Origin of the sequence: Enterobacter sp. Ap-1006, from assembly GCF_011752835.1 — a bacterium.
Classification (GTDB): domain Bacteria; phylum Pseudomonadota; class Gammaproteobacteria; order Enterobacterales; family Enterobacteriaceae; genus Cedecea.
In genome coordinates this window covers 1-56369 of record NZ_VWWU01000002.1, presented here as the reverse complement: position 1 = coordinate 56369, position 56369 = coordinate 1, and the positions used below count along the sequence as shown (strand labels likewise).

At 55.6% G+C, this 56369-nt stretch carries 53 protein-coding genes and 1 pseudogene (1 of these 54 running past the window's edge); 32 read left to right on the top strand and 22 right to left on the bottom strand.

The window, feature by feature from the left end; genetic code table 11:
- Nucleotides 1–192: the end of a Re/Si-specific NAD(P)(+) transhydrogenase subunit beta gene (gene pntB / locus F3J28_RS07600; RefSeq protein ID WP_166874650.1), read on the top strand. Its footprint begins 1197 nt before the window's first position; only the last 192 of its 1389 coding nucleotides appear in the window; the start codon falls outside the window, past its left edge; its stop codon occupies nucleotides 190–192.
- A gap of 3 nt (nucleotides 193–195) precedes the next feature.
- Here the strand turns inward: pntB and F3J28_RS07595 are convergent, their stop codons facing one another.
- On the bottom strand, nucleotides 196–1119 hold the full coding sequence (locus F3J28_RS07595; RefSeq protein ID WP_166874647.1) for a DMT family transporter: 924 nt from the start codon (nucleotides 1117–1119) through the stop codon (nucleotides 196–198).
- A gap of 221 nt (nucleotides 1120–1340) precedes the next feature.
- Here F3J28_RS07595 and F3J28_RS07590 point away from each other — a divergent pair, with 221 nt between their 5' ends.
- Nucleotides 1341–2255: a LysR family transcriptional regulator gene (locus tag F3J28_RS07590; protein ID WP_166874644.1), complete on the top strand. Its 915-nt coding sequence runs from the start codon at nucleotides 1341–1343 to the stop codon at nucleotides 2253–2255.
- Nucleotides 2256–2313: 58 nt separating this feature from the next.
- On the opposite strand, the gene uspE is transcribed toward F3J28_RS07590, so the two are convergent.
- The 4 genes from uspE to F3J28_RS07570 all read right to left on the bottom strand — a co-directional run bounded on the left by uspE (nucleotide 2314) and on the right by F3J28_RS07570 (nucleotide 5130).
- Nucleotides 2314–3264, bottom strand: a complete 951-nt coding sequence (uspE, locus tag F3J28_RS07585) for a universal stress protein UspE (protein ID WP_166874643.1) — start codon at nucleotides 3262–3264, stop codon at nucleotides 2314–2316.
- 133 nt (nucleotides 3265–3397) lie between these two features.
- Nucleotides 3398–4150 carry a fumarate/nitrate reduction transcriptional regulator Fnr gene (gene fnr / locus F3J28_RS07580; protein ID WP_008456375.1) on the bottom strand — a complete coding sequence of 251 codons (753 nt, stop codon included), beginning with the start codon at nucleotides 4148–4150 and terminating at the stop codon, nucleotides 3398–3400.
- Nucleotides 4151–4342: 192 nt separating this feature from the next.
- Nucleotides 4343–4858: a methylated-DNA--[protein]-cysteine S-methyltransferase gene (ogt, locus tag F3J28_RS07575; RefSeq protein WP_166874640.1), complete on the bottom strand. Its 516-nt coding sequence runs from the start codon at nucleotides 4856–4858 to the stop codon at nucleotides 4343–4345.
- Between the two features lie 113 nt (nucleotides 4859–4971).
- Nucleotides 4972–5130 (bottom strand): hypothetical protein, encoded by a 159-nt coding sequence (locus F3J28_RS07570; protein WP_166874637.1) that lies wholly within the window; start codon nucleotides 5128–5130, stop codon nucleotides 4972–4974.
- A 166-nt stretch (nucleotides 5131–5296) separates the two neighbouring features.
- Here F3J28_RS07570 and smrA point away from each other — a divergent pair, with 166 nt between their 5' ends.
- Nucleotides 5297–5860 (top strand): DNA endonuclease SmrA, encoded by a 564-nt coding sequence (gene smrA / locus F3J28_RS07565; protein WP_166874634.1) that lies wholly within the window; start codon nucleotides 5297–5299, stop codon nucleotides 5858–5860.
- Nucleotides 5861–5884: 24 nt separating this feature from the next.
- Here the strand turns inward: smrA and F3J28_RS07560 are convergent, their stop codons facing one another.
- Nucleotides 5885–6808 (bottom strand): LysR substrate-binding domain-containing protein, encoded by a 924-nt coding sequence (locus F3J28_RS07560; RefSeq protein WP_039302512.1) that lies wholly within the window; start codon nucleotides 6806–6808, stop codon nucleotides 5885–5887.
- Between the two features lie 378 nt (nucleotides 6809–7186).
- On the opposite strand from F3J28_RS07560, the gene hglS reads away from it, so the two are divergent.
- A complete protein-coding gene (gene hglS / locus F3J28_RS07555; protein ID WP_008456371.1) occupies nucleotides 7187–8530 on the top strand; it encodes a 2-oxoadipate dioxygenase/decarboxylase HglS in 1344 nt (447 codons plus the stop codon).
- Between the two features lie 41 nt (nucleotides 8531–8571).
- Entirely contained in the window at nucleotides 8572–10074 is a 1503-nt protein-coding gene (locus F3J28_RS07550; protein ID WP_166874631.1) for a carboxylesterase/lipase family protein, read from the top strand.
- Here the strand turns inward: F3J28_RS07550 and F3J28_RS07545 are convergent.
- Nucleotides 10061–10915: a LysR family transcriptional regulator gene (locus F3J28_RS07545; RefSeq protein WP_166874628.1), complete on the bottom strand. Its 855-nt coding sequence runs from the start codon at nucleotides 10913–10915 to the stop codon at nucleotides 10061–10063. The two genes, F3J28_RS07550 and F3J28_RS07545, sit on opposite strands and share 14 nt — an antisense overlap.
- Nucleotides 10916–11033: 118 nt before the next feature.
- On the opposite strand from F3J28_RS07545, the gene F3J28_RS07540 reads away from it, so the two are divergent.
- The 4 genes from F3J28_RS07540 (at nucleotide 11034) to rimL (ending at nucleotide 15649) form a co-directional block, all read left to right on the top strand.
- Nucleotides 11034–12203 carry a pyridoxal phosphate-dependent aminotransferase gene (locus tag F3J28_RS07540; RefSeq protein WP_166874625.1) on the top strand — a complete coding sequence of 390 codons (1170 nt, stop codon included), beginning with the start codon at nucleotides 11034–11036 and terminating at the stop codon, nucleotides 12201–12203.
- A 12-nt stretch (nucleotides 12204–12215) separates the two neighbouring features.
- Nucleotides 12216–12992: a transporter substrate-binding domain-containing protein gene (locus F3J28_RS07535; protein ID WP_085541781.1), complete on the top strand. Its 777-nt coding sequence runs from the start codon at nucleotides 12216–12218 to the stop codon at nucleotides 12990–12992.
- 252 nt (nucleotides 12993–13244) lie between these two features.
- Nucleotides 13245–14900, top strand: a complete 1656-nt coding sequence (locus F3J28_RS07530; RefSeq protein ID WP_166874622.1) for a glucan biosynthesis protein D — start codon at nucleotides 13245–13247, stop codon at nucleotides 14898–14900.
- Between the two features lie 194 nt (nucleotides 14901–15094).
- Nucleotides 15095–15649 carry a 50S ribosomal protein L7/L12-serine acetyltransferase gene (rimL, locus tag F3J28_RS07525; protein WP_166874619.1) on the top strand — a complete coding sequence of 185 codons (555 nt, stop codon included), beginning with the start codon at nucleotides 15095–15097 and terminating at the stop codon, nucleotides 15647–15649.
- Here the strand turns inward: rimL and ydcK are convergent.
- Nucleotides 15646–16572 (bottom strand): YdcK family protein, encoded by a 927-nt coding sequence (ydcK, locus tag F3J28_RS07520; protein ID WP_166874615.1) that lies wholly within the window; start codon nucleotides 16570–16572, stop codon nucleotides 15646–15648. The genes rimL and ydcK overlap by 4 nt on opposite strands.
- Before the next feature lie 113 nt (nucleotides 16573–16685).
- Here ydcK and tehA point away from each other — a divergent pair, with 113 nt between their 5' ends.
- Entirely contained in the window at nucleotides 16686–17678 is a 993-nt protein-coding gene (gene tehA, locus F3J28_RS07515; protein ID WP_166874612.1) for a dicarboxylate transporter/tellurite-resistance protein TehA, read from the top strand.
- Nucleotides 17675–18268 carry a tellurite resistance methyltransferase TehB gene (gene tehB, locus F3J28_RS07510; RefSeq protein WP_166874609.1) on the top strand — a complete coding sequence of 198 codons (594 nt, stop codon included), beginning with the start codon at nucleotides 17675–17677 and terminating at the stop codon, nucleotides 18266–18268. Before tehA ends, tehB begins: the two co-directional genes overlap by 4 nt.
- A 235-nt stretch (nucleotides 18269–18503) precedes the next feature.
- On the opposite strand, the gene pepT is transcribed toward tehB, so the two are convergent.
- Nucleotides 18504–19733 (bottom strand): peptidase T, encoded by a 1230-nt coding sequence (gene pepT, locus F3J28_RS07505; protein WP_166874606.1) that lies wholly within the window; start codon nucleotides 19731–19733, stop codon nucleotides 18504–18506.
- A 119-nt stretch (nucleotides 19734–19852) separates the two neighbouring features.
- On the opposite strand from pepT, the gene F3J28_RS07500 reads away from it, so the two are divergent.
- Complete coding sequence (locus tag F3J28_RS07500) at nucleotides 19853–21448, top strand: ABC transporter substrate-binding protein (protein WP_166874603.1); 1596 nt, start codon at nucleotides 19853–19855, stop codon at nucleotides 21446–21448.
- Nucleotides 21449–22012: 564 nt separating this feature from the next.
- On the opposite strand, the gene celB is transcribed toward F3J28_RS07500, so the two are convergent.
- From celB to F3J28_RS07485, 3 genes are all read right to left on the bottom strand, one after another.
- Nucleotides 22013–23380, bottom strand: coding sequence for a PTS cellobiose transporter subunit IIC (gene celB / locus F3J28_RS07495; RefSeq protein WP_166874600.1), 1368 nt, complete (start codon nucleotides 23378–23380; stop codon nucleotides 22013–22015).
- Nucleotides 23381–23471: 91 nt separating this feature from the next.
- Nucleotides 23472–24773 carry a 6-phospho-beta-glucosidase gene (locus F3J28_RS07490; RefSeq protein WP_008460738.1) on the bottom strand — a complete coding sequence of 434 codons (1302 nt, stop codon included), beginning with the start codon at nucleotides 24771–24773 and terminating at the stop codon, nucleotides 23472–23474.
- Between the two features lie 16 nt (nucleotides 24774–24789).
- The gene (locus tag F3J28_RS07485) at nucleotides 24790–25095 is read right to left on the bottom strand and encodes a PTS sugar transporter subunit IIB (protein ID WP_008460736.1); all 306 of its coding nucleotides are present in this window, start codon (nucleotides 25093–25095) and stop codon (nucleotides 24790–24792) included.
- A 249-nt stretch (nucleotides 25096–25344) separates the two neighbouring features.
- Between F3J28_RS07485 and F3J28_RS07480 the strand changes: the two genes are divergently transcribed.
- Both F3J28_RS07480 and F3J28_RS07475 read left to right on the top strand, forming a co-directional pair.
- Nucleotides 25345–26460, top strand: coding sequence for a MurR/RpiR family transcriptional regulator (locus tag F3J28_RS07480; protein WP_166874597.1), 1116 nt, complete (start codon nucleotides 25345–25347; stop codon nucleotides 26458–26460).
- A gap of 88 nt (nucleotides 26461–26548) precedes the next feature.
- Nucleotides 26549–27217, top strand: coding sequence for a DUF3313 domain-containing protein (locus F3J28_RS07475; RefSeq protein ID WP_166874594.1), 669 nt, complete (start codon nucleotides 26549–26551; stop codon nucleotides 27215–27217).
- 48 nt (nucleotides 27218–27265) lie between these two features.
- Here F3J28_RS07475 and F3J28_RS07470 read toward each other — a convergent pair whose 3' ends face one another.
- The gene (locus F3J28_RS07470) at nucleotides 27266–28165 is read right to left on the bottom strand and encodes a DMT family transporter (RefSeq protein WP_166874591.1); all 900 of its coding nucleotides are present in this window, start codon (nucleotides 28163–28165) and stop codon (nucleotides 27266–27268) included.
- Nucleotides 28166–28337: 172 nt separating this feature from the next.
- On the opposite strand from F3J28_RS07470, the gene F3J28_RS07465 reads away from it, so the two are divergent.
- Nucleotides 28338–29210, top strand: coding sequence for a helix-turn-helix domain-containing protein (locus F3J28_RS07465; RefSeq protein WP_166874588.1), 873 nt, complete (start codon nucleotides 28338–28340; stop codon nucleotides 29208–29210).
- Here F3J28_RS07465 and F3J28_RS07460 read toward each other — a convergent pair.
- Entirely contained in the window at nucleotides 29190–30356 is a 1167-nt protein-coding gene (locus F3J28_RS07460; RefSeq protein ID WP_166874585.1) for a benzoate/H(+) symporter BenE family transporter, read from the bottom strand. The genes F3J28_RS07465 and F3J28_RS07460 overlap by 21 nt on opposite strands.
- A gap of 94 nt (nucleotides 30357–30450) precedes the next feature.
- Here F3J28_RS07460 and F3J28_RS07455 point away from each other — a divergent pair, with 94 nt between their 5' ends.
- From F3J28_RS07455 to F3J28_RS07405, 11 genes are all read left to right on the top strand, one after another.
- Nucleotides 30451–30990 carry a helix-turn-helix domain-containing protein gene (locus tag F3J28_RS07455; protein ID WP_166874582.1) on the top strand — a complete coding sequence of 180 codons (540 nt, stop codon included), beginning with the start codon at nucleotides 30451–30453 and terminating at the stop codon, nucleotides 30988–30990.
- A 71-nt stretch (nucleotides 30991–31061) separates the two neighbouring features.
- Nucleotides 31062–33026 (top strand): peptidase U32 family protein, encoded by a 1965-nt coding sequence (locus tag F3J28_RS07450; RefSeq protein WP_008460727.1) that lies wholly within the window; start codon nucleotides 31062–31064, stop codon nucleotides 33024–33026.
- Between the two features lie 368 nt (nucleotides 33027–33394).
- Complete coding sequence (arnB, locus tag F3J28_RS07445; RefSeq protein WP_008460726.1) at nucleotides 33395–34534, top strand: UDP-4-amino-4-deoxy-L-arabinose aminotransferase; 1140 nt, start codon at nucleotides 33395–33397, stop codon at nucleotides 34532–34534.
- Nucleotide 34535: 1 nt separating this feature from the next.
- The gene (gene arnC, locus F3J28_RS07440) at nucleotides 34536–35516 is read left to right on the top strand and encodes an undecaprenyl-phosphate 4-deoxy-4-formamido-L-arabinose transferase (protein ID WP_008460725.1); all 981 of its coding nucleotides are present in this window, start codon (nucleotides 34536–34538) and stop codon (nucleotides 35514–35516) included.
- On the top strand, nucleotides 35516–37498 hold the full coding sequence (gene arnA / locus F3J28_RS07435; protein ID WP_008460722.1) for a bifunctional UDP-4-amino-4-deoxy-L-arabinose formyltransferase/UDP-glucuronic acid oxidase ArnA: 1983 nt from the start codon (nucleotides 35516–35518) through the stop codon (nucleotides 37496–37498). Before arnC ends, arnA begins: the two co-directional genes overlap by 1 nt.
- Entirely contained in the window at nucleotides 37495–38391 is an 897-nt protein-coding gene (arnD, locus tag F3J28_RS07430) for a 4-deoxy-4-formamido-L-arabinose-phosphoundecaprenol deformylase (protein ID WP_166874579.1), read from the top strand. The genes arnA and arnD overlap by 4 nt, the downstream gene beginning before the upstream one ends.
- Nucleotides 38392–38395: 4 nt before the next feature.
- Nucleotides 38396–40057, top strand: coding sequence for a lipid IV(A) 4-amino-4-deoxy-L-arabinosyltransferase (gene arnT / locus F3J28_RS07425; RefSeq protein WP_166874575.1), 1662 nt, complete (start codon nucleotides 38396–38398; stop codon nucleotides 40055–40057).
- Nucleotides 40054–40377 (top strand): 4-amino-4-deoxy-L-arabinose-phosphoundecaprenol flippase subunit ArnE, encoded by a 324-nt coding sequence (gene arnE / locus F3J28_RS07420; RefSeq protein WP_166874572.1) that lies wholly within the window; start codon nucleotides 40054–40056, stop codon nucleotides 40375–40377. The genes arnT and arnE overlap by 4 nt, the downstream gene beginning before the upstream one ends.
- The gene (gene arnF / locus F3J28_RS07415; protein ID WP_205247141.1) at nucleotides 40377–40772 is read left to right on the top strand and encodes a 4-amino-4-deoxy-L-arabinose-phosphoundecaprenol flippase subunit ArnF; all 396 of its coding nucleotides are present in this window, start codon (nucleotides 40377–40379) and stop codon (nucleotides 40770–40772) included. Before arnE ends, arnF begins: the two co-directional genes overlap by 1 nt.
- Nucleotides 40773–40827: 55 nt before the next feature.
- Complete coding sequence (locus F3J28_RS07410) at nucleotides 40828–41415, top strand: flavin reductase family protein (protein WP_166874570.1); 588 nt, start codon at nucleotides 40828–40830, stop codon at nucleotides 41413–41415.
- The gene (locus tag F3J28_RS07405; RefSeq protein WP_008460710.1) at nucleotides 41412–41654 is read left to right on the top strand and encodes a DUF2164 domain-containing protein; all 243 of its coding nucleotides are present in this window, start codon (nucleotides 41412–41414) and stop codon (nucleotides 41652–41654) included. The genes F3J28_RS07410 and F3J28_RS07405 overlap by 4 nt, the downstream gene beginning before the upstream one ends.
- A 28-nt stretch (nucleotides 41655–41682) precedes the next feature.
- On the opposite strand, the gene F3J28_RS07400 is transcribed toward F3J28_RS07405, so the two are convergent.
- The gene (locus F3J28_RS07400) at nucleotides 41683–42222 is read right to left on the bottom strand and encodes a shikimate kinase (RefSeq protein ID WP_166874567.1); all 540 of its coding nucleotides are present in this window, start codon (nucleotides 42220–42222) and stop codon (nucleotides 41683–41685) included.
- A gap of 10 nt (nucleotides 42223–42232) precedes the next feature.
- A complete protein-coding gene (locus tag F3J28_RS07395; protein ID WP_166874564.1) occupies nucleotides 42233–43153 on the bottom strand; it encodes a LysR family transcriptional regulator in 921 nt (306 codons plus the stop codon).
- A gap of 148 nt (nucleotides 43154–43301) precedes the next feature.
- On the opposite strand from F3J28_RS07395, the gene F3J28_RS07390 reads away from it, so the two are divergent.
- From F3J28_RS07390 to F3J28_RS07380, 3 genes are read left to right on the top strand one after another with little or no spacing between them, the layout of a single operon-like run.
- Nucleotides 43302–44837: an MFS transporter gene (locus F3J28_RS07390; protein WP_205247140.1), complete on the top strand. Its 1536-nt coding sequence runs from the start codon at nucleotides 43302–43304 to the stop codon at nucleotides 44835–44837.
- A 33-nt stretch (nucleotides 44838–44870) separates the two neighbouring features.
- On the top strand, nucleotides 44871–45986 hold the full coding sequence (locus F3J28_RS07385) for an alkene reductase (RefSeq protein ID WP_166874561.1): 1116 nt from the start codon (nucleotides 44871–44873) through the stop codon (nucleotides 45984–45986).
- A 17-nt stretch (nucleotides 45987–46003) separates the two neighbouring features.
- Complete coding sequence (locus tag F3J28_RS07380) at nucleotides 46004–46432, top strand: hypothetical protein (RefSeq protein WP_166874558.1); 429 nt, start codon at nucleotides 46004–46006, stop codon at nucleotides 46430–46432.
- 31 nt (nucleotides 46433–46463) lie between these two features.
- On the opposite strand, the gene F3J28_RS07375 is transcribed toward F3J28_RS07380, so the two are convergent.
- The 3 genes from F3J28_RS07375 to F3J28_RS07365 all read right to left on the bottom strand — a co-directional run bounded on the left by F3J28_RS07375 (nucleotide 46464) and on the right by F3J28_RS07365 (nucleotide 49058).
- A complete protein-coding gene (locus tag F3J28_RS07375) occupies nucleotides 46464–47279 on the bottom strand; it encodes a MetQ/NlpA family ABC transporter substrate-binding protein (RefSeq protein ID WP_166874555.1) in 816 nt (271 codons plus the stop codon).
- A 95-nt stretch (nucleotides 47280–47374) separates the two neighbouring features.
- Nucleotides 47375–48043, bottom strand: coding sequence for a methionine ABC transporter permease (locus tag F3J28_RS07370; protein ID WP_039292753.1), 669 nt, complete (start codon nucleotides 48041–48043; stop codon nucleotides 47375–47377).
- Complete coding sequence (locus tag F3J28_RS07365) at nucleotides 48036–49058, bottom strand: methionine ABC transporter ATP-binding protein (RefSeq protein WP_166874553.1); 1023 nt, start codon at nucleotides 49056–49058, stop codon at nucleotides 48036–48038. The genes F3J28_RS07370 and F3J28_RS07365 overlap by 8 nt, the downstream gene beginning before the upstream one ends.
- A gap of 505 nt (nucleotides 49059–49563) precedes the next feature.
- On the opposite strand from F3J28_RS07365, the gene F3J28_RS07360 reads away from it, so the two are divergent.
- Together F3J28_RS07360 and btsR are read left to right on the top strand one after the other, a co-directional pair.
- Nucleotides 49564–51252, top strand: a complete 1689-nt coding sequence (locus F3J28_RS07360; protein ID WP_166874550.1) for a sensor histidine kinase — start codon at nucleotides 49564–49566, stop codon at nucleotides 51250–51252.
- Nucleotides 51246–51965, top strand: coding sequence for a two-component system response regulator BtsR (gene btsR, locus F3J28_RS07355; protein WP_008460700.1), 720 nt, complete (start codon nucleotides 51246–51248; stop codon nucleotides 51963–51965). Before F3J28_RS07360 ends, btsR begins: the two co-directional genes overlap by 7 nt.
- Nucleotides 51966–51975: 10 nt before the next feature.
- On the opposite strand, the gene yjiA is transcribed toward btsR, so the two are convergent.
- From yjiA to F3J28_RS07340, 3 genes are read right to left on the bottom strand one after another with little or no spacing between them, the layout of a single operon-like run.
- Nucleotides 51976–52941 carry a GTPase gene (gene yjiA, locus F3J28_RS07350; RefSeq protein ID WP_166874547.1) on the bottom strand — a complete coding sequence of 322 codons (966 nt, stop codon included), beginning with the start codon at nucleotides 52939–52941 and terminating at the stop codon, nucleotides 51976–51978.
- 13 nt (nucleotides 52942–52954) lie between these two features.
- Nucleotides 52955–53158, bottom strand: coding sequence for a YbdD/YjiX family protein (locus F3J28_RS07345; RefSeq protein ID WP_008460696.1), 204 nt, complete (start codon nucleotides 53156–53158; stop codon nucleotides 52955–52957).
- Between the two features lie 56 nt (nucleotides 53159–53214).
- On the bottom strand, nucleotides 53215–55368 hold the full coding sequence (locus F3J28_RS07340; protein WP_166874544.1) for a carbon starvation CstA family protein: 2154 nt from the start codon (nucleotides 55366–55368) through the stop codon (nucleotides 53215–53217).
- 725 nt (nucleotides 55369–56093) lie between these two features.
- On the opposite strand from F3J28_RS07340, the pseudogene F3J28_RS07335 reads away from it, so the two are divergent.
- Nucleotides 56094–56369, top strand: a pseudogene (locus tag F3J28_RS07335) (hypothetical protein); the annotation flags it as partial.

Sequence of the window (56369 nt, the reverse complement as noted above, 5' to 3'; positions counted from 1 at the left end):
GACGATCCGCACAGCCCAATCGCTGGTATGCCGGTGCTGGAAGTGTGGAAAGCGCAGAACGTGATTGTGTTTAAGCGCTCAATGAATACCGGTTACGCAGGCGTGCAGAACCCGCTGTTCTTTAAAGAGAACACCCAGATGCTGTTTGGTGATGCCAAAGCCAGCGTCGAAGCGATTCTGAAAGCGCTGTAAACGTTAGCCATCTTGTGAATGCCGCCCAAATGGGCGGCTTTTTTTTGCCTGCCCCGAGCAAAGCGCTATCCCGGACGCTATCAACAATGCACTTATCAAATGAAAAGTATGTAGCGGGACATTCAAAAAGAGGATGCTGAACGCGCCGCCGCTAAGTGGGATCAGGTGCGAGTAAATTTCTCCGCGAGTCGCGCCAATCGCTAAAATCCCTTTGTTCCAAAGCAGATAAGCCAGCCATGAAGGGAAGATAACGAGGTAAGCCAATCCGGCTAAAAAACCAGTGTTCAGATACTGGCCTTTAAATGGCTGCGGCTGGGGCATAAACGTAAAAACAAGCAGCGGAATCAGTACCAGCGCACCAATCACGGCGCTGACGACAACAAAGGCATTGCCGCCGATGGTTTTGGGCTTTAGCCGTAAAAATGCACAATACAGCGCCCAGCTTACCGCCGAGCCCATCGTCCAGGCATCCCCCTTGTTCAGATTTTTTAGTGTGTCGATATGCAGCAAATCACCCTGCATCACCAGATAGAGCACCCCTACTGAGCTGAGCAGAACGCCCAAAATGTTACGCCGTGAGATGGTCTCTTTGAACACCAGTTTATTAATGAGTAATACCAGCGCTGGCGTAGTCGAGAGGTAAATGGCAGCGTTGAGCGAGGAGGTGTATTGCAGTCCTATATACAACGTCACCGGGAACAGTACCTGGCCACAAAGCGCCAGAAAAAAAACTGTACCCCTGGCTTTCAACATTTCCGGCCACTGTTTAATCACTTGCTTCCGGTAAAGCGCCATTAACAGCAGCGCGGTCAGCAACCAGCGGGCTTCAGAGAGAACAATCGGATCGGCTTGAGCCACCAGCACATGCCCGACAACATAGTTACCGCCCCAGAACAGGGCTGCGAGGCTGAGTAATAAATACGGCATAGATTAATTTCCATCGTAGGCTATTAGCTGGATGCTAAATATCGTTTTTATCTATAATTTCGATAAAGCATCCGCCGAGCGCGATATATCAAAGTAGATGCAAACGGCTTGATGATTGATTTTACGGACGAATTGCGTTTTCTTGTCGACACAAAAAGGATAAGTGCGAGCGAAATGCAAAGCTAATTCATCTTTTTAATTTCAAGGTATCGTTTTTATCTATGGATTTTACTCTTCGACAACTGAAGTTTTTCATTGCTTTAGCACAGACGAAACAGATTTCCAAAGCGGCGACGCGCTGCCATATTTCGCAGTCCTCAATGACCGTCGCCATGCGCAATCTGGAAGAAGTGCTGAACAGCCAGCTCTTTCTGCGTCACGCTAAGGGCGTGCAGCTTACGCCGTCCGGTGAGCGCTTTTTGCTTCATGCGCGCAAAATTATCAGCGACAGTCAGCATGCTATCGAGGATCTGCAGTACCAGCCCGAGCTGGCTGCGGGAGAGATAACGATTGGCATCGCCAGGACGATTTCGGCCTATTTACTGCCGGCAATTATCAGTGAAGTCGAACAGCACTTTCCCCTGATGGTGATCCGTTTTGTTGAAAACGAGCCAGCCAGGCTTATTGAACAACTCCGGCACGGAACGCTGGCGTTTTCCCTGGTGCTTACGTCGAACATTAGCCACGACGCGGGACTTAACGTTGAGACATTTATTCGCTCGCAGCGCCGTCTTTGGGTTGCTCAGGGCCATCCGCTGCTCAGCCAGCCGGGTGTGAAACTGGCCGATATTGCAGGCGCACCGTTTATTATGCTGGATACGGATAAATACCCGGACGTCATTTGCCAGCACTGGCAGGCGAAAGGAGGGCGGCCAAATATCGTTTTTACCACCACGTCCTTTGAAACAGTGCGCAGCCTGGTGGCCAAGGGAAGGGGCGTCACTATTTTATCAGATCTGGTCTATCGGCCCTGGTCTCATGAGGGGTTACGGGTGATGCGAAAAACGATAGAGGATAGTTCAACCTACATGGATGTAGGCGCTGTCACCCTGAAGGAAAACACGCTGGTGGAAAGCGAGAGAATGGTGCTCGATTACCTGCGGGGCCTCATCATTCGCCTCGATGACAATGCCTGAGCCACAAATGAAAACCCCGCTGGTAATCAGCGGGGTTTATGTTTAAGAGGGGGCGACATCAGTCGTCTTCCGGGTCATCCATCTCAACCGGCGTCTGGTAATCGTCCGGTTTTATCACCAATAAATCACAGCGCAAATGGTCGATAACCTGCTCAGCGGTATTCCCCAGAAATGCCGCAGAAAGCCCAGTGCGCCCGACGGTGCCGAGTACCACAATCCCGGCCTGAAGATGTTCGGCCAGATCAGGGATCACCTCTTCCGGCAGGCCTTTCTCGACGTGCGTCATTTTTTCGTCAATGCCGTATTTCTGACGCAGCGCCTTCATGGCCACCAGATGCTGGCCGCGAATGGCGTCGTTATACACGCTCGGGTCAAAATCAGGCAGCTCAATGGCAATATTGATGGGGGTAACCGGATACGCGCCAATCAGGTGAACCTCGGTATGGTTGACATCATCCGCCAGCTTCAGCGTCTCTCTCACCAGTTTTTCATTCAGCGCGTTGTGGTAAAGCTCTTCGCTGGCAAGGTTCACCGCCACCAGCGCCTTACCGCCTTCCGGCCACGGCTGGTCTTTGACCATCCACACCGGGCAGGGGCATTTACGCAGCAAATGCCAGTCGGTTGGAGTGAAAATCACGGCTTCCAGTTTGTCATGCTGGTGCGCCATTTTTAGCAGCAGATCGTGCCCGCCGGCGACCACTTCCTGGATGATGGCTTCGAACGGGCGGTTATGCCACACCACCTTGATATCAATGGGAATACCGGCTTCGATATAGTACTGCGCCTGTTGCTTAATCCAGGCCGTGCGCTGGCTGATAACCCCTTTACGCATTGCGGTGCGTTCATCGGGGGACAGAAGCGTGGTCATTTCGTAGGAAAAATCATAGATGGGCAGGAAGGCTTTGATCCTGCCGCCAATCCGTTGATGCAAATAAACAGCTCGCCGCAGGGCAGGTTGATCGTCCTGGTTAGGATCAATCGCGACTAGCATGTTTTGGTAGTTTGCCATACAGGTCTCCTTACAACTGCTTAACCACAGTCTGTGAAGTAAGATTAACCCATAAGAAAGGAATGAAACAGGTGGAGAGCCCTTGCCGGATCAATAAAAGGGATAAAAGCCGATCCGGCAAAGGGGAGGGTTATCAGGCAACGCTGCGCGACTGGCCCGCGAGGTCGGATAACAGATCGATATTCTCGATAGTGATGTACTTGCCTTTCACCGCCAGCATACCGTTTTTCTGGAAGCGACCCAGCAGGCGGCTGATGGTTTCTACCGTCAGACCCAGATAGTTACCGATATCGCCACGGGTCATGGTCAGGCGAAACTCACGCGGTGAGAAACCGCGCTGCGCAAAGCGGCGAGAAAGATTGTAGATAAACGCCGCCAGACGCTCTTCGGCATTCTTTTTGGACAACAGCAAAATCATGTCCTGATCGCCTTTAATTTCGCCGCTCATCAGGCGCATCATCTGCTGGCGCAGGCTCGGCATTTTACCGGACAAATCGTCGAGCGTTTCAAACGGGATTTCACAAACCATCGAGGTTTCGAGTGCCTGAGCAAAGCTCGGGTGATGACCAGTGCCGATGGCGTCGAAGCCGACCAAGTCGCCCGCGAGGTGGAAACCGGTGATTTGCTCATCGCCTTGCTCGGTAATGGTGTAGCTTTTGATGGTGCCAGAGCGAATAGCGTACAGCGATTTCAGTTCATCACCTGCTTTAAACAGGGTTTGACCCTTTTGAATCGGTTTTTTACGCTCGATGATATTATCAAGCTGATCGAGTTCATGCTCATTAAGCGTGAAGGGGATGCATAATTGACTGATGCTGCAATCCTGGCAATGGATAGCACAACCGCCAGACTGAATTCGTCGAATAATACGCTTTTCAGGGATCATAGATATGCTCGGACCGTAATTGATATTGGTCAATTTTAACATCTTTTTCGCGATCAGGTAAGTCTGGCAGAACGTTATTCGGACAATAATAAAGGGAGAGGGTTAAAAAAGGGTCTTCATCTTGTTGAATTCCCTGAAACATTAAAATGCAGCCACTCTGTTTTGGAATAAATAGCCGCACTTTTGGCACCATTACAGTAATAAATAACCTTCATGGCGCAGCAGCCACTCTTTCCGCGCCACGCCGCCTGCGTACCCGGTCATCGTGCCGTTTCGACCAATGACGCGATGGCACGGCACCACAATGCTCACCGGGTTTGAGCCGTTCGCGGCGCCGACAGCGCGAGCGGCCCCAGCGCGGCCTAGCTGTTCTGCCAGTTCGCCATAATGCATCACTCGCCCACAGGGGATATCGCGCAGAGCCTGCCAAACCTGACGCTGGAAATCCGTGCCAGCCGTCGCCGTGGGCAGAGTATCAATCACCGCCAGATCGCCAGCAAAATAGTCACGCAGCTTGTCGCTAAGGCCCCCTGGGTTACGACTGCTAACGCGTTGAAACCCTTGTTTCCCATAGTGAATATTCAGCAACTGTTCCATGCGGTCGCTGTGTTCTTCCCATTCCACGGCCCGAAGCCTGAATTGTTCGTCGCACAAGATCCACAGTGGCCCAAGCGGGGTGTCAATCTTATCTTCCAGTATTGTCAGCACGGTATTACTCCGTTTTTTGTCAGGCCTGAACGAATGCGCGGCCCATTTTGAGGCTGAAAAGATAACATGCCCCCAACCGGGTCAGCCAGACCTCAAAAGGATTATCACCGCATCTAAATTTCCAGGCGGAGACGGAAAATAATGGCCGGACGTGGAGAAAAAAGTTTGATAACTTCCCTGACTTGTCGCCCGAAATAGTTAGCAACTGACCGTCTGATTGCGGCGGTGATTATTTCCCCGGTGAAGGGAATAATAATTTCTTTTACGGTCATTTGATTTACCTTTCTTTAACGTAAATGCAAACTTTATATTTTCATTTTAAAGATCCGGTGACATAAATAATTTGCCAACTATTCTGGAATATCTCCCACGGCTGTCCCGTTGAGCCTCAGGCAGGGCGAGGTTATAGTAGCGGCAGCTAACTCAGGAGGATTGACCGTGAACCTTGACGACAAATCGCTGTTTCTTGACGCCATGGAGGATGTCAAACCGCTGAAAAACTGTGCGGACAGCCAGTGGATCAAACCTCAGAAAGAGCACATTGGCGTGAAGCCAGATCCCACCCAACTGGACAACTTTCTCACCACCGACTTTTTGGACATCATTCCCCTCGACACGCCGCTGGAGTACAAGCGAGAGGGGCTGCAGAGCGGCGTCCTGGACAAGCTCCGGCTCGGAAAATACGGCCAGCAGGCAAGTCTTAATCTGCTCCGCCAGCCCGTGGAGCGCTGCCGGCAGATGTTGTTTGCCTACATTATGCAGGCTAAGCAGGACGGCCTGCGTAATGTGCTCATCGTGCACGGCAAAGGACGAGAAGATAAATCCCATGCCAACGTGGTGCGTAGCTTCCTTGGGCGCTGGCTGGCCGAGTTTGACGAAGTGCAGGCTTTTTGCGTGGCGATGCCGCACCACGGCGGAAGCGGGGCCTGCTATGTTGCTTTAAAAAAATCAGAGCAGGCCAAACTGGAAACCTGGGAGAAACACGCCAAACGAAGCCGTTGAGCGTCGGGATGGCGGCGAGCTCCCTCAGGACGGCATTGATTTACGAATCGACGACAGCAGAATTTGCGCAGCCGTTGAGAGCTGAGTGTCCACCCGCGTAAGAATCCCGATAGGTTCCCCGACGCCCGGAATCGGGACCGGAAGCGCGGTCAGCGTACCCTGACGCAAATCGTCCTTCACCGCGCCTGAAGGGACAAACCAGACATAGTTGTAGTCTACGGTCAGCTGGCGGGAGAGCGAAGCCGACAGCGTTTCGATGCAGGTTGAAGGCAGCTTGCAGCCCTGTGAAGCGAGCAAAGATTCCGCGTTGTCGCGCGGCACGGTGCCCTGGGGGGAGACCACCGCGGGCCATTCCATCACCCGGCTAAGGGTAATATTTTCATGCAGCAGCGGGTGGTTAGGGCGAACAACCAGCTTGAGAGACTCAAGGAACAGCAGTTCATAGTTCAGGCCCGTCATCAGCTCAGGGTCGGACATGCGCCCAATCCCTAAATCCAGCTCCCCGGACTTCAATCCCGCCAGCAGCATGGTGTTATTCATGGTGCCAACCTGCAGGGTGACGTCGCTCTGCTGCCTATGAAACTCGCCGATCACCGCCGGTAAAATACCCAGCGCAGCGGTAGGCAGCGCGCCAATCCGTATCACATCAGAAGGCCGGTCTTCCCGGCGTACAAACGACTGCCCGGCATGATTCAGGGCATCAAGCACTTTTACCGCATGGGTTAAAAACTGCTCGCCGGTGAGCGTTAGCTGAGCGCCTAACCGCCCGCGTTCGAACAGACGTGTGCCGGTAAGCTGCTCCAGCTCATTGAGGGTTTTGGAGAGCGCCGGCTGGCTCAGGTTTAGAGTTTCAGCCGCGCGACCCAGTGTTCCCTGCTGAGCGACGGCCACGAAAGTATGTAAATGGCGCAAGCGAATGCGCTGACTGAAGAGACCATTTTTTTCCATAAGCAATGTTAAAAACAGTCCGGCTTCGCTGACAAGCCTCGGTGTTGAATTTTGATAACTTCATTGCAAAATATTATTAACATTTTGTTATGGCCAGGCACATAACCACTTTAAATAAGAGAAGATTTTTTCGACAAAAGGGCGCTATTTTGCTGAAAAGTGATGCCGGTCTGCAGATTTTAACGCGGCCTGTTTTAGTTAATTTTTTGTTAATTTATACTCTTTGTGGCAGACATTCTGCATAACGCTGCGTTATGTAATGTGCTGAAAAAATTACTTTTTAGGTGCTGCAAAGCAGATCACAAAATGGAAATTCTTCCTGATAAGTGATCCACCAGGTTCTACGCTTTCAGCACTATCCACTGGAGGCATGACATCATGGCGAACACCCTCACGGCCGATGAGATTCGGGACAAATTTTCGCAAGCTATGTCGGCGATGTACCAGCAAGAAGTTCCGCAGTACGGCACGCTGTTAGAACTGGTGGCGGATGTAAACCTGGCCGTGCTGGAACACGATCCTGAGCTGCACCAGCAGCTCGAAAATGCTGACGAGCTGGCAAGATTAAACGTAGAGCGCCACGGTGCGATTCGCGTAGGTAAGGCCGAAGAGCTGGCGGTGCTGAAGCGAATTTTCGCGGTGATGGGCATGCATCCGGTGGGTTACTACGATCTTTCCCAGGCCGGGGTACCGGTACATTCCACCGCTTTCCGCCCGATTGACGACCAGGCGCTGGCGCGTAATCCCTTCCGCGTGTTTACCTCTTTATTGCGTCTGGAGCTTATCGACAACCCGACGCTAAGGGCTCGCGCTGCCGCAATCCTCGATAAACGCGACATTTTCACTCCCCGCTGCCGCGAAATGCTCGATCTCCACGACAGGCAGGGCGGATTCAGCGAGGCAGAGGCGAACACCTTTGTGGCCGAAGCGCTGGAAACCTTCCGCTGGCATCAGCATGCCACGGTTGACGCCGACACTTACCGCGCCCTGCACGACGAACATCGCCTGATTGCCGATGTGGTTTGCTTCCGTGGCTGCCACATTAACCATCTCACGCCGCGCACGCTGGATATCGACCGCGTTCAGGCGATGATGCCGGAGCGGGGTATCTCGCCCAAAGCCATTATTGAAGGCCCACCTCGCCGTGAGCGCCCCATTTTGCTGCGTCAGACCAGTTTTAAAGCGCTGGAAGAGCCTATTTTGTTTGCCGGTGAGCACCACGGCACCCACACCGCCCGGTTTGGTGAGATTGAGCAGCGCGGCGTGGCGCTGACGCCTAAAGGCCGCGCGCTGTATGATGAATTATTGCTCGAAGCGGGAAACGGCACGGACAACCTAAGTCATCAGCAGCATTTGCAGGAGGTGTTCAGCCGCTTCCCGGACAGCGATGCGCTGCTTCGTCGCCAGGGGCTGGCCTATTTTCGCTACCGCCTGACGCCGGTGGGCGACATGCATCGCCAGTCCATCAAACCAGGCGACGATCCGCAGTTGCTGATTGAGCGCGGCTGGCTCATCGCCCAGCCTATCATCTATGAAGATTTCCTGCCGGTTAGCGCCGCAGGTATCTTCCAGTCAAATTTAGGCAGTGACGGTGGGCAGCGGCAGCACGGGCACTCCAGCCGCAGCGAGTTCGAAATGGCGCTGGGTGCGGCGGTGGCCGATGAATTCAGCCTTTATCAACAGGCGGAGGATCGCAGCAAACGCCGTTGCGGTTTACTGTAAACGCGTTACCCTGCTGGGATGTCAGCTATAAGGAACAGCAGATGGAACACGTTGTTAACGTCGCTCAGGGTCAACTGAGCGGCGTCCTTCAGGGGGATATTGCGGTGTATCGCGGTATTCCTTTTGCCATGCCTCCCACTGAAAACCTGCGCTGGCGAGCGCCTCAGCCGCCAGAAAACTGGCAAGGTATTCGCGTCGCCGATACCTTCGCTCCGGCCTGCTGGCAAAGCCTGGAATACTGCAAAGCCGTCGGCGGCGGCGATCCGGGCCAGTTCTCAGAAGACTGCCTTTACCTCAATATCTGGACTCCCGCCCGGCGAACGGGCAAACCCTTGCCGGTGATGGTCTGGCTGCACGGGGGCGGCTACACCATTGGAGCCGGTTCTTTACCTCCATATGATGGCGCCGCGCTGGCCTCGCGGGGCGTGGTGTTGGTGACGGTGAACTACCGGCTTGGGCATCTGGGCTTTTTTGCTCATCCCGCATTGGATGAAGAAAATCCGGCTGGGCCGATCCACAACTTTGCCTTGCTCGATCAGATTGCCGCGCTGAAGTGGGTGCAGGCCAACATCGCTGCTTTTGGCGGAGACGCCAGCAACGTCACGCTGTTTGGCGAGTCAGCAGGCGCCCGCAGCGTGCTTTCTCTGCTGGCATCGCCTTTAGCCAGCGGCCTGTTCCACAAGGGGATTATACAAAGCGCCTACACGCTGCCGGATGTCGATCGCCGTAAAGCGTTGAAGCGCGGCGTGGCGGTGGCAGAACATTTTGGGCTGAAGAATGCGAACGCTGCAGCTCTGCGTTCCCTTCCCGCCAGTGAATTATGGGCGCTGGAGGCCCCGCTAAACATCGGGCCGACGCCCGTCAGCGGCGATATTGTTTTGCCTGAACCCATGCTGGACACGTTTTTTGCCGCACGACAGCACCGCATGCCGCTGATGGTGGGCAGCAACAGCGATGAGGCGAGCGTGCTGAGCTACTTCGGGATAGATCCCGCAGGGCAGGTTGCGCTTCTGCGCCGGGAAAAGCGTCTCGGTCTGGGGCTTATCAAATTGCTGTATCCCGGCGTTAAGGACGACGCTGAGCTGGGCCGTCAGGTGTGCCGGGACATGGCCTTTACCACGCTGGGGTTTGTGGTGATGCAGGCGCAGCAGCGCGCAGGCCAGCCCTGCTGGCGGTATTATTTTGACTACGTGGCGGAGGCCGAGCGTGAAACCTACGCCAACGGCACCTGGCACGGCAACGAAGTGGCTTATGTCTTTAGCACGCTGCAGCTTTCCCCGCCTGCCAGTGAATACGTGACTGAACGCGACCTGCAGTTTGCCGCTCAGATTGGCGATTATTGGGTCAGCTTCGCCCGCAGCGCCAGGGCGCACAGCAAAGCGTTACCAGGGCCGTTAAGCTGGCCTGCCAGCACCAAAGGGCGGGACCGCACGCTGCGGCTGGGCGTTCATCTGCGGGCGCAGTTTAAGGTCGAAAATCGCTTTATGCGGCTGAGAATGCAGTTATTTAAGCGAGTGATGAAACACCACGTCAGCCTGGACTGAGTAACGCATTGCAAAATGCCTCCAGCCCGGCGGCGCCTTCGCTGCCGGGCTTCACCGCCAGCCTGTAACTGGCCCCGGTTTTTACGCTCCCGGCAAAAGGCCGCACTAACCGCCCGGTACGAAGATCTTCGGCCACCAGCGTTTCGTCTGCGATGGCTATCCCAAATCCCTGAATAGCGGCGCTGATCGCCAGATCCATGGTGTCGAAATGCTGATTTTTCTGCATCGCCAGCCAAGGCGGTGAAGGGTTCTTTCCAAGCCATAATGACCAGTCGGTACGATCGCGAGTCGGGTGCAAAAAGGTCAGCCGCTCCCAGTTGCTCGTCTCCGGCGGAAGCAACGCCTGACTGATAACCGGCGTCAGACTCTCTTCAAACAGCAGCGCGCCGCTTTTGGCCTGCTGACCAAACACAATGGCGGCATCAAACGGCTCGTTTTTGAAATTGACGCCGTGCTCCACGGTCGTGGTTAACGCAACCTCGATCTCCGGCATACGCTGCTCAAGCTGAATCAGCTTCGGCACCAGCCAGCGCATGGCGCAGGTGGGGGCCTTAAGACGAATAATCTCAGGTTTATGGCAGGCCCGGTCGGCCACGTCCAGCAGCGTGTTAAAGGCGTTCTGGAGATCGGGCAGCAGGGCGCTACCCTGGGGCGTGAGGCGTAATCCGCGTGCATGGCGCTCAAAAAGCGCGAACCCCAGCCACTGCTCCAGCGCCGCAATTTTACGGCTGACGGCGCCCTGGGTCAGGCAAAGCTCTTTTGCCGCCCGGGTGAGGTTCAGGTGCCTGGCCGTGACCAGAAAAGCATCGAGAGTATTTAGGGGAAAATTACGCCGGGTCATGATGCTCTCCGCTGAGCTATGCATTTTTTGCATGGCTATTATGACAACAATTCGATTGTCGTGGCAATGGCGGCGATATTGAATAGTTATGCAAATCGCATCACGTTCAGGAGCCGCTATGGCCATACAAACCCCGGTACAACAACGTTCAAAATTGCCGGACGTCGGAACCACGATTTTTACGGTGATCGGCCAGCTTTCCGCGCAGCACAAGGCGATAAATCTTTCTCAGGGGGCACCCAACTTCCCCTGCGATCCGAAACTGATTGCCAGCGTCACCAAAGCCATGCAGGAAGGGCATAACCAGTACGCCCCGATGACCGGTCTGGCGTACCTGAAACAGCTGATTGCCGACAAAGTGGCGAGCCTTTACGGGGCCGTGTATGACCCTGCAGAGGAGGTGCTGGTCACCGCCAGCGCCAGCGAAGGGCTTTATTCTGCGATCGGCGGTCTGGTACATCCCGGCGATGAAGTTATCTACTTTGAGCCTTCTTTCGACAGCTACGCGCCGATTGTCCGCCTGCAGGGTGCCAAACCGGTGGCGCTCAAGCTGAGCCTGCCTGATTTCACCGTTGACTGGGACGAAGTGCGGGCGGCGATTACGCCACGTACGCGGATGATCATCGTGAACACGCCGCATAACCCAAGCGGACAGGTATTTAGCGCCCATGACCTGGAAATGCTGGCGGCGGTAACTCGCGACACCGACATTGTGATCCTGTCCGATGAAGTGTATGAACACATCGTCTTTGACGGCAAAAAGCACCACGGCATGGCGACGCACCCGCAGCTTGCCGAGCGCAGCGTGATTGTGTCGTCATTCGGTAAAACCTTCCACGTCACGGGCTGGCGGGTTGGCTATTGCCTGGCCCCGGCGGCGCTGATGGATGAGATCTGCAAGGTGCATCAGTTCCTGATGTTCTCCGCCGACACGCCGATGCAGTATGCGTTCGCCGACTATATGAGCGATCCGCAAACTTATCTTTCACTGGCGGCGTTTTATCAGCGCAAGCGTGATTTAATGCAGTCTTTGCTGGCCGATTCGCCGTTTGAACTGCTGCCGAGCGGTGGGTCATTCTTCCTGCTGGCCCGCTTCGGGCACTTCAGCGATGAGTCCGACAGCGAGATGGTGAAGCGGTTAATCACCGATTACGGCGTGGCGACCATTCCGCTCTCCGCGTTTTATGCCGACGGTACTGACAATAAAATTATCCGGCTCTCATTTGCCAAAGATGAAGCCACACTTCGGGCGGGCGCTGAAGCGCTGTGCCGGGTTAAGCCACGCTGATAAGAGGTCATGATGAAAAAAGTGTATGCGTTAAGTTTGCTGCTCGGGCTGTGTTCTTCGTTTTCTGCGCTGGCCGCCGGCGAGCTGCGCTATGGCCTCGAAGCGGAGTATCCCCCGTTTGAAAGCCGCAACAGCGCGGGCGAGCTGGAAGGGTTTGACGTCGAGCTGGGGAAAGCCATTTGCCAGGCGGCCAGCCTGAAATGTACCTGGGTAGAAACGTCGTTTGATTCGCTGATCCCAGGGCTGGTGGCGAAGAAGTTTGACGCCATCAACTCGGCAATGAACATCACCGAGCAGCGTCGTAAAAGCATTGACTTTACCCAGCCAATCTACCGTATTCCGTCTCAGCTGGTGGGCAAAGAAGGCAGCGGCCTTGAAGCCACGGCGGAAGGGCTAAAAGGCAAAACCATCGGCGTGCTCCAGGGCTCCATTCAGGAAACCTATGCCAAAGAGCACTGGGAAAAGCAGGGCGTGAACGTTGTGTCTTACAAAGACCAGAACATGGCCTGGGCTGACTTGCTGAACGGCCGTATTGATGCCTCTCTGGTGATGTCCGCGGCGGGTCAGGCGGGCTTTCTCAGCACGCCGCAGGGCAAGGGCTTTGGCTTTATCGGCAAGCCGGTGAGCGACGACACCATCCTCGGTAGCGGAATTGGCTTTGGTCTGCGTAAAGGTGACGCTGTCACGAAAAAAGAGCTGGATGCGGCCATCGATAAGGTGAAAGCCGACGGCACCGTGACTAAGCTCGCGCAGAAGTTCTTCCCCGGCATCGACGTCAGCGTGAAGTAACGTTGACCAGGGCTCGTCGGCACACAGGCTGACGGGCCTTTAGCGTTTTTTCGCCAGACAATGGCGAATTTTTCGGTGATATCTGGTTTCCTGAAAAAAAACCTTCGTTCCTCCCCCAAACGCCTTCTCCGCCCATTGGATTCACTGTGAATTTTGTCTAGAGTGTGCGGTCGTACAGGTAGCAGTCTCTTGCCGCTGTTCTTCCCGTGGGAGGAACAAAACACATCGACACATAAGGACGATTTCTCAGGCATGAATCGCAGACGTTTTATCCAGGCCTCTATGGCTCTCGCCGCTGCCTGCGGCACGCCAACCCTTGCCACGCTATTCTCCCGAAGCGCCTTTGCCGCCGAATCGGGCATCGCTGACGGGCACTCCACCGCCTTCGATTTTGCGGTGCTTCAGGGCATGGCGCACGACCTGTCGAAAAAACCATGGGGCGGGGCGCCGCGCGCGCTGCCCAACACCCTGGCTAACCTGACGCCTCAGGCTTATAACGCCATTCAGTACGACGCCGATCATTCACTGTGGAACAACATCGAAAACCGCCAGCTTGACGTGCAGTTCTTCCACGTCGGCATGGGGTTCCGCCGCCGCGTCAGAATGTTCTCGCTGGATTCCGCCACCCATCAGGCGCGCGAAATCCACTTCCGCCCGGAATTGTTTAACTACAATAATGCTGGCGTAGACACCAGGCAGCTCGAAGGCCAGACGGATCTCGGCTTTGCCGGCCTGAAAGTCTTCAAGGCACCAGAACTGGCGCGCCGTGACGTCGTCTCCTTCCTCGGGGCGAGCTATTTCCGTGCCGTAGACAGCACATATCAGTACGGCCTTTCCGCCCGTGGTCTCGCGGTGGATACCTTCACCGACACGCCGGAAGAGTTCCCGGACTTCACCTCGTTCTGGTTTGAAACGCCGAAAGCCACCGACACGACTTTTGTGGTCTATGCCTTACTCGACAGCCCAAGCGTGACCGGCGCGTACAAATTTATTATCAGCTGTGAAGCCGAGCGCGTGGTGATGGAGGTGGACAATCACCTTTATGCCCGGAAAGACGTCAAGCAGCTGGGTATCGCGCCGATGACCAGCATGTTTGCCTGCGGCACCAACGAACGCCGGACCTGCGACACCATTCACCCGCAAATTCATGACTCCGACCGCCTGGCCATGTGGCGCGGTAACGGCGAGTGGATTTGCCGCCCGCTGAATAACCCGCAGAAACTTCAGTTCAACGCCTTTATGGACGAGAACCCGAAGGGCTTTGGCCTGCTGCAGCTGGATCACGACTTTGCCAGCTACCAGGACATCATGGGCTGGTACAACAAGCGTCCGAGCCTGTGGGTGGAGCCGCGTAACAAGTGGGGCAAAGGCACCGTTGGCCTGATGGAAATCCCGACCACCGGCGAAACGCTCGACAATATTGTCTGCTTCTGGCAGCCGGAAAAACCGGTCAAAGCCGGGGACGAATTCGAGTTCAAATATCGCCTCTACTGGAGCGGTCTGCCGCCGGTGACGACGGATCTGGCCCGCGTTTATGCCACCCGCACCGGGATGGGCAGCTTCCCGGAAGGCTGGGCGCCGGGTGAACACTTCCCGGAAAAATGGTCCCGCCGCTTTGCTATCGACTTTATCGGGGGCGATTTGAAAGCCGCCGCGCCGAAGGGGATTGAGCCGGTGATTACGCTCTCCAACGGCGAAGCGAAGCAGATTGAGATCCTCTACGTCGAACCGTTTGACGGCTACCGCATTCTGTTTGACTGGTATCCGACCAACGACGCCACCGACCCGGTCGAGATGCGCATGTTCCTGCGTTGCCAGGGCAAAGCGATCAGTGAAACCTGGCTGTACCAGTACTTCCCGCCACCGCCGGACAAACGTAAATACGTTGACGACCGCGAAATGCGTTAATCATCCAGCCCCGCCGCGTAAAAGCCGCGGGGCTTTTTTATGCCCGTTTCACCATCTCGTCCTCTTATTGCATAAATACTCTTTCATAATGAATTTCTATATGTTCACTTTTGGCGGTGTTTTAAATCTCGTGCGTTGCCACAAAAAAGTGACATAAGATAACTGTCACCTTCTAACAAAAGCAGGAGTCACGAGTGGAACAACAGCAGGCCTGGCAGGATGAAGTGATTGCGGTTAATGATGATATCGAACTGCATTCGGTGAACGAGCGGTTCGTGAAGGACGTTTTTGCCCTGGTGCAGCGCAATAAAAGCTGGCTGCAAAAGGCGATGAACTGGCCGCAGTATGTTGTTTCCGAGGACGACACCCGCAAAACGCTGCAGGGGAACTATGTTCTCCACCATAAAGGCTACGCGAAGATGTTTATGATCCTCTATCGCGGCGAGCTGGCGGGCGTCTTTTCCTTTAACCAGATAGTCCCGACCGACAAAACGGCCTACATCGGCTACTGGCTAAGCGAGGATCGGCAGGGCAAGGGGATCGTTTCCGCCGTGATTGAGGCCGCGATCGGCAAGTACGCGGGGGAAGGGACGGTGCGCCGGTTTGTCATCAAATGCATCGTTACTAACCAGGCCAGCAACCGGGTGGCCCAACGCAACGGCTTTGCCCTTGAAGGTTGCCTGAGGCAAGCCGAGTTTCTGAACGACGAGTTCCACGATCAGAATATTTACGGGCGCATTGCTGATTAAAAAATGCCATGAAACGGCGTGCGGGTAATTCGCTGTGCGCCGTTAATATCCTTCATGCCGCGAAGATGAATCAGTTCGCCGCCAAAGCCTTCCACCGCCGCCTCATCATAAATCTGCACGTTGTTTTCGATGAGCACGTTACCCATCACTTTCGCCTCGCCATACACCTGTACATTGTTGTCCAGCAGAACCGGGCCGCCGATAAGCGCCGCATTACCGTAAACCTGGACGCGGTGCTTGAGCACGCAATCCCCTTCAATAAGGGCGTTGCCGTAGACTTTAGATGAGTAGCGGATGGTCGGGATCTGGCTGTCGCCGCTGCCGGCAATAATACGTGCGTTACCGGACACCTGCGCGCAATCACAAACCCAGACATTGTTCTCTGCATTGCCTTCAATAACGGCGTTATCAAAAATAGCTGAGCGGTGTTCGACAAAGGCGTTGTTCACGCGCGCGTGGCCGTAGATTTGTGCCTGATGGACGATGCGTGAGGCCCGCACCGTAGCGCTCCCGTAGATTTGCAGCCGCATTTCTGTATCTTCGGTTAGCCCCAGCACGGCAATCACCTGGCTCTGCTGCAACACGCGGGCCGAGCCCGAGATAAAGCATTCGCCGCTGATGCGGGAGTCCTCGACCAGCACCTTGCCGCCCACTTTTGCGTGATGGCAAATTTCAGACTCGCCGAGGATTTTTGCGTCATCTTCAACCGTCGCACCGTTCCAGATCAGAGCGTCAGGCTCAAGCCAGCAGGTTCCCTCGTGGCTCAGGTTCGCTTCTTCCTCAATCCAGCCGCCGCCTTGCCCGGCCACGACGTTGCCAAAAGCGCAAAGTGCCTCAATTTGCCAGAGTCGAACTTGCCGCTGTTCGCCATCATGCTGATAATCATGAAGCCGCGAAACATCGGTGATCCGGTATTTTTTCATGGTGATTTCTCGCTGTGCACTGCTGATAAACGTAGCAGGTAATTCACCGGCGTAGCGTTTGGCGGCGTAATCGCATAAAATGCATTTAAAATACATTTTAAAAAATAAACAAAATGAATAAACCAATCCCCGGTAGCTTTATCAATCTCCCCGCAGGCTACTTTGGCATGGTGCTGGGCACCATCGGCATGGGGTTTGCCTGGCGCTATGCCGCCACGATTTGGCCGGTGCCGTCGGTTGTTGGTGAGGCCCTTGTGGCGCTTGCCGCCGGCATCTGGCTGCTGCTGGCGTTAGCGTTCCTGACTCGCCTGGTGCGCTACCCGCACAGCGTGCTGGCAGAAATTCATCACCCTTTAATGAGCAGCTTCGTGAGCCTGTTCCCGGCGACGACCATGCTTGTGGCCATCGGCGTGGCCCCTTATCTGCGGCTGCTCGCTGCAGTGATGTTTGGCTTTGGCGCCGTGGTGCAGCTTTGTTATGCCGCCTGGCAGTCCGCCGGATTATGGCGGGGTACGCACCCGCAGGATGCCACAACGCCGGGGCTGTATTTGCCCACCGTCGCCAATAATTTTATCAGCGCGATGGCCTGCGGCGCGTTGGGTTATCACGACCTGGGGATCTTGTTCCTTGGGGCCGGTGTTTTTTCCTGGCTCAGCCTGGAACCAGCGATTTTGCACCGTATGCGCAGCGCCGGGGAAATGCCCACGCCGGTACGCACCTCGCTGGGCATTCAGCTTGCCCCTGCGCTGGTGGCCTGCAGCGCTTACCTTGCCGTGAACGGCGGCGTGACGGATTTCTTTGCCAAAATGCTGTTTGGTTACGGCCTGCTGCAATTGCTCTTCATGCTGCGCTTAATGCCCTGGTACCTGGCGCAGCCGTTCAATGCCTCCTTCTGGAGTTTCTCATTCGGTATTTCTGCGCTGGCAACCACGGCGCTCCATCTGAGCGAAGGCAGCGGGGACGGGCTGTTTCACGTCATTGCCGTGCCGCTGTTTATTTTTACTAATGTGATTATCGGCCTGCTGCTGGCACGTACTTTTATCCTGCTGATGCAGGGGAAATTGATTTTGCGCACCGCGCGGCCTGAAAATAAGGATCTGTCATGACCGAGAAGTCTGAAAGCTACTACAGCGAAAAATACGGCTTAACTGCCACACATTCTGACGTGCTGAACGCCGTGAAGTACGTTGCCCCCGGTAAAACGCTGGATCTTGGCTGCGGCGGCGGGCGCAACAGCCTGTACCTGAACCAGAAAGGGTTCGACGTCACCGCCTGGGATAAAAACCCGATGAGCATCGCCAGGCTGAATCAGATTATCGAGACGGAAGGGCTGAAAAACATTGCCACCGCCGAGGTTGACCTGAACCAGCTGAGCTTTGACGGCGAGTACGATTTTATTCTCTCCACCGTGGTGATGATGTTCCTCGAGCGCAGCACGATCCCTGGACTTATCGCCAATATGCAGCGTTGCACCAAACCCGGCGGCTACAACCTGATTGTGGCGGCCATGGATACCGAGGATTTTCCCTGCACGGTCGGTTTCCCGTTTGCTTTTAAAGAGGGTGAACTGCGGAACTACTATGAAGGTTGGGAGCTGATTAAATACAACGAAGATGTGGGGCAGTTGCACAAGACCGATGAGCACGGCAACCGCATCAAGCTGCGTTTTGCCACGATGCTGGCATGTAAGAACTAAATGTAAAAATTAACCCTCACCCCGGCCCTCTCCCTGAAAGGGAGAGGGGGAAATCAGAGCTATACAAGAAAATTGTGCTGTTTCTTTCACCGCAAATCGCGGGAGTGAAGCTAAGTTGGATTTCTGTCCTGATTCCCTCTCCCTTTAGGGGAGAGGGTTGGAGTGAGGGGAATGCAAGAGTTCTCTGTATGAATTCCCTCTCCCCTTAGGGGAGAGGGTTAGGGTGAGGGGCAAATTACTTCGCCGCCAGCAGGCAAAGCTTCAGCGCCACATTGTAAGACGCCTCAAACGCCCGCAGCGGTAAAAACTCAAAGCGAGAATGGAAATTGTGCGCGCCAGTAAAGAAGTTCGGCGTCAACAAGCCTTTAGCCGACAGCGCCGCGCCATCTGTGCCGCCGCGCATGGGGATCACCTTCGGCTCAATCCCCAGCTCATCCAGAGCGGCAAAAATCAAATCAATGGCCCGGCGATCGTCGGTAATAGCGTTACTGATGTTGCTGTAGGTATCGCTGAGGCTGAACTCCACGCGTGCGGTCGGGTACTGCGCGGCAATCTTCTGCGCCACTTCGCCAATTTGCTGTTTGCGGCGTTCAAAGTTGGCCAAATCGAAGTCGCGAATATTGGCCTTCAGCAGCGCTTCGCTTTGTGAAGCCTGCATCCCGTTAAACCAGACGTAGCCTTCGCGCCCTTCGGTGTGCTCAGGCGTTTGTTGGCGGTCAAAATGGCTAATGTAGTCCATCGCCATCAGTAGCGGGTTAACCAGCACGCCTTTGGAGGACATCGGATGGCTGGTCACACCGGTGAATTTCAGCTCCGCGTGGGCGGCGTTGAAGTTTTCATACACCACTTCGCCCAGCTCGCAGCAGTCAATGGTCCACGCGAAGTCCACGTCAAAACGCGCCAAATCCAGCGCTTTGGCGCCACACAGGCCAATTTCTTCATCCGGGACGAAGGCCACCACGATGTCACCGTGCTGGTGCTCTGGCGTCAGGTTTTCCAGCAGCGTCATCACCACCGTGACGGCGGCTTTGTTGTCCGCGCCCAGCACGCTGGTGCCGTCGCTGAAGATAATCTCTTCGCCAGGATAGGCGCTGATTTCCGGGTGCTCCGCCGTGCGCAGCCAGATGTTCTCTTTGGCGTTCAGGCATAAATCTTCGCCGGTGAAGCGCAGGATCTGCGGATGAATGTCCGGGGAAAGACCAACGTCAACGGTATCAATGTGCGTAATAAACCCCACGCGCGGTGCGCCAGCGACGTTGCCTTTCTTCACGGCGGTTACCGTGGCGTGCTCATCAATCACAATATTTTCAAGGCCCAGCGTGCGCAGTTCTTCCGCGAGCAGGCTGGCCATTTCGTGTTGTCCTGGGGTACTGGGCAGGCTGCTGACGCGCGGATCGCTTTGGCTGGTCACCGCCAGATAACGAAAGAAGCGCCGGGTAAGCTGCTCGCTGAGCGACGAAGACATAGTGTTTCCTTATTGTTCGATGTTGTTTGTTGGCAATGTAAATTTAATGTTATTTATTAAGGCGCTTTGCACAAGCTTTATTCATTCAGGGTCAGGACAAACACCACAGGAAGACAGCGATGAAAACAAAGATTACAACGCTTGCACTTGCCGTAGCGGCGCTCTCCATCAGTACCAGCGTGGCGGCCAGCACGCTGGTTTATTGCTCCGAAGGCTCACCGGAAAACTTCAACCCGCAGCTTTACACCTCGGGCACCAGCGTGGATGCCAGCGCGGTGCCGGTTTATAACCGGTTGGTGGATTTTAAAGTCGGCACCACGGAACTGCAGCCCAGCCTGGCGGAAAGCTGGGACGTTAGTGAAGACGGCAAAGTCTATACCTTCCATCTGCGCAAAGGCGTTAAGTTTCAGAGCAACAAATACTTTAAGCCCACCAGAGACTTCAACGCGGACGATGTCATTTTCTCGTTTATGCGCCAGAAAGATCCTAAGCATCCGTACCACAACGTTTCCAACGGCAATTACTCCAACTTTGAAAGCCTGGGGTTTGGCAAGCTGATCACAGCGATTGATAAAGTGGATGACAACACCGTGCGCTTCACGCTGGCGCACCCGGAAGCGCCGTTTGTCGCGGATTTAGGCTGGTATTTTGCCTCGATTCTCTCTGCCGAATACGCCGATGTCATGATGAAGGCCGGCACGCCGGAACGCGTCGATTCCGACCCCATCGGCACCGGGCCGTTTGAGCTGAAGCAGTACCAGAAAGATTCCCGCATTCTCTATACCGCTTTCCCTGATTACTGGCAGGGCAAATCAAAAATCGACCGTTTAGTGTTCTCGATCACGCCAGATGCGTCGATCCGCTACGCCAAACTTGAGAAAAATGAATGCCAGGTGATGCCGTTCCCGAACCCGGCGGATTTGCCGCGCATGAAGGAAAACAAAGACATCACGCTGATGCAAAAAGCGGGTCTGAATACCGGTTTTCTGGCCTTTAACACCCAGAAACCGCCGCTCGATAACGTGAAAGTGCGCCAGGCGCTGGCAATGGCGATTAACAAACCGGCCATTATCGAAGCGGTGTTCCACGGCACGGGCATCGAGGCGAAAAACCTGCTGCCGCCGGGCGTGTGGAGCGCAGACGATAAGCTCAAGGATTACGATTACGATCCTGAAAAAGCGAAGGTGCTGCTCAAAGAAGCCGGGTTTGCCAACGGCATGAGTATTGACCTGTGGGCAATGCCGGTTCAGCGCCCGTATAACCCGAACGCTAAACGTATGGCAGAGATGATTCAGGCCGACTGGACTAAAGTTGGCGTGACGGCGAAAATTGTCACCTACGAATGGGGCGAATACCTCAAGCGAGTGAAGGGTGGGGAGCACCAGGCCGCGCTGATGGGCTGGACGACGGCCACCGGCGACCCGGACAACTTCTTCGGGCCGCTGTTTACCTGCACGTCGGCCAACGGCGGGTCTAACTCATCCAAATGGTGTTACCAGCCGTTTGATAAGCTGATTCTTGAAGCCCGTGCCGAGGGGAACCATGATAAGCGAGTTGAGCTCTACAAAGAAGCGCAGCAAATGATGCACGACCAGATGCCTGCGGTGATGATTGCCCACTCCACGATTTTCGAGCCGGTGCGTAAAGAGGTGACCGGGTATGAAATTGACCCGTTCGGGAAGCATATCTTTTATCAGGTGGATGTGAAGAAGTAACTGGCGCAGGGAGAGAGCAGGCGATCTGAGAATACATTCTCTGTAAGTTTGGAGATTCTCCGTTCACTTATATGATCTGTTGTCCATGCAAGTTAAGAGACAGTGAACGTGTCAAGGGGCATTACGCCATGCCCCCTGGCAACCCCCGGCGCCCGGCGAGCTCATCGCCGCTGAAGCGGTAAACCCACCGGCTATCACCCAAACATTCGGGGTCGTTCGCGATTCGTTCCCGACGATCGCTCTCTTTCGCTGTTCCCGACAGCTCAACCCCGCCTGAGTTGGGTCATAACCGGGGGCGATGAGAGCCGGGAACAAATCTCCCCTCACCCCAGCCCTCTCCCCAAAGGGGCGAGGGAGAAAACAAAATCCACGGGAAACATTGTTTATTCCCTCTCCCTTCCAGGGAGAGGGTTAGGGTGAGGGTAAAAGAAGCAGAAACGTTGTGGCTGAGAGTCCGGGTTCTCAGGGGAGTGACGGTGACTCCCCTGAGACGTTCACCGGTACGGTGGCTGAGGTCGAAGCTGTACTTGAAGTGAACGGAACATCCTGAACCACAATAAAGCGCTACACCGTACTACGCTCGCTCACCGCCTCAACCGGCGCAGTTGCCGTCGCCTGATTCGCCTGTTGCTCCTCGCGGAATTTCAGGTTATCCCAGACCCGGAAGAACGGGTAATACATCACCAGCGAGATAGCCAGGTTCACAATCTGCAGAATCGAGCCGGAAACATGGCCGCCTGTCGCTAAATAGCCGCTGACGATAATCGGCGTGGTGAACGGCAGCGCAATCCCCGCAGGCGGCGCTACCAGACCTGTTGCCATCGCCGTGTAGGAGACAATCACCAGCACCACCGGGGTCAAAATAAAAGGCACCACCAGGTACGGGTTCATCACCAGCGGAATGCCAAACACCATGGGCTCGCTGATGTTAAACAGGCTGCCCGGCGCGGCAATTTTACCCAGCTGCTTCATTTGCACACTGCGGCTGCGGATCAGCATAAAGATCACCAGGCCTAACAGCGCCCCGGTGCCGCCAGGGGCGATCCACAGGTCATAGAACTGCTGGGTAATGATGTGCGGGATAGGCAGGCCGTTCTGGAATGCCGCCAGGTTCTCGGACATATTGGTCAGCCAGACCGGGCGGATAAACACCAGCACGATAGTGTCGCCGTGCAGGCCGAGCGTCCACAGAATACCAATCAGGATCACCGACACGATCATTCCCGGTAACGAGCCGCCAATGTGGCTCATCGGAATGCCGACCAGATCGGTGATCATGGTGTTGATGTCACCAAACGGCGTGGCTTCCACCAGCAGGCGAAGCGCCAGCACCACGGCCAACACGCAAAAACCCGGCACCAGCGCGAGGAACGATTTTGCTACCGCAGGCGGCACGCCCTCCGGCATGCGGATCACCAGATTACGGTTGCTGATAAACCGGTAAATTTCGGTAGAAAGCAGGGCGATCAGAATGGCGACAAACAGCCCCTGGCTACCAATTTGCCCCATTGGCAGCACGCCCTTCACAAACTCATCGGGCCCCCCGGACGGCGGAGTGAACATAATGTTCTGCGGGATGGTCATGATAAAGGCTACCAGCGACACCGCCCCGGCGGTGAGCGGGTCGATGGTGCGGTATTTTTCGGCCAGACGATAGGCGATCCCGAAACTCGAAATAATCGCCATGATGTCATAGGTCGCTTTGACCGGATAAAGCAGCTTGGTCTGCCACGTGGCGCCAAACAGATCGGTCATTAGCTGGGGGTAACCCGGCACCGGCAGATAGGCGAAAATCAGGAAGAACGAGCCAATCAGCATGAACGGCATGTTCAGAATGATCCCGTCGCGGACAGAAAGCACGTGCTTTTGCCCGGCGATTTTCAGCGCCACGGGCAGCACATATTTTTCAAGAAACGATTTCTTTGCGGACACGGTTACCCCTGTCCCGGCGCATGGCCGGGCATTATTGTTATTGATTTCTGTTGTGGGGTGGGCGTAAAGCATCGCCCACCGGTAAGCGGCGCTAATTAAACTGCGGCAGCCACGCCTTGTTGCTTGCAAGCACTTCATCGAGCAACGCCTGAGCGATATTCACGTCAGCCACCAGCGGGTTCGCTATCAGGGCCAGGAGCGCCTGCTGCTTATCGCCGTGGACCGCCGCTTCAATCGTCAGTCGTTCAAAGTCTTTCACCTGCTGGGTCAGGCCATTCATCAGGGGAGGAAGTTTGCCGAATGCCAGCGGATGGGCCCCCAGCGCGTCGATCACGCAGTTGGTTTCAATCACCGCGTCGTCCGGCAGCCCCTGAATAGCGCCGTTGTTGGCGGTATTCACCACCATCTGCTTGCCGAGGTTATTGTGCAGGGCGTCGATAAGCTCCAGGGCCACTTCTGAATAGAAAGACCCACCGCGCTGGCTCAACTGCTCCGGCTTTTTGTCGAGCTGCGGGTTGGCGTACAGCTCAAATAGCTCGGCCTCGACTTTCATCACCTGTTCGGCGCGGGTGCCTTTCCCGTTCGCCGCATCCGCCAGCTCGTCTTTGAGCATGGTGCGGGTTTGCCAGAAATAGCGATGGTACGGGCAAGGGATCGCTTTCAGGGCACGCAGCAGGGCTGGTGGCCACGGAATCGCTTTGATGTTGTTCATCGACAACTGCTCGCCATCGCACAACATCTCAATCACCTCGGCGGTCGCGTCCCGCCCATCGGCGATCACCTCGTGCACCCACACCATGTGGTTGAGCCCGGCGAAGCGGAGCGTGACTTTGTCGTAAGGCAGCTGGAGCATGTCAGCGATGGTGTGGTGCATGGTCACCGGCACGTTGCACAGGCCAACAATGTTGGCGGCGCTGTAGCGGGAAACTGCCTCGGTGACGATCCCCGCCGGGTTGGTGAAATTAATAATCCACGCATTCGGGGCCAGGCGCTCCACGCGTTTAGCAATGTCCAGCATCACCGGAATGGTACGCAGTGCTTTTGCAAAACCACCGACACCGGTGGTCTCCTGGCCTAGCAGTTCGTGGCTGAGGCCCAGGCGTTCGTCGGCGGCGCGAGCGGGCAGTTGCCCCACGCGAAGCTGGGTCAGCACAAAGCTGGAACCCACGATCGCGGCGTCTGGTTCGTAATGCACCGTCACTTTGACCTGCTCCAGCCCTTTGCTGTCGAACATGCGGCGAGCCAGCGCGGCGATGATTTCAACCTTCTGGCGGCCCGCTTCTACATCCACCAGCGCCAGCTCCGTCATCGGCAGGGCGGCATGGCGCAGAATCAGGCCTTCAATCAGTTCCGGGGTGTAGCTGCTGCCCCCGCCCACAACGGTAATTTTCATTGGTTTCTCCCGGTTATCAGGCCATCAGAGTAATGGCTTTATCCAGCACGCGGTCGCCGCGCATGGTGCCGTAATCCATCATGTCGATCACTGCCACGGGTTTGCCGAGAGGAGCCGAAAGCTCGGAAAGGCGGGCCAGCTCGAACTGCACCTGAGGGCCGAGCAGCACCACGTCGGCGCTCTGCAGGTGACTTTCAATTTCGGCCACAGACACCGCGTCAATTTGAATGTCCAGGGCGCGTTTTGTGGCCTCGGCGCGCATTTTTTGCACCAGCATGCTGGTGGACATCCCTGCGGCACAACACAACATGATCTTTTTCATTACCTTTATCCTTCAAATTGAAAACGTGTTTCAAACAACAGTGCGTTTATTCAGCATGTATGAAAATTATTTTCATGACCGTGATCTGCGTTGGATTATTGGTTTCCCGAATGTTAAAGGAATAACAAGACTTTTACGGAGGAGACTGAAACGGCGGCAAGGCATCGCGGCAAAGTTAATTGAAAAATAATTTCAACGCATTATGATGATTTATCCGCCTGTGACGCAGACACAAGGAACCTTTCAGCGATGGATATTGTTTATCACCTGGTCCATGGGTTAGCCGACTCTTCTCCCCAGGAAACGCGGCTGGCCCGCTTTTTTCTGGAGAATTTCTTCCAGCTACCGGATGCCACCATGGAGCAGCTGGCGGCGCGCGCGGGTGTCAGTCAGGCCACGCTCCAGCAGTTCGCGCGCACCATTGGCTGCAGCGATATGAATGATTTCCTCGGCCAGGTTCGCCACCAGCAGCACGACAGCCGGGTACAGGACTTGCTGGCAGCACCGTCTCAACTGTTGGGGGATGCCGCCTGGGTGGATAATGACACGCTGCAGTTTCTGGCCAATCGGGGCGGCGTGGCGAAAGACGTGCTGGAGCGCTTTTCTCATTCCATAGGGCGGGATGCTGAGGGCGACATTATCAGCCGGATCCGCCAGCGGCTGGCGGAGTTCAGCCAGCAGGAAGCGAGAGTTGCACAGGCTATTTTGCACGATCCGGGCTTTGCGTCGTCGGCGACAATCGACCAGCTTGCCCAGGCGGCGGGCGTCAGTCCGGCCACTATCACGCGCTTTGCCAGAGCCGCAGGCTGCGACGATATTCGTGATCTACGCATGAAGCTGGCGCAGGCCAGCACCGCCATACCGGGTAGCGAGCTACCGGCTTCCTGGCAACAACGGTTGAGCGGCATCCAGCAGGCGCTAACTCAGCAACTGGAAACGCTTCCGGAAGCTAATGTTTCGCGTGCCGTTTTGCTGCTGAAGCAAGCGAAAGCGATTCATATTTTCAGCGCAGGCGCGGCAGACACGCCTTTTGCCAGCCTTTTGCAGTACCGCCTGCTGACGCAGGGCCAACCCGCCAGCGTCTGTTATGACCCTGCCCTGATGAGCTTCACTGCCTCAATGCTGAATCGCGAGCAGGCGATGATCGTCTTTGCCAGCTCGACGCCGGACAGCACCTTGTTAGCGGCCGTGCAGCAGGCCAGGCGGCAGGGCGCAGCCATCGTTATGGTGACGAAAGATCCCGCCAGCGCGGGGCAGGCCGGTGACGTGTGGCTATCTCCCGGGGAAGGGCATTACGGCGCATTATTGATTGTTGACCTGCTTTGCGATGGGCTTGCCGTCCCCGGCGATGAGCGCGCGATCTGAGTTTTGACGTCAAGGCCGCTTAACCCCTACACAAAGTGTCGTTTTTTGCTATACCTGAAAGGCTTATACCCACAAACAGGATCAAACGATGCGGAGCAAAACGTATTTTAAAGTGGCTTGTCTGGCAGGTTTATTAGCGCTGGCGGGGTGTGCTTCAAAAACCACCGCGCCAGAAAAATACTCTGGGTTTCTAAAAGATTACTCCGGTCTGCAGGAGACAAAATCAGCTACCGGTAAAACCGTTATGCGCTGGGTTGACCCGAACTTCAAACCCGGCAACTACGACAGCCTGGTCTACAATCCGGTGGTCTACTACCCGACGCCAAGGCCCACGACCCAAATAGGCCAGAACACGCTGGATGGTCTGCTGGCGTACACCAACACTAAATTAAAAGCCGCGGCGGCGCAGCGGAAACCGCTGGTCACGACGCCAGGCCCGCACAGCCTTATTTTCCGGGGCGCGATCACCGGCGTGGACAGCAGCAAAGAAGGGCTGCAGTTCTATGAGGTGATCCCGATTGCGATGGTTGTCGCAGGCACGCAAATGGCCACCGGGCACCGCACCATGAATACCGATCTCTATTTCGAAGGCGAACTGATTGATGCGGCAACCAATAAACCCGTTTTACGCGTGGTCCGTAAGGGGGAAGGGAAAACGCTCAGCAACGAAAATGCCAAAGTCACCGTCGATACCCTGAAACAGGTTGTGGATGATTTGGCCACCGATGCCACGATGTTTGACGTGCCGAATAAATAACTTTTTTGCAAACAAAAACCGCAGCCCTGAACAAGCTGCGGTTTTTTATTACGCCAGCTTTCTCCGCCACGGCAGCCACTGTTCCGGCTTAGCAAACATCACCAGGTTACCCAGCAGGATCATCACCAGCCCAAGCACGGCGTTAGCGTGCCAGACGTACCCTTCGTAAAGCGTCGACAGCGTCAGCGCCACCAGCGGGAAGAGCAGCGTACTGTAGGCGGCCTGGCTCGCCCCGATGCGGCCTACCAGGGTGAAATAGGCGCCAAAGGCAATCACCGAACCAAAAATCGCCAGATAAAGCAGCGAGCCGATGTAGCGCACGGTGAAATCCGGCATAAACGATTCGCCGCTCACCAGCGCCACGACGCCCATAATCGCGGTGCCGTAAAACATCGCATAGGTATTGGTGGACAGCGTTTCCAGGCCCCGGCCTTGATGGCGGGCGCTGATCATATTCCCCAGCGAAAAACCAAAGGTGCCGAGCGCGCTAAGGCCGATGCCGATCAGCAGCGAAGGCGCCATTTGTGTGGCCGCAAGATCGTGCCAGAACAGGGCCACGATGCCGGCAATGCCCAGCGCGGCGGCGGGCAATACGCGGGGAGACGGTTTCTTGCGGAAGAACAGAAAATTGTTAAAGGCGTTGAACAGTACCGCCATCGAGAAGATCACTGACTCCAGACCGGAGCTGATATAGGCCGCCGCGTGGTAGAAGCAGAAGAAGTTGAAGCCGAACACGCACGCGCCCTGCAGGACGCAAAACAGGTGGTCTTTGAGCCCGATGCGCTTCAGGCGGCCCAGCGCGAGCAGCACAACAAGCATCACCACGGCCGCCACGGCAAAGCGCCAGAAAATAGACACGGGGACGGAAACGACCCCCTGTTGCATGTAAATGGCAATCCAGGTCGTTCCCCAAATCACCACCACCAGAATATAAAGCAAAGCGTTCATTGTTGTTCTCGTCAGTCAAAACCAGATGACGAGTCTCCTTTTTTTTCCGCTCTGCGGCTTTCATCCGGGCCAGCGACTTGCATATTCTTGCGGTTTTTTTTCACGGCGGCAGTGGCGACGGCGGCGCGCAGTCCTTACACTAGCCATTATGTTCCAGAAGCCGACTCCCGCTATGACCGCGCCATACCACGCCTTTGAAAACCTGCAGCAGCACAAAGCCCGCCTGAACGGTAGCGTTCAGCTTGGCTCAGGTATTCAGCTGGCCGCCTGGTCCAACGGAAATGACTGCATTACCCAGCGCTGCGATCACCACACGCTGAGCCTGTACGTGACCGAAGGGTACGAAACGTATCAAAAAACGAGCTCAGGCTGGCGCAACGGCGGCGGCCCGGATCGCTTCTGCATTATGCCGGAAGACAGCGAATCAACCTGGGACGTGCGGGATGACTTCTCGTTTGTGCACCTGTACTGCACCGACGAGCATTTGAAAGAGATTGCCGCGCAGATTTGGGACCGCGGCCCGGCGGCCATCAACCTTGATGAAAAAACCTTTGCCGACGACCCGCGCATAACCCAGCTTTATCGTCACTTTCTGCTGAGCAGCGACTGGCAGCAGCGGGCTAATCACCTGACGCTAAGCACGGCCTCTACGCTGCTGTTGACGCATCTGGTGCAGCATTACAGCAGCGTGCAGTGGAAACTGCCGACGGTGCGTGGCGGGCTGGCGCCGGCGGTACTGCGCAATGCCCAGGCGTATATCGAGCAGAACCTGGGTGAGGCGCTGACTCTGGGTGAACTTGCCCGGCTGGCGGATCTCAGCGAATACCACTTTGCACGTATGTTTAAACAGTCCACCGGCCTGGCGCCACATCAGTACGTGATGCAGCGCAGAATGGCGAAGGCGGAAATACTGGTTCGCCAGGGAAAACTGCCGTTGACGGAGATCGCGATGGCCTGCGGGTTTAGTTCGCCCAGCCACTTCAGCACCCGCTTTAAAAGCGTCTTTGGCGCAACGCCCTCGCAGCTACGCGCGCTTCAGCCTTGAAAGCGCGGTGTAGCAAATCCCCCCGGCTATCACCCCCCAAAATGCAGAGCTGACGCCCAGCAGATTGACGCCTGAGGCGGTCACCAGAAACGTCACGACGGCGGCGTCTCTGTCGTGCTCGTGGTTCAGCGCCTGATGCAGGCTTCCGGCAATGGTGCCCAGCAGGGCCAGCCCTGCGAGAGTATGGATCCAGGCGAGCGGCAGGGCCGTCAGCAGCGTCGAGATCGCCCCGCCAAACAGGCCGGCCAATAAGTAAAATACCCCAGCAGCAGCGGCGGCAAGCCAGCGTTTGTCTTTGTCGGGATGGGCTTCGGCGCTCTGGCAAATGGCGGCGGTGATGGCGGCGATACAAACCGAAAATACCCCGAATGGTGCCAGCAGCAAGGCAATTAACGCCGTCACAACGATCAGCGGTGAAACCGGGACTTTGTAGCCGGAGGCCGCCAGCGTGGCGACGCCAGGGGCATTCTGCGAGGCCATCGTCACCAGGAAGAAGGGTACGCCGATGCCCAGCAGGCTGGCGAGGCTAAACGATGGGGCGATGAATTCAGGCGTCACGACAGAAACCGGGACGCTCCCGGCATTAAGCTCGCCGCTGATAAAGCAAATCAGCAGGCCAACCAGCATGGCGACAACCACGGCATAGCGCGGGGCAAACACCTTCGCCAGCAGCCAGCCGGCCAGCATACTGATGCACAGCAAGAAGTGACCCTGTAACGATGTGAAGGTGTCGAGGCCAAACCGCAGCAAAACCCCGGCCAGCATGGCGGCGGAGAGCGTGGGGGGGATCAGGCGCATCAGCCTGGCGAACAGCCCGGTGAGGCCGCAGATCAGGATCAGCCCAGAGGCGAAAATAAAAATGCCCACCGCCTCGTTCAGGCTATAGCCCGGCAGGCTGGTGGCCAGCAGCGCCGCGCCCGGTGTGGACCAGGCTGTGAGTATCGGCGCGCGATACCATAGCGTTAACCCCAGCGTGCTGATGCCCATCGCCAGGCCCAGCATTGTCAGCCAGCCAGCGATTTGGTGCGGGCTGGCACCTGCGGCATCTGCCGCCTGCCAGATAATGGCGGCGGAGCTGGCATAGCCGACCAGGACGGCAACAAAACCTGCCAGAACGGTGGGAAACGGGGGAAGATAAAGGCGCATGGTTGGCTCGCTGTGCGTTATAACGTCCGGGGAATATAGCATCGTGCGTTATAGCGCACAAGGCGCTATACTGCGCCCTCAATGGGAGGAGAGAATGGATATAGCGCAACATCTGGCAAACACCCTGAAAGGCCTGCGTCAGGCCAGAGGCTGGAGCCTGACCTTCGCGGCGGAACAAACCGGCGTGTCGAAAGCGATGCTCGGGCAGATCGAGCGCAACGAATCCAGCCCGACCGTCGCCACATTATGGAAGATTGCCACCGGCTTTAACGTGCCGTTTTCGGTTTTCCTCGAAGCCGGTTCCGCGCCCGTTCGCCCGGTCTTTGACCCGCAGCACCGGGAAATGGTGGTGGTGCCGATTTTTCCTTACGATCCGCACCTGCGTTTTGACCACTTTTCTATTCGCCTCGCCCCCGGCGCGCTCAGCGAGTCGTCGGCGCACGACAGCGGCGTTATCGAGCATGTGGTGGTAATAAGCGGCGTGTTGGATATGAATGTTGACGGAGAATGGCAGACGTTGCAGGCCGGAGATGGCTTAAAATTCTATGGCGATCGCCCCCACGCGTACCGTAATTCAGGTGCCGATGAGACGCATTTTCACTCGCTGATTCACTATCCGGTGACGACGGCATAATCCCTCTGTTTTTGCGCGGGGGAAGTGACTACAATAGCCGCCTTTCGCCATTACAGAACACGACAAATTTTATGCGCCTGCACGCAAATCAACTTGAATTACTCAGCCCTGCCCGTGATACCGCCATCGCCCGCGAAGCCATTCTCCATGGCGCGGATGCGGTTTACATCGGTGGGCCTGGCTTTGGCGCTCGCCACAACGCCGGCAACAGCTTGCAAGACCTGGCCGAACTGGTGCCGTTTGCCCACCGCTACGGGGCGAAAATTTTTGTTACCCTGAACACCATTCTGCATGATGACGAGCTGGAGCCTGCGCGCTCGATGATCGTCGACCTGTACGAAGCCGGGGTTGATGCGCTGATCGTGCAGGATATGGGCGTACTGGAAATGGATCTGCCGCCGATTGAGCTGCATGCCAGTACCCAGTGCGATATTCGCAGCGTGGAAAAAGCGAAGTTTCTGTCCGATGCAGGTTTCTCGCAAATCGTGCTGGCGCGCGAGCTGAACCTGCAGCAAATTGCTGCCATTCACCAGAATGTTGACGCGACGATTGAATTCTTCATTCACGGCGCGCTGTGCGTGGCGTATTCCGGGCAGTGTAATATTTCCCACGCCCAGACCGGGCGCAGTGCAAACCGCGGCGACTGCTCGCAGGCCTGCCGCCTGCCGTACACGCTGAAAGACGATCAGGGCCGCGTCGTGGCCTATGAAAAACACCTGCTGTCGATGAAAGACAACGATCAGAGCGCCAACCTGGCGGCGCTGGTCGAGGCGGGCGTGCGCTCCTTCAAAATTGAAGGGCGTTACAAAGACATGAGCTACGTGAAAAACATCACCGCGTACTACCGCCAACTGCTGGACGAGCTGATGGAAGGGCGCAGCGACCTGACCCGTGCGTCTTCCGGGGTGACATCGCACTACTTTATTCCGTCCCCGGACAAAACGTTCCACCGCGGCAGCACTGACTACTTCGTGAACGAGCGCAAAATCGACATCGGTGCGTTCGACTCGCCAAAATTTATTGGCCTGCCGGTGGGCGAAGTGCTGAAAGTGAGCAAAGACCATCTGGACGTGACCACCACCGACACGTTGACTAACGGCGATGGCTTAAACGTGCTGATCAAGCGTGAAATCGTCGGTTTCCGCGCCAATACGGTGGAAAAAACCGGAAAAAATCAGTATCGCGTCTGGCCAAACGAAATGCCGGAAACGCTGAAAAAAGTGCGCCCGAACCACCCGCTGAACCGTAACCTGGACCACAACTGGCAGCAGGCGCTGCTGAAAACTTCCAGCGAGCGCCGCGTGGCGGTGGATATCGAACTGAGCGGCAGCCAGCAGCAGCTGGTGATGAAAGCCACCAGCGAAGAGGGCGTTAGCGTCAGTCAAACGCTCGTCGGCCAGTTTGACGTCGCCAATAACCCGCAGAAAGCGTTCGACAGCCTGCGCGACGGCCTGACCAAGCTGGGCCAGACCATGTACTCCGCGCGGAAAGTGAACATCTTGCTGGAAGAAGCTTTATTTGTGCCAAACGCCCAGCTTAACCAGCTGCGCCGTGATGCCATTGAAGCGCTGACCGAAGCGCGGCTGCAAAACTACCAGCGCGGCACCCGTAAGGCGGTGAGCGTGCCGCCGCCGGTCTACCCGGACAGCCATTTAAGCTTCCTGGCGAACGTGTATAACCATAAAGCGCGTGAGTTTTATCACCGCTATGGCGTGCAGCTGATTGACGCTGCCTATGAAGCACATGAAGAGAAGGGCGAAGTGCCGGTGATGATCACCAAACACTGCCTGCGCTTTGCGTTTAACCTTTGCCCGAAACAGGCGAAGGGGAATATTAAAAGCTGGAAAGCAACCCCAATGCAGCTGGTGCACGGCGACGAAGTGCTGACGCTGAAATTTGACTGCCGCCCGTGCGAAATGCACGTCATCGGCAAGATGAAGAACCATATCCTGAAGATGCCGCTGCCGGGGAGCGTGGTGGCATCCATCAGCCCGGACGATTTGATGAAAACGCTGCCGGGGAAAGCGAAGCGTTAATTTTACTGCGTATTATTTAAAACCGCCTGTTTCAGGCGGTTTTTTTAACCACTCAGGGAAGATGCATTATTATTTGTCACTTACGGAATTATTCCGCCATTCAACAAACATGCCTTAACCATGATATTCAGATGACAAGCTGGGGTTATGAAGGGCATATGCCCGTCAGCCGATGCTTAACGTCACGATTTTTCGTTATATCTCATTTTCTTAATACTGTTCTAAGATTTCTTTGTTAAATTCTTTTCATTGAATAGTCGTTTAGCTAAAAATGCTGTACTTCCTGAGTGTTGTACTTTTATTTAATTAGCCTGATTCATTATCCCGTCAGCTTTTGGCGTTTAGCGATTTAATAAGGAATCCACGTAATGAGTGATTTTCTGCCTTTTTCACGCCCGGCGTTAGGTGCGGAAGAAATTGCAGCGGTAACGGAAGTCATGCAATCCGGCTGGATCACAACCGGGCCGAAAAACCAGGCGCTTGAGAAGGCATTTTGCGACTTAACCGGCAATAAACATGCCATTGCGGTAAGCTCTGCCACCGGCGGGATGCACGTTACCCTGATGGCACTGGGGCTGCAGGCGGGTGACGAAGTGATTACACCTTCACTGACCTGGGTCTCCACGCTCAACATGATTGTGCTGCTGGGCGCCGAACCGGTGATGATTGACGTCGATCGCGACACGCTGATGGTTACGCCAGAAGCCATTGAAGCGGCCATTACTCCACGCACTAAAGCGATCATTCCCGTGCACTACGCGGGCGCGCCTGCCGACATCGACGCTATTCGCGCCATCGGGGAACGTCACGGCATTCCGGTGATTGAAGATGCTGCGCACGCCGCGGGCACCGAGTACAAAGGCAAGCACGTTGGCGGCAAGGGCACGGCTATCTTCTCTTTCCACGCCATCAAGAACATGACCTGCGCCGAAGGCGGCCTGATCGTCACCGACGACGACCAGTTTGCTAACCGCATTCGTAGCCTGAAATTCCACGGTCTGGGCGTAGATGCCTTTGACCGTCAGACTCATGGCCGCGCGCCGCAGGCTGAAGTTATCTCCCCGGGGTTCAAATACAACCTTGCGGACATCAACGCGGCTATCGCGCTGGTGCAGCTGGGCAAGCTGGAGCAAATCAACGTCCGTCGTCAGGAAATCGCCGAACGCTACCTCAAAGAGCTGGCCGACACGCCATTCCTGCCGCTTGCCACCCCGACCTGGCAGCATCGTCATGCCTGGCATCTGTTTATCATCCGCGTGGATGAAGCCACCTGCGGTATTTCCCGCAGCGGCCTGATGGAAGCGCTGAAGGAGCGCGGCATCGGCACCGGCCTGCACTTCCGCGCGGCGCACACCCAGAAGTATTACCGCGAGCGCTATCCGCAGCTTCAACTGCCGAACAGCGACTGGAACAGCGAGCGCATTTGCTCTATACCGCTGTTCCCAACCATGACCGACGATGACACTTCCCGCGTCATTACCGCTTTACGTGAAATAGCAGGACTCTAAGATGACGACCCCGGAACCGATCAAGAAAGTTTCCGTTGTGATCCCGGTGTACAACGAACAGGACAGCCTGCCTGAACTGCTGCGTCGTACCACTGAAGCTTGTCAAAAGCTGAACCGCGATTACGAAATTCTCCTTATTGATGATGGCAGCAGCGATGACTCTGCCGCCATGCTGACCCGCGCGGCAGAAGCCCCGGACAGCCACATCGTCGCGGTGTTGCTGAACCGTAACTATGGCCAGCACTCGGCCATTATGGCGGGCTTTAGCCACGTCACCGGCGATCTTATCGTCACCCTTGATGCTGACCTGCAGAACCCGCCGGAAGAGATCCCGCGCCTGGTTGAGAAAGCCGACGAAGGCTATGACGTGGTGGGCACCGTGCGCCAGAACCGCCAGGACAGCTGGTTCCGCAAGCGTGCGTCAAAAATGATCAACCACCTGATCCAGCGCACCACCGGTAAAGCGATGGGCGACTACGGCTGTATGCTGCGCGCCTACCGCCGCCATATCATCGACGCGATGCTGCACTGCCACGAACGCAGTACCTTTATCCCGATTCTGGCCAACACCTTTGCCCGTCGCGCCATCGAAATCCCGGTGCACCACGACGAGCGTCAGTTTGGCGACTCGAAGTACAGCTTCATGCGCCTGATCAACCTGATGTACGACCTGATCACCTGCCTGACCACAACGCCGCTGCGTTTACTCAGCGTCGTCGGCAGCATTATCGCACTGTCCGGTTTTGCCCTCGCGGTACTGCTGGTGGTGTTACGTCTTGCACTTGGCCCGCAGTGGGCGGCGGACGGGGTGTTTATGCTCTTCGCCGTTCTGTTCACCTTTATTGGCGCCCAGTTCATCGGAATGGGGCTGCTGGGTGAGTACATTGGCCGTATCTATAACGACGTGCGTGCTCGCCCTCGTTACTTTATTCAACGCGTAGTTAGCAGTGAAACCGCTTTATCTTCAGAGGAAAATCAATAATGAAAGCAGTTGTTTTCGCCTATCACGATATGGGCTGTGTGGGTGTTCGTGCCCTGGTTGAAGCAGGCTATGACATTGCAGCAATTTATACTCACCCGGATAACGCCGCTGAGAATAACTTCTTCGGTTCTGTGGCCCGCACGGCGGCAGAATTCGGCATCCCGGTTTTTGCTCCTGAAGATGTGAACCACCCGCTGTGGGTCGATCGCATTAAAGACGCGCAGCCTGAAGTGATTTTCTCCTTCTACTACCGCAACCTGCTGAGCGAAGAGATTCTGGACTGCGCTTCCGTCGGGGCATTTAACCTCCACGGCTCCCTGCTGCCTAAATTCCGTGGCCGCGCGCCGCTGAACTGGGTGCTGGTGAAAGGTGAAACCGAAACGGGCGTTACCCTGCATCGCATGGTGAAACGCGCGGACGCGGGCGACATCGTTGCTCAGGAACGCGTGGCGATTGCCGCAGAAGATACTGCCCTGACCCTGCACCACAAACTGTGCGAAACCGCAAAATCCCTGCTGGCGAAAAGCCTGCCGGTGATCAAAACCGGTCACTTCCCGCAGACCGCTCAGGACGAATCCAAAGCGACCTATTTCGGCGGCCGTTCGCCAAAAGATGGCGCGATCAGCTGGGAAGGCTCTGCAGCAGAAGCTAACAACCTGGTGCGTGCGGTGACCGAACCGTGGCCAGGCGCGTTCAGCTACGTGGGCGGCGGCAAATTCATCATCTGGAAAAGCCGCGTGCTGGAAAGCAACAATGGCGCGAAAGCCGGGACAGTTATCTCCGTTAACCCGCTGGTTATTGCCTGCGGCACCGGTGCTCTGGAAGTCGTGACCGGCCAGGCTGAAAACGGCGTGTACATGCAGGGTTCCCAGCTGGCACAGTCTCTGGGCCTGGTTAGCGGCGCGATTCTGAGCAGCAAACCCGTTTCTGCTATCAAACGTCGTACCCGCGTACTGATTCTGGGCGTGAACGGCTTTATCGGGAACCACCTGACCGAACGTCTGCTGCGTGATGACAACTTCGAAATCTTCGGCCTGGACATCGGTTCCGACGCGATTTCTCGCTTCATCGGCAACGAGCGTTTCCACTTTGTGGAAGGTGACATCAGCATTCACTCCGAGTGGATCGAATACCACATTAAGAAGTGTGACGTTGTTCTGCCGCTGGTAGCCATCGCGACGCCAATCGAATACACCCGTAACCCGCTGCGAGTGTTCGAACTCGACTTCGAAGAGAACCTGAAGATCATCCGCGACTGCGTGAAATACAAAAAACGCATTATCTTCCCGTCCACCTCCGAAGTGTACGGCATGTGCACCGACAAGTCGTTTGACGAAGATAACTCCCCGCTGATCGTTGGGCCAATCAACAAACAGCGCTGGATCTACTCCGTGTCCAAACAGCTGCTTGACCGTGTTATCTGGGCATACGGCGAAAAAGAAGGGCTGCGCTTCACGCTGTTCCGTCCGTTTAACTGGATGGGTCCGCGTCTGGACAACCTGAACGCCGCGCGTATCGGTAGCTCCCGTGCAATCACCCAGCTGATCCTGAACCTGGTCGAAGGTTCCCCGATCAAGCTTATCGACGGCGGCAAGCAGAAGCGCTGCTTCACCGACATCGGCGACGGCATTGAAGCGCTGTTCCGCATTATTGAAAACAAAAACAATAACTGCGACGGCCAGATCATCAACATCGGTAACCCGGACAACGAAGCTAGCATCAAACAGCTGGCAGAAATGCTGCTGGAAAGCTTCGAACGTCATCCGTTGCGTAGCCAGTTCCCACCGTTCGCTGGTTTCCGCGAAGTGGAAAGCAGCGCCTACTACGGCAAAGGTTATCAGGACGTTGAGCACCGTAAGCCAAGCATCCGCAACGCCCAGCGCCTGCTGGAGTGGACGCCTGAAGTGCACATGGAGAAAACCATCGACGAGACGCTGGACTTCTTCCTGAAAACCGTTGAGCTGACGGACCCTGCTTCATGAGAAAAGTCGGCCTGCGTATTGATGTCGACACCTGGCGAGGCACCCGTGAAGGGGTGCCAAACCTTCTGGAGACGCTAAGTTTACACTCGACTCAGGCAACCTTTTTCTTCAGCGTTGGGCCAGACAACATGGGGCGCCACTTGTGGCGCCTGATCAAGCCTAAATTCCTGTGGAAGATGCTGCGCTCCAACGCAGCATCGCTGTATGGCTGGGACATTCTGCTGGCGGGTACCGCCTGGCCGGGGCGCATGATTGGCGCAGGCAACGCAGAGGTTATCGCGGCGGCGGCGGACCACCATGAGGTGGGCCTCCATGCCTGGGATCACCATGCCTGGCAGGCCTGGGCGGGCGTCTGGGAACAGGACAAGCTCGAACAGCAAATTCGCCTTGGGCTGGATGCGCTGCAGAAAATTGTAGGGCAACCCGTAAGCTGTTCTGCCGTGGCGGGCTGGCGTGCTGACCAGCGCGTGGTGAAAGCGAAAGCCGCTTTTCCGTTCCAGTACAACAGCGACTGCCGTGGTACTACGCCGTTTATCCCCGTTCTGTCTAACGGTAGCGAGGCTGCGGTGCAAATTCCCGTGACGCTGCCCACGTGGGACGAGGTGATTGGTACCGAAGTCAGTAAAGAGAACTTTAACCGCTTTATCCTGGATAAAATTCACCAGGACAGCGGCACACCGGTTTACACCATTCATGCCGAAGTCGAAGGGATGGTGATGCGAGATTCCTTTAGTGAATTGCTGGCGATGGCTGCCGCCGAGGGGGTTCAGTTCTGCCCGCTTAGCGAGCTTCTGCCGGACGATTTATCCACGCTGCCGAGAGGCAAAATTGTGCGCGGGACAATTCCAGGCCGCGAAGGCTGGCTGGGTTGCCAACAACTTATAGAGTCGTGAACCGATGAAATCTGCAAAATATGGAATGACCCTTCTGGTCTGTTTTGCCTTGCTTTACCTTGTCCCTCTGGAGTTTCGTCACCTGTGGCAGCCGGATGAGACGCGCTATGCGGAAATCAGCCGTGAGATGCTGCTGTCTGGCAACTGGATCGTTCCTCATTTCCTTGATCTGCGCTATTTCGAAAAGCCGGTGGCGGGGTACTGGATCAACAACATCAGCCAATTCATCTTCGGTCATAACAATTTTGCCGTGCGTTTTGGTTCCGTGTTTTCGGTGACCCTGAGCGCGCTGCTGACCTACTGGCTGGCGTTCCGCCTGTGGCGCGATAAAACGATCGCGGTGCTGGCCGGGGTTATTTTCCTCACTTGCCTGCTGGTCTACGGCATCGGCACTTATTCCGTGCTCGACCCGATGATCACCCTGTGGCTGACGGCGGCGATGTGCAGCTTCTGGCTGGCCAGTACCGCACAAACCACCGGCGGCAAGATGGGTGGTTACGTGCTGCTGGGCCTGGCCTGCGGCATGGGCGTGATGACCAAAGGGTTCCTGGCGCTTGCGGTGCCGGTGATTGGCGTTCTGCCGTGGGTGATTGCACAGAAACGCTGGAAAGAGGTGTTGTTGTTCGGGCCGCTGGCGGTGCTGAGCGCCGTGCTAATTACGCTGCCGTGGGCGATTGCGATCGCCAAAGCCGAGCCTGACTTCTGGCACTACTTCTTCTGGGTGGAGCACATTCAGCGCTTCGCGGAGAAAGACGCGCAGCATAAAGCCCCGTTCTGGTACTACATTCCGTTCCTGATTGCAGGCTCTCTGCCATGGCTTGCTCTGCTGCCGGGCGCGCTGAAAAGCGGCTGGAAAAGCCGGGGCGAGCAGGGCGGTGCGTTCTACCTGCTGGGCTGGGTTGTGATGCCGTTGCTGTTCTTTAGCATCGCCAAAGGCAAACTGCCGACCTACATTCTGCCGTGCTTTGCACCGCTGGCGATCCTGATGGCGCGTCATGCCGTTGAGCTGGCGAAAAGCGGCTCCGCTATTTTACGCGTCAACGGCTGGATTAACCTGCTGTTTGGGGCGGCCTGCGTGATCACGGTGGCCTTCTTCCTGGCGCCGTGGGGCCTGGCCAGACATCCGGTGTATGCCGCCAACGAAACGCTGAAAGTGGTGCTGGCGTGCGTGGCCTTTGCCGTCTGGGGGCTGTTCGGTCTTTTGACCCTGAGCCAGACCGCGAAACGCTGGTACTGGGCGGCGCTGTGCCCGCTGGGTCTGGCACTGCTGGTGGGCGTGGTGATCCCATCGAAAGTGGAAAATTCCAAACAGCCGCAGGCGTTTATCCATGAGATGCGCCCGCAGCTGGAAGACAGTCGCTACATCTTCACCAACAACGTCGGCATTGCCGCCGGGGTGGCGTGGGAGCTGAAGCGGAGCGATATCAATCTTTATAATCAGGCGGGCGAACTGCGCTACGGCCTTGATTATCCGGATGTATCTAACCGCTTTGTTTACGGTGATGAGTTCGCATCCTGGCTGGCGGAACACCGCAAGCAGGGCAAAGTGTCGCTGATGCTGCTGGTGTCGAATAACACCGATCTCAATGACCTGAAGCTGCCGGAGCCGGATCACCGGGCCAACAGCGGGCGCTTTGTGCTGTTTGAGTACGACGCGCAGCCATGAATATTGCGCTGATAATTCTGGCCAGTTTGCTTAGCTGCGGCGGGCAGCTGTGCCAGAAGCAGGCGGCTCAGGGGGCGGGGCGCCGCCACCTGATGCTGTGGCTTGGGCTGAGCGTTCTGTTATTAGGGCTGGGGATGCTCGTCTGGCTGCTGGTGCTCCAGCACGTCGAGGTGAGCATCGCTTACCCCATGCTTAGCCTGAACTTTATCTTTATCACTCTTGCTGCCCGTTGGATCTGGAAAGAGCGAATTTCCGCCCACCACTGGTTGGGCGTGATGCTGATCATTCTGGGGATTATCGCGCTGGGAGGGCACGCCTGATGGGCTATATCTGGGCGTTAATGAGCGTGCTGCTGGTCAGCGGGGCGCAGCTCAGCATGAAATGGGCGATGATTCAGTTTCCTCCCGCCGCGCTGAGTCTTGAGTTTATTGAGGCCGTGTTGTTCGGCGGCTACGGGCTGCTGGCGCTGATCGGCGGGCTCGCGGCCTACGCGTTTTCCATGGGCTGCTGGTATATGGCGCTGAAACGCATTCCTCTCAGCAAAGCTTATCCGCTATTAAGCCTGAGCTATGTGCTGGTGTGGTTCGCGGCTATTAATCTACCGTGGCTTAACGAAGCGTTCAGTCCGGGCAAACTTCTCGGCGTGGCGGCGATTTTCGTCGGCCTGGTGCTGATTTGCCTGCCTCATCAGCTACGCCACAAAAAGGAAAAGTAATGCGCTAGTTGTTCAGGCAAACTGACGGCAACCTGATGAAAACTGGATGCGAAGTATGAACCCACATATCATTGAAGTGCCGTTAGAAAAGTCTTATCGCCTGATCAACCACGGCCCAACCGTGCTGGTGTCTGCCCACCACAATGGCGTGGACGACGTGATGACCGCCGCTTGGGCCTGTGCGCTGGATTTTACCCCATCCAAGCTGATGGTGGTGCTGGATAAAATCACCGCCACCCGCACGCTTATCGAAAACAGCGGCACCTTTGTGATTCAGGTGCCCTGTGCCGCCCAGCTCAAAATGACCCATTTTCTGGGTACCCACAGCCTGAAAGAGATGCCCGACAAGCTCGAGCAATCCGGCGTGGAGCTGTTCCGTGCCCCTGGCCACAGCGTACCGCTGGTCGCGGGCTGCACGGCCTGGATGGTTTGTAAGCTCATCCCCGAACCGCATAACCATCAGGCTCACGACCTGTTTATCGGCGAAGTTATCGGTGCGTGGGCCGACGACCGCGTGTTCCAGAACGGTCACTGGTCGTTTGAAACCTCCCCGCCGGAATACCGCAGCCTGCACTATATTGCCGGCGGCCAGTTCTACGCCATCGGCGAATCGCTGGTGGTACCGGGTGTGGAGGCGTCATGAAGAAGATTGAATTACCCGCCGAGGACTACCGCAAGCTGAGCGACTTTATCAGCGACTGGCTGGACGACAAGCACGACCTGCAAATAGGGCAGTTTGAAGCCGAATTCTTCCTTGACGAGCTGGTGAAAAAAATGGCACCTGCGCTCTACAATAAAGGACTGGACGATGCGCTGGCGGTAGCCCAAAGCAACATGCTGACGCTGGAAGAGTTACTGGATCTGGAAAAAATCGTCGATTAGTTTTATCAGGGGCAAGCGGGAGCTTGCCTCAGTGCTCCCGCTCTGCCAGCCGTTGGGCAATAAGACTGGCGATAGTATCCGGTTCAGCGGTCGAAAAAATCTGAATATCGCCCTGTGACATGTAAGGCGCAAAACGCTGGCTGAATTTCTTGATTTCCCCTTCTCTTTGCAGGCCAAATCCCCGTTTTAACTGCCGTGCAACAATGATGTTCAGCGCCTCCTGGTAGTCGCATGAGGGCATCAGCAGTACAGAAGTCCCTGCCTGCTGCACTCTCTTTTTATTCGCCGCTACAATATCTGCCCGTATGTCGGTCGCCAGAAACCCCGAAGAAAGAATAAAGACTGTGCTGGTGTAGGTTTCTTTGAGCAGCGTGTCCAGCAGCTTTGCATTCGCTTCAAGATAGCTTTCATACCCCTGTGAGGAGATAAAGGTGCGAATATTTGTGTGGCGGAGGCAAAACTCATCATCAAGGTCTTTCGCGCCGTAGCCGAGTTTCAGGGCAAGTCTGGTACCCACCGTGCTTTTACCGGCTCCGCCGGGACCAATAAGAAAGATAAAATCAGGCATTTTTTCTCGTTTATTCTGCTCTATCCAGCTCGCTATTTTGCCGCTGTGCCAGAATAAAATCGCTGATAAAGTCGACAAAAATTCGGATCTTCGACGAAAGCTGTTTCCCCGAAGTCCAGACCATCTGGAACTGCCCTGGCGCTTTCAAATAGCCACCCAGCAGCGGCTGCAAAATGCCGTTCGACAACGGCTGTTCAATCATAAAGTCAGGCACGGCCCCGATGCCCAGGCCATTAATAATCGCGCTGCGCACCATTTCCATGTTGTTCGAACTGAATACGGTGCGGGTGCGAACGTCCGCCAGTTCAGATAAGTCACGCAGCGGCCAGGGCTGCAGCTTGCCGGTGTTCACATAGCGGAAACGAATTCCGCAATGCCCCTCCAGTTCCCGGGGCGATTGCGGCACGCCATGCCGTGCAAGATAGGCTGGGGAAGCACAGAGAATAAGCTGCAAAGAGGGCAGCGCGCGACGCATCAAGCGAGAGTCCGGGAGTTCGCCGGTTCGGATGGCGATGTCCACGTCCTCGTCAATCAAGTTCACCAGCCTGTCGCTGAAATCCAGATCGAGATCGATGTCCGGATAACGGCGAACGAAAGCGATAATTGCCGCTTCAAACAGGCTGTGGCTGGCGGCGGGCAGGCTAACGCGCAGGCGGCCCCGGGGTGTTTCACTGGCATGAGAGAGCAGGGCATCCGCCTCATCCAAATCCTGCAGAATGCGCCGGCAGCGCTCAAAGTAAACCCTGCCTTCGGACGTCATCTGCAGGCTGCGGGTGGTGCGGTGAAAAAGCCGCACCCCAAGCTGTTCTTCAAGCCTCGTAATCCCTTTTCCCACCGCCGAAGCGGAAAGCCCCAGAGCTTGTCCGGCGCGGACAAAACTGCCCAACTCTGCGGTGCGGACAAAATAGATCAGGCTGGACAGGCGATCCATAGTGATACCTCTATTCGAGCGTTTTAGTCCGTAATGTTCGGACGTTTTATCATTTTTGTCACAGAAAAACACCCGCTACTCTGCACGCTATCCCACCTGCTTACTGCAGGCCCAATTCCAGGATTGTGACTTTCCGCTAAGGATATGAATGATGGCCGTTACCCGTTCTCACCCGTCGCAAGAACAGCTCCTGACGCTGGTCGCCGTGTGTCTTGCCTCGATCACTATGCCTTTTAATTTTACCGCCGCTGCCGTGGCCTTACCCGCTATCGGGCAAAGCTTCCACGGCTCGAGCATGGCGGTTAACTGGGTAGCTAATGCGTTTATGTTGACCTTTGGCAGTTGCCTGATGCTGGCGGGCGCACTTGCCGACAGCTACGGGCGTAAACGCATGTTTGCCGGGGGGATTGCGGCCTTTGCGTTACTGTCAGCCTCGCTGCTTGCCGCGCCAAACTTGTTTGTTTTCGACCTGCTGCGTGGGGCGCAAGGAATTGCCGCCGCTATCGCGTTTTCCGGCGGGATGTCGGCACTGGCACAGGTTTTTGACGGGACCGCCAGGATGCGAGCCTTCAGCTTTGTCGGCTGCAGTTTTGGTATTGGTCTGGCATTTGGCCCCGTGGCTGCGGCGGTAATGATCGATCTCTTCAGCTGGTCCATTGTCTTTATTCTACTGACCCTGGTGGCAGGCATTGCCTGTTTTCTGGCCTGTCGTTATATGCCTGAATCCCACAATCCAGCGGCAAACGGTATCGACTGGGCTGGTGCCGTGGTGTTTACGTGGACGCTGGGTGTTTTCACTTATGCCGTTCTGCGCGTGCCGGAGGTTGGTTGGGGGGATGCCTTCAACCTGGCGCTGTTTGCGGTGGCCACGATTTCACTGCTGGTATTTATTCGCATTGAACTGCGCGTTCAGCAGCCGATGCTCGACCTGACTTTGTTCAAGTTTCCCCGTTTCGTTGGCGTTCAGCTCCTCGCTGCTGCTCCGGCCTATTCCTTTGTTGTTCTGCTTCTGCTCTTACCGCTGCGCTTTGTTGGCGTGGAGGGAATGCCGGTGCTTGAGGCCGGACGGTTAATGATTGCGCTCTCTGCGCCGCTGTTGTTCCTGCCGATTATTGCCGGTTACCTGACCCGCTGGTTCTCTGCTTCCAACCTGTGCGGGGTAGGGTTGCTGGTTTGCGCGGCCGGATTATTGTGGCTCAGCCGTATTCCGGGCGGGGCATCTGCGTGGCAGTTTGCCTTGCCGATGTGGACGATCGGCTGCGGGATAAGCCTGCCCTGGGGATTGATGGATGGCCTGGCGGTGAGTGTGGTGCCCCGCGAGAGGGCGGGCATGGCAACGGGTATTTTCAGTACCACGCGGGTGGCTGGGGAAGGGATTGCGATGGCAATTGTGAGCGCGCTGCTCTCTTCACTGATGGCAAATAACCTGCACCAGGCGGTGTCCGCTAGCCCTCAACGGCTGGCACATGTCGCGCAAAGCGTTGTTACCGGTGATGTCGCGACCGCAACGACATTGCTGCAGGGCGTGACGTATAAAGCGATTGCCGCCAGCTACGACGCGGCGTTCAGCGACCTGTTGCTGCTGTTGATGGGCATCACATTGCTGGTCGCACTGGTGGTGTTTTTATTTCTGGATAAAGAACAAACCGGGGATGAAACCCGGCCACAAGCGACGGCGAGTTGATCGCCATTTTAAGTCAATAGTGAGAATGCAACGATGACCACACATGTCAAAGATCTGTTCATCCCGCTGCGGACCGGCAGGCTCAGTTTACAACATCGGGTTGTGATGGCGCCGCTAACCAGAATGCGTGCATCCGGGCCTGAAGGCGCGCCTGATGCGCTTAACGCCGAATACTACGGCCAGCGCGCCAGCGAAGGCGGCCTGATTATTACCGAGGCGACGAATATTTCGCTGCAGGGGAAAGGCTTTCCTCAAACGCCGGGCATCTATAGCGAAAGCCAGCAGGCAGGCTGGAAAAAGGTTGTGGAGGCTGTGCATCAAAAGGGAGGCGCTATTTACCTCCAGCTCTGGCACACGGGGCGTATTTCTCATCGCAGTCACCACCCAGAAGTCCCGTCGATTGCTCCCTCTGCTATTCGCCCTGCAGGTGAAGCTCTGGATGCTAACTTCACACCTCAGCCGTTTGCTACACCGGCAGTCCTTGAACTCTCGGCCATTCCTGCGGTAATTGAGGAGTATCGCGAGGCGGCACGGCGAGCGAAAGCTGCAGGTTTCGACGGCGTGGAGTTGCATGCGGCGAACGGTTTTCTCATCGATCAGTTTTTGCAGGACAAAACTAATCAGCGCACGGACGAATATGGCGGCAGCGTGGCAAACCGAACGCGTTTCATGCGCGAAGCACTTGCGGCGCTGCGGGAGGTTTATTCCGCCGGAGAAATCGGCGTCAGGCTTTCCCCGTTCGGCAAGCTGGGAGGCATTGGCGACAGTAACTCGCTGGCGCTGTTTACGGATATTGTCACCTGGCTTTCAGAACAGCAGATTGGTTATTTGCATCTGGTGGAGCCGAGAGCCAACACCGGGCTAAATGAAGAGCAGGATATGACGCAGCCAGCCTCTGTTGCCGCATTGCTACGGCCCTATTTTGACGGCGCTATTATTGCTTCAGGCGGTTTTACCCGCGACTCAGCGAATGCGCTTATTGCTGCAGGAGATGCGGATGCCGTGGCCTTCGGGCGGGCGTTTATTGCTAACCCTGATTTGCCTTATCGCCTGCGGATCGGAGCCCCTTTAAATGCCTATGACCGTTCCACGTTTTACGCCGGGGATGCTCGCGGTTATACCGATTACCCGGCTTTGTCACATGACTGATCAATCAGGAGAGTCTTATGTTATTTAACGACAGCGCATCCCCCATTCCTGACGTGCAGGGGCCGCCACCCTGGCTGGCAATACTTGCCGATGAGGCGACTCTGCAAGGTGTGGTGCTGAAAGCGCCGGTTCACGGTAAAACGGCAATACTGGAAATCCTGAAAGCGGCCATTCCGCTGTATGACTTCCAGCGCTTTACTTACCGGGATTATGTCAACGAACGGTTATTTATGGAGTCTTACCGCGCAAGCGTCGACGGCAAGGCCGTGGAGTGCGCCGTTTGGGTGCATATCAATGAGCAAGGGCAGGCAGATTCGCTGATGATTCATCATCATCCGCTGCCTGCGGCGCTCTATTTTTCCCGGCGGATGTGGCAGCAGGTTGATGACAAGTACCGCGAACTTTACCTCAGCCCGGAGGAGTTCGCGGCGCTAACGCGCGGGTAGGAAGAGGGGCGCATTGCGCCCCTTTTTCGTATTACTGGCTAACAGGCACAACCGCGCCGTGATATTTCTCGTTGATCCAGTCCTGAATCTGCTTAGAGTGCAGGACTTTCACCAGCTCGACGATGTCATGTTTTTTCACGTCGGCGCGGTGCACGGTAATGATGTTGGCATACGGGTTGCCTTCGGCGCTTTCGACGGCAATCGGATCTTTAATCGGGTTCAGGCCTGCATCAAGCGCGTAGTTGGCGTTGATCACCACCGCATCGCCTTCGTTGTTGGCGTACATCTGCGGCAGCAGGGCGGCTTCAATATCCGCTTTGAACTGCAGGTTTTTCGGGTTGCTGGCAATGTCGCTGATGCGCGCGTTAACCGGCTTCACGCCAGGTTTCAGGGTAATCACGCCTTCCCGCTGGAAGATAGCCAGAATACGGCCTTCTTCGGCCACCGAGTCACGGAGAATGATTTTGCCGTTCTGCGGCAGATCTTTCAGGCTTTTATATTTCTTCGAATAGATGCCGATAGGCTCCACGTGGATTGCCCCCGCGCTGACGAAATCGTAGTTTTTATCGCCTTTATGATCCTGTAGCACCGAATCCAGATAGGGCTGATGCTGGAAGTAGTTGGCATCAATCTCATGCTCGGCCAGCGCGGTATTCGGCAGGATATAGTCCTGGAAGGTTTTGATCTCAAGATCGATGCCTTCTTTCGCCAGAATCGGCTTCGCCTGCTCGAGAATTTCCGCGTGCGGGACGTTGGAGGCGCCCACAATCAGTTTTTCAGCGGCGTTGGCGTGAAGGCTTAACGCGGTTAAAGAAGCCAGAGCTAACATCATAAACTGTTTTTTCATTATTTCGTCCAGTCGTGATTAGTGATTAAAAGTGCATTGCCGTGGAATTCCAGGCGGCAGAGTGTGCTTCTGTCGCCCGAAAGGTGTGAAAGCCGTTAGCGTTTATCGAGCAGGTTGGTGATGCGGTCACCGATAAACTGAATAATAAAAACGATCGCCAGGATAGTGGCCGTGGCCACCAGCGTTACGTCATTATGGTTACGCTGGAACCCTTCCAGATAGGCGAGGTTGCCTAAGCCGCCAGCACCGATAACCCCAGCCATGGCGCTGTAGCTCACCAGAGCAATCAACGTGACAGTCATCCCGGACACCAGCGCCGGAGAGGATTCAGGCAGCAGCACGCGGAAGATCAGCGTGTGGGTTTTGGCCCCCATTGAACGCGTGGCTTCAATAACGCCTTTATCGACCTCGCGCAGTGCAATTTCCACCAGGCGGGCGTAGAAGGGAGCCGCCCCGACGATCAGCGCCGGCAGCGCGGCGTTGGTGCCGAGAATGGTGCCAACCAGCGTTTTTGTGAATGGGATCAGCAGGACGATCAGAATGATGAACGGGATCGAGCGGAAGACGTTGACCAGCACGGTCACCACCGAGTAAACCAGCCGATTCTGCAGCAGCTGACCGCGAGAAGTGAGAAACAGCAGCACGCCGAGGGCGATGCCAAACACGAACGTTGCCACTCCCGACCAGGCCGTCATGTAGAGCGTTTCGCCTGTGGCGGCCCACAGCTTGTCGAGTTTTAAATGCGGGAAGTATTGCTCAAGCATGTCGAATAACCTCAGTCTCTACCCGCTTTTGATTCAGGTATTGCACAATATTTTCTAGCTGGCTGGCGTCATCCATATGGACGTACAGCTCGCCAAACGCGCCGTCTACCGTCTGGGTAATATTGCCGTGCAGGATGTTCAGCGCGACGTTGAAATGCTGAATGACATCGGCAATCACCGGCTGTCGGGCTTCTCCGCCAGGGAAAATCAGCTTCAGAATGCTGCCGCCGATGCCCTGAACCCAGAGCGGATTGAATGGTTCTCTGGGCGTATTTTGCCCCGCAATCTGACGCACAAAAGTTTGCGTGATGGGCTGCTGCGGGTGGGTGAAAATATCCAGCACCGGGCCTTCTTCAACGATTCTGCCGTTTTCCATCACCGCCACGCGCTGGCAAATTTTGCGCACCACGTGCATCTCATGGGTGATGAGGACGATGGTTAAATTGAGCTGGCGGTTAATGTCGAGCAGCAGATCGAGAATCGCGTCGGTCGTTTGCGGATCCAGCGCCGAAGTGGCTTCGTCGCACAGTAAAACATCCGGGTTATTGGCCAGCGCGCGAGCAATACCGACTCGCTGCTTTTGGCCGCCGCTTAGCTGAGCAGGCCAGGCGTTTTCGCGCCCCTCCAGCCCCACAAGCTTAATCAGCTCGTTTACGCGCTGCTGAATCTGGCTTTTATTAACACCGGCAATTTGCAGGGGAAAGGCAATATTCTCGGCAACGGTCCGGGACCACAGCAGATTAAAGTGCTGAAAGACCATGCTGACTTTTAGACGAGCCTGACGGAGCTGTTCGCCTCTGGCCTGGGCAATATCCTGCCCGGCGACAATGATCGATCCTGACGTGGGTTTCTCCAGCCCATTTAATAATCTTATTAATGTGCTTTTACCCGCGCCGCTGTAGCCAATAATGCCGTAAATCTGGCCTTTATTGACGTTGATATTAATATTATCTACGGCGGTAATGGCGCCATGTCTGCTGGCAAATATTTTTGATACGCCCGAGAGAACGATCATTATCCTGGTCCTTAACTGCTGAAATTTTCCGCAACGCAACAGCATGATATGCTGCCAACTGGCGCACGAATGCCGTGTTATGGGCGTTGAATCATTGTTATTTGGCTGATACTACCTGCTAATACCGTTGCTCAGAAGAATATAAAGATATGACTTATAGCCATAAGAAATATAAATACATGATGGTTTTTTCCTGACCGGGATTAATACGCTTTAGCAAAAATATGGCATTGCTTATCGTTAAATTGATTAACTGCGTGTGTTTAAATAATAATCAGTAGAGGGCGTGGATGATAAATAATGAACGGACTGTTAATCGATTTTATTAACGATATGTTATTGGTCGATGATTGTTCTGCCTGGTTTTTTTAGTTTTATATTGGTGCTCTTTGGTGCCGTTTTCGCTGTTATTTTCGTACCAAATTTAACAAATCTGCGCCATGCCCCGGAAATTCTAGTCTCATCAAGGTATCTTTCCCGCCTCGAGAGCGGAGATTGTCTGAAGATGTACGAATTCAATTTAGTCCTGCTGCTTCTGCAGCAGATGTGCGTGTTCCTGGTCATTGCCTGGTTAATGAGTAAAACCCGGCTGTTTATCCCCCTGATGCAGGTGACCGTGCGCTTACCCCACAAGCTGCTGTGCTACATCACCTTCTCGGTTTTCTGCATTATGGGCACCTATTTTGGTCTTCATATTGAAGGCTCCATTGCCAACACGCGCGCCATTGGCGCCGTGATGGGCGGCCTGTTAGGCGGGCCGGTGGTGGGGGGGCTGGTGGGGCTAACCGGCGGGCTGCATCGCTATTCTCTTGGTGGAATGACGGCGCTGAGCTGCATGATCTCCACCATTGCGGAAGGACTGATTGGCGGGTTAATCCACAGCGTTTTAATCCGCAGGGGCAGGACGGACAAACTGTTTAGCCCGCTGGTCGCCGGAGCGACGAGTTTTTTCGCCGAACTGGTGCAGATGATCATTATCTTGCTTATCGCACGGCCCTTTGAGGATGCGCTCCACCTGGTGGAAAGCATCGCAGCGCCGATGATGGTCACCAACACGCTGGGTGCCGCCATGTTTATGCGCATTCTGCTGGATAAACGCGCGATGTTTGAGAAATACACTTCCGCGTTCTCCGCCACCGCGCTAAAGGTCGCGGCCTCAACCGAGGGGATCCTCCGGCAGGGATTCAACGAACAAAATAGCCTGAAGGTGGCGAAGGTGCTGCACCAGGAGCTGGACATCAGCGCCGTGGCGATCACCGACCGGGAGAGGCTGTTGGCGTTTATTGGCACCGGGGCCGATCACCACCTGGCGGGCAAGCCTATTTCGTCGGGTTACACCTGGCAGGCCATCGAAAATAACGAAGTGGTTTACGCCGACGGTAATGAGGTACCTTATCGCTGCTCGCTGCATCCTAACTGCAAGCTGGGATCGACGCTGGTTATCCCGCTGCGGGGTGAAAATCAGCGGGTGATCGGCACGATAAAACTCTATGAGGCGCGTAACCGGCTGTTTAGCTCCATCAACCGCACGCTTGGCGAAGGGATTGCGCAGCTGCTGTCGGCGCAAATCCTCGCCGGGAAATATGAACAACAAAAAGCGCTGCTGGCGCAGTCCGAGATTAAGCTGCTGCATGCCCAGGTGAACCCGCACTTCTTATTTAATGCGTTGAACACGCTGAAAGCGGTTATTCGCCACGATGGCGACAAAGCCGGGCAGCTTGTGCAGTACCTCTCGACATTTTTCCGCAAAAATCTCAAGCGCCCGTCTGAAATTGTCACGCTTTCCGATGAAATTGAGCACGTGAATGCCTATCTGCAAATTGAGCTGGCGCGTTTCCAGACTCAGTTGGCGGTGGACTGGCAGGTGCCCGACGAGCTGGCGAATCAGCGTTTGCCAGCTTTCACGCTACAGCCGATTGTGGAAAACGCCATTAAACACGGCACCTCTCAGCAATTAGGCCACGGCATGATTACTATTCGTGCCCGTACAGAGGGAAAAGACGTGCTGGTGGATGTCGAGGATAACGCCGGGTTGTACCGGCCAAAAGAGAACGGTAACGGACTGGGAATGAATCTGGTGGACAAGCGGCTGCGGGCGAAGTTTGGGGAAGACTATGGCCTGGCCGTGAGCTGCGACCCCGATCGTGTTACCTGCATCACCGTGCGCCTGCCCGCCGAGGAGTTGGTATGTTAAGAGTATTGATTGTGGATGATGAACCGCTGGCGCGTGAGAACCTGCGCGTCCTGCTTGAGAACGATGGCGAGATTGAGATAGTCGGGGAATGCGCCAACGCGATAGAGGCGATTAGCGCGGTGAACAAACTGCGCCCGGACGTGCTGTTTCTCGATATCCAGATGCCGCGAATTAGCGGGCTGGAAATGGTGGGTATGCTCGACGAGCGCCATCGGCCGCGCATTGTGTTTCTCACCGCTTTTGATGAATACGCGGTACAGGCGTTTGAGGAGTGCGCATTTGACTATCTGCTCAAACCTATCGAAGCGCAGCGGCTGCAAAAAACGCTGGCTCGCCTGCATCAGGAGAGCGAAGCGCAGGATGTTTCCCGCCTGCCGGACAGCCAGCAGCCGCTAAAATTTATCCCGTGCAGCGGCCACAGCCGTATCTGGCTGCTGCAGATGGAGGAGGTGGCCTACGTTAGTAGCCGGCTAAGCGGGGTGTATGTCACCAGCCGGGATGGCAAAGAAGGCTTTACCGAATTAACACTGCGCACGCTGGAAAGCCGCACGCCGCTGCTGCGCTGCCACCGGCAATATCTGGTGAACATGAATTATTTGCAGGAGATCCGCCTGGAGGATAACAGTCAGGCGGAGCTGTTGCTGCGGGATGGCCGCACCGTGCCGGTGAGCCGCCGCTATTTGAAGTCGTTAAAAGAGGCGGTGGGGCTTTAAGGTTATTGCTCTACGCGGCAGGTTTTAATCCGGCAAAAGCGTCGCGGATTTCGGCCTCCGGGAGCGAAACGCCGATGAACACCAGCGTGCTCTCCGGCGTTTCGTCCGGCTGCCATTCGCGGTCCCAGTCGGCGCTGTAAAGGCGCTGCACGCCCTGGAATAGCAGGCGACAGGGCTGGTCTTCAATCCACAGCATTCCTTTGTAGCGGAGCAGGTTGTTGGCGAAGCCGGACAGCAGGTTTTCCATCACGGAAGAGACGGCGGACAGCGCAACCGGGTAGTCCAGCGTCACCACAATAGATGAGACTTCATTTTGCTGCGGGGCAATGCGGTGGAAGCGAGGTTTTGTCGCCACGACGTTTTCTTCCAGCATAAAGCCGCGGGTGTTAAACAGCAGCGGAAGATCGATATTGCCGTGCAGGATAGGGTACACCGGCGCGCGTGCGTTAATGCGCTGCAGGCGTTCAGTCAATGCAGCGGATTCACCGGCCACATCGGTTTTGGTCAGTAAAATACGGTCGGCGTAGCCGATTTGCGACTGGGCGAGCGGAAACTGATCCAGCTGTGAATCGGCATGTACCGCGTCGACCAGGACGATCACGCCGTCAAGCAGGTAGCGTTCGCAGATGATTTCATGGGCGAAAAAGGCCTGCAGGATAGGGCCAGGGTCGGCCATGCCGGTGCATTCGACGATGAGCCTGTCGAAGTGAATTTCACCTTTGTCCCGGCTATCAAGCAGATCCAGCAGGGCATCTTCCAGCTCGCTTGAGCGCGTGCAGCAAATACAGCCGTTGCTTAGGGTGGTAATGCGGGTGGCGCGGTCGCCAATCAGTTGGCTGTCGATAGGCGTTTCGCCAAATTCATTTTCAATAACGGCAATCTTCTCGTCCTGCTGGGTATGCAGGATATGACGTAACAGGGTGGTTTTCCCTGCACCCAAAAAGCCGGTTAATACGGTTACTGCAATCGGTGTCATCGCGTCCTTCCTGTTAACAGCAGCGCATGCCGCCTTTACCGTCTCCGCCGTAGCGCGCCTGCTGGCGTTCCCGGAAGAATTCTTTGTAGGTCATGGGCGGCTGATCCGGGTGGTTTGTCTGCATATGCAGCACGTAGGTATCATAGTCCGGAATGCCAACGAGCATTCTTGCCGCCTGGCCGAGGTACTTTTTTGCAGCACCTAAGTTATCAAACATTCGTCGCTCCTTTAGTGATTTAAGCCCCGCTAATGCGGGGCTGTCAGATGAAGCGATCAGTGTCCGGAAGAAATCTTAATGCCTTCTTTCGGCACCGGCTGGTAAGGCGTTTCTTTGTCCGTCGGCTGGTCGGATTTACGTGCCTCTTTCCAGGCCTTAATGCCGTAGAAAATAATGCTGTAAACCACCACCAGGAACAGAATGCTCAGGCCCGCGTTGGTGTAGTTATTGACGACAATGTGGTTCATGTTGGCGATGTCTTGTGCCGTCAGATCCGCCCCACCGGCGGCGATACGCGCCTTATACTGGTTGGCCATGAAGAAGAAGCCTTCCATCTGCGGGTTGCTGCTAAACAGCTTCAGGCCCAGCGCCCAGGTAGTGCAGATAAGCAGCCAGACCGCAGGCACCACGGTGACCCAAATGTACTGGGTACGTTTCATCTTCACCAGCACCACAGTGGCCAGCACTAATGCAACTGCCGCCAGCATCTGATTGGAGATGCCGAACAGCGGCCACAGGCTCTTCACGCCGCCCAGCGGATCGACCACGCCCTGATACAGCAGGTAGCCCCAGAGGCCTACGCAGCCAGCGGTGCCGATGATACCTGCGACCAGTGAGTCAGTTTTCTTCAGGAACGGGATAAAGTTACCCAGCAGATCCTGCAGCATAAAGCGGCCAGAACGGGTGCCGGCATCCAGCGCGGTAAGAATAAACAGCGCTTCAAACAGGATCCCGAAGTGGTACCAGAACCCCATGTCAGCGACGGGCACAATTTTGTGGAACACATGTGCAATACCGACGGCGAGCGTAGGCGCGCCGCCTGCGCGGTTAAGCACGGAAGGTTCACCGATATCTTTTGCCGTCTGCAGGATCTGCTCAGGCGAAATCACAAAGCCCCAGGAACTGACGGTGGCGGCCGCGTGCGCGGTCACTTCTTTCAACTGCGCCATAATCATTGGCGCATTTTCCCCGCCCAGCTCGTGCAGGTTTGGCATGGTAAAGCCCAGACCCGCCGGTGGCGTGTTCATGGCAAAGTACAGACCTGGCTCAATGATGGATGCCGCCACCAGGGCCATAACGGCCACAAATGACTCCATCAGCATCGCGCCGTAGCCGATAAAGCGAGCATCGGTTTCACAGGCCAGCAGTTTTGGCGTGGTGCCGGACGCGATAAGCGCGTGGAAACCGGATACTGCGCCACAGGCAATGGTGATAAACAGGAACGGGAACAATGCACCTTTCCACAGCGGACCGGTACCATCCACGTATTGGGTAATCGCCGGCATTTTCAGCTCTGGATTCAGGATAACGATACCAATCGCCAGGCCGACGATAACGCCGATTTTCAGGAAGGTCGCCAGGTAGTCGCGCGGCGCGAGGATCAGCCAGACCGGCAGCAGGGCGGAGACAAAGGCATAGCCGATGAGCGTAAAGGTAATGGTAGTGTCTTTAAATGTCAGCGCTGGGCCCCAGTAAGGGTCGTGGGCAATCACGCCCCCGAAGTAAATCGAGGCGACCAGCAGCACAATCCCGATAACGGACACTTCACCGACCCGGCCCGGACGAATAAAGCGCATATAAATGCCCATAAACAGGGCAATCGGCACCGTCGAGCAAACGGTAAATACGCCCCACGGGCTTTCAGCCAGCGCTTTCACCACGATAAGAGCCAGCACGGCCAGGATAATTATCATGATCAGGAAGCAGCCAAACAGGGCAATCGTCCCCGGCACTGGGCCCATCTCTTCTTTGATCATCTCGCCAAGGGAAGCCCCGTTTCGGCGCGAGGAGATAAACAGCACCATAAAGTCCTGAACCGCCCCGGCCAATACAACGCCTGCCAGTAGCCAGAGAACACCGGGCAGATAGCCCATCTGCGCCGCCAGCACCGGGCCGACCAGAGGCCCGGCCCCGGCTATCGCCGCGAAGTGGTGGCCAAACAGCACGTTACGGTTGGTCGGGACATAGTTCAGTCCATCGTTATTGATCACCGCCGGTGTGGCGCGGGTAGGATCCAGCTTCATCACCTTCTGGGCGATATAAAGGCTGTAGTAGCGGTAAGCCACCAGATAGACCGACACCGAGGCGACGACGATCCACAGGGCGCTGATGTGTTCCCCCCGTCGCAGGGCGACGACGGCCAGACAGCAGGCCCCGATGATACCCAGTATCACCCAGGGTATATGTTTGAGAAATTTATTTTTATTCATAATTCATCCGTTTGTCAGCCCTGGCGTCATGCCTGTTCGCCGTCTCGCTGAACCTGGTTGTTGTAAAAGAAGGGCATAAAAATAGCCCAGCCATAGCGTGACGATTTTTGCTGCAAGAGAGGAAAAAGAGTGGCCGAGTGGTCGTATTCAGGAATAAGCGGTTGTGGGACAGGCTAAGCGGTTTTAACCAGCCGCTAACTCACTGAAAAGTGTGATTAAGATCTCATGATAAGCAGAGAGGATTTAATGATATAGCCGGGTTGGTTTCAATTGGGCTGAGAGTAAACTTCGCTATGGGCGTTGAAATAAATAATAGGATGGCATTTACGGAGATTATTTATCGTAACGTGTTATTACGACTGAATTGAAATTCCATTTCATGCGCTTATTAATAAATGGGGTGATGTTAATTGTTTGTTCGTTTTTTGTTTGTTCGTTTTTTGTTTGTTCGTTTTTTGTTCGTTTTTTTGCAAAGACAGGTTGTGGTATCTCAGGACGGCGTAAGTAAGCGTGCTGCCTATCTTAAACTGAATGTATGTCAATATATTATTAGTGAATATTTTTTGTTATTACCGTTTAAAAACATAAGGTTACATGGCTCTTTGTTGTTACATATTAATTGATGAGAGTTGTTATTTGTTTCTTAATTAAGCTGTTTAGCGTTGTGCAAATCGTGCTGACGAGCACAATACACAGCGATTAAATTAATTTATAGCGATGCTTTTATGTCTTTATCTGAAAACAAACCGACTAAAACAAAAAGAAATGCGATATCCACAGCCTTGCCTTTGACTATGCTAATTACTCTGGCTATGCCGGCAGTCGCTGGCCCGGTGATCAATGTGGGTCCGTTAAATGAGTATATTTATTCCGATAAAAATACCCTCGCCAAACGCATTTATAACTCCGGGGATGCCACGGCATTTGTACGCGTTGAGGTTAGTGAAATCGTTTATAACGAGCATAGCCCGGTAAAGGAAATTCCGCTTGATAATGAGGCC

Bases quoted from the DNA above. Each gene is read 5' to 3' on its own strand.
- F3J28_RS07595 (WP_166874647.1), bottom strand. From the start codon at position 1,119: ATGCCGTATTTATTACTCAGCCTCGCAGCCCTGTTCTGGGGCGGTAAC.
- F3J28_RS07590 (WP_166874644.1), top strand. From the start codon at position 1,341: ATGGATTTTACTCTTCGACAACTGAAGTTTTTCATTGCTTTAGCACAG.
- uspE (WP_166874643.1), bottom strand. From the start codon at position 3,264: ATGGCAAACTACCAAAACATGCTAGTCGCGATTGATCCTAACCAGGAC.
- fnr (WP_008456375.1), bottom strand. From the start codon at position 4,150: ATGATCCCTGAAAAGCGTATTATTCGACGAATTCAGTCTGGCGGTTGT.
- F3J28_RS07570 (WP_166874637.1), bottom strand. From the start codon at position 5,130: ATGACCGTAAAAGAAATTATTATTCCCTTCACCGGGGAAATAATCACC.
- F3J28_RS07560 (WP_039302512.1), bottom strand. From the start codon at position 6,808: ATGGAAAAAAATGGTCTCTTCAGTCAGCGCATTCGCTTGCGCCATTTA.
- hglS (WP_008456371.1), top strand. From the start codon at position 7,187: ATGGCGAACACCCTCACGGCCGATGAGATTCGGGACAAATTTTCGCAA.
- F3J28_RS07550 (WP_166874631.1), top strand. From the start codon at position 8,572: ATGGAACACGTTGTTAACGTCGCTCAGGGTCAACTGAGCGGCGTCCTT.
- F3J28_RS07545 (WP_166874628.1), bottom strand. From the start codon at position 10,915: ATGACCCGGCGTAATTTTCCCCTAAATACTCTCGATGCTTTTCTGGTC.
- F3J28_RS07540 (WP_166874625.1), top strand. From the start codon at position 11,034: ATGGCCATACAAACCCCGGTACAACAACGTTCAAAATTGCCGGACGTC.
- F3J28_RS07535 (WP_085541781.1), top strand. From the start codon at position 12,216: ATGAAAAAAGTGTATGCGTTAAGTTTGCTGCTCGGGCTGTGTTCTTCG.
- F3J28_RS07530 (WP_166874622.1), top strand. From the start codon at position 13,245: ATGAATCGCAGACGTTTTATCCAGGCCTCTATGGCTCTCGCCGCTGCC.
- ydcK (WP_166874615.1), bottom strand. From the start codon at position 16,572: ATGAAAAAATACCGGATCACCGATGTTTCGCGGCTTCATGATTATCAG.
- tehA (WP_166874612.1), top strand. From the start codon at position 16,686: ATGAATAAACCAATCCCCGGTAGCTTTATCAATCTCCCCGCAGGCTAC.
- tehB (WP_166874609.1), top strand. From the start codon at position 17,675: ATGACCGAGAAGTCTGAAAGCTACTACAGCGAAAAATACGGCTTAACT.
- pepT (WP_166874606.1), bottom strand. From the start codon at position 19,733: ATGTCTTCGTCGCTCAGCGAGCAGCTTACCCGGCGCTTCTTTCGTTAT.
- F3J28_RS07500 (WP_166874603.1), top strand. From the start codon at position 19,853: ATGAAAACAAAGATTACAACGCTTGCACTTGCCGTAGCGGCGCTCTCC.
- F3J28_RS07490 (WP_008460738.1), bottom strand. From the start codon at position 24,773: ATGAAAATTACCGTTGTGGGCGGGGGCAGCAGCTACACCCCGGAACTG.
- F3J28_RS07485 (WP_008460736.1), bottom strand. From the start codon at position 25,095: ATGAAAAAGATCATGTTGTGTTGTGCCGCAGGGATGTCCACCAGCATG.
- F3J28_RS07480 (WP_166874597.1), top strand. From the start codon at position 25,345: ATGGATATTGTTTATCACCTGGTCCATGGGTTAGCCGACTCTTCTCCC.
- F3J28_RS07475 (WP_166874594.1), top strand. From the start codon at position 26,549: ATGCGGAGCAAAACGTATTTTAAAGTGGCTTGTCTGGCAGGTTTATTA.
- F3J28_RS07470 (WP_166874591.1), bottom strand. From the start codon at position 28,165: ATGAACGCTTTGCTTTATATTCTGGTGGTGGTGATTTGGGGAACGACC.
- F3J28_RS07465 (WP_166874588.1), top strand. From the start codon at position 28,338: ATGACCGCGCCATACCACGCCTTTGAAAACCTGCAGCAGCACAAAGCC.
- F3J28_RS07460 (WP_166874585.1), bottom strand. From the start codon at position 30,356: ATGCGCCTTTATCTTCCCCCGTTTCCCACCGTTCTGGCAGGTTTTGTT.
- F3J28_RS07455 (WP_166874582.1), top strand. From the start codon at position 30,451: ATGGATATAGCGCAACATCTGGCAAACACCCTGAAAGGCCTGCGTCAG.
- F3J28_RS07450 (WP_008460727.1), top strand. From the start codon at position 31,062: ATGCGCCTGCACGCAAATCAACTTGAATTACTCAGCCCTGCCCGTGAT.
- arnB (WP_008460726.1), top strand. From the start codon at position 33,395: ATGAGTGATTTTCTGCCTTTTTCACGCCCGGCGTTAGGTGCGGAAGAA.
- arnC (WP_008460725.1), top strand. From the start codon at position 34,536: ATGACGACCCCGGAACCGATCAAGAAAGTTTCCGTTGTGATCCCGGTG.
- arnA (WP_008460722.1), top strand. From the start codon at position 35,516: ATGAAAGCAGTTGTTTTCGCCTATCACGATATGGGCTGTGTGGGTGTT.
- arnD (WP_166874579.1), top strand. From the start codon at position 37,495: ATGAGAAAAGTCGGCCTGCGTATTGATGTCGACACCTGGCGAGGCACC.
- arnT (WP_166874575.1), top strand. From the start codon at position 38,396: ATGAAATCTGCAAAATATGGAATGACCCTTCTGGTCTGTTTTGCCTTG.
- arnE (WP_166874572.1), top strand. From the start codon at position 40,054: ATGAATATTGCGCTGATAATTCTGGCCAGTTTGCTTAGCTGCGGCGGG.
- arnF (WP_205247141.1), top strand. From the start codon at position 40,377: ATGGGCTATATCTGGGCGTTAATGAGCGTGCTGCTGGTCAGCGGGGCG.
- F3J28_RS07410 (WP_166874570.1), top strand. From the start codon at position 40,828: ATGAACCCACATATCATTGAAGTGCCGTTAGAAAAGTCTTATCGCCTG.
- F3J28_RS07405 (WP_008460710.1), top strand. From the start codon at position 41,412: ATGAAGAAGATTGAATTACCCGCCGAGGACTACCGCAAGCTGAGCGAC.
- F3J28_RS07400 (WP_166874567.1), bottom strand. From the start codon at position 42,222: ATGCCTGATTTTATCTTTCTTATTGGTCCCGGCGGAGCCGGTAAAAGC.
- F3J28_RS07395 (WP_166874564.1), bottom strand. From the start codon at position 43,153: ATGGATCGCCTGTCCAGCCTGATCTATTTTGTCCGCACCGCAGAGTTG.
- F3J28_RS07390 (WP_205247140.1), top strand. From the start codon at position 43,302: ATGATGGCCGTTACCCGTTCTCACCCGTCGCAAGAACAGCTCCTGACG.
- F3J28_RS07385 (WP_166874561.1), top strand. From the start codon at position 44,871: ATGACCACACATGTCAAAGATCTGTTCATCCCGCTGCGGACCGGCAGG.
- F3J28_RS07380 (WP_166874558.1), top strand. From the start codon at position 46,004: ATGTTATTTAACGACAGCGCATCCCCCATTCCTGACGTGCAGGGGCCG.
- F3J28_RS07375 (WP_166874555.1), bottom strand. From the start codon at position 47,279: ATGAAAAAACAGTTTATGATGTTAGCTCTGGCTTCTTTAACCGCGTTA.
- F3J28_RS07370 (WP_039292753.1), bottom strand. From the start codon at position 48,043: ATGCTTGAGCAATACTTCCCGCATTTAAAACTCGACAAGCTGTGGGCC.
- F3J28_RS07365 (WP_166874553.1), bottom strand. From the start codon at position 49,058: ATGATCGTTCTCTCGGGCGTATCAAAAATATTTGCCAGCAGACATGGC.
- F3J28_RS07360 (WP_166874550.1), top strand. From the start codon at position 49,564: ATGTACGAATTCAATTTAGTCCTGCTGCTTCTGCAGCAGATGTGCGTG.
- btsR (WP_008460700.1), top strand. From the start codon at position 51,246: ATGTTAAGAGTATTGATTGTGGATGATGAACCGCTGGCGCGTGAGAAC.
- yjiA (WP_166874547.1), bottom strand. From the start codon at position 52,941: ATGACACCGATTGCAGTAACCGTATTAACCGGCTTTTTGGGTGCAGGG.
- F3J28_RS07345 (WP_008460696.1), bottom strand. From the start codon at position 53,158: ATGTTTGATAACTTAGGTGCTGCAAAAAAGTACCTCGGCCAGGCGGCA.
- F3J28_RS07340 (WP_166874544.1), bottom strand. From the start codon at position 55,368: ATGAATAAAAATAAATTTCTCAAACATATACCCTGGGTGATACTGGGT.